At 51.6% G+C, this 57,671-nt stretch carries 51 protein-coding genes and 1 pseudogene (1 of these 52 running past the window's edge); 51 read left to right on the top strand and 1 reads right to left on the bottom strand.

From position 1 onward, the window contains the following. The 21 genes and pseudogenes from LKD37_RS06020 to LKD37_RS05915 form a co-directional block, all read left to right on the top strand. Positions 1–756, top strand: the 3' portion of a protein-coding gene (locus tag LKD37_RS06020; protein WP_302928369.1) for a secretion protein F. It extends 117 nt beyond the left edge of the window; 756 of the gene's 873 nt are visible here — the last part of the coding sequence; its start codon lies off the left edge, out of view; its stop codon occupies positions 754–756. Between the two features lie 12 nt (positions 757–768). Then, the gene (locus LKD37_RS06015) at positions 769–1,164 is read left to right on the top strand and encodes a DUF4320 family protein (RefSeq protein WP_302928368.1); all 396 of its coding nucleotides are present in this window, start codon (positions 769–771) and stop codon (positions 1,162–1,164) included. Further along, positions 1,161–1,697, top strand: a complete 537-nt coding sequence (locus tag LKD37_RS06010; RefSeq protein WP_302928367.1) for a hypothetical protein — start codon at positions 1,161–1,163, stop codon at positions 1,695–1,697. The genes LKD37_RS06015 and LKD37_RS06010 overlap by 4 nt, the downstream gene beginning before the upstream one ends. Positions 1,698–1,782: 85 nt before the next feature. Then, entirely contained in the window at positions 1,783–2,361 is a 579-nt protein-coding gene (locus tag LKD37_RS06005; RefSeq protein ID WP_302928366.1) for a DUF6550 family protein, read from the top strand. Positions 2,362–2,438: 77 nt separating this feature from the next. Beyond that, positions 2,439–4,193 (top strand): DUF8193 domain-containing protein, encoded by a 1,755-nt coding sequence (locus LKD37_RS06000; RefSeq protein WP_302928365.1) that lies wholly within the window; start codon positions 2,439–2,441, stop codon positions 4,191–4,193. A gap of 30 nt (positions 4,194–4,223) precedes the next feature. Continuing rightward, a complete protein-coding gene (locus tag LKD37_RS05995; protein WP_302928382.1) occupies positions 4,224–4,562 on the top strand; it encodes a DUF3852 domain-containing protein in 339 nt (112 codons plus the stop codon). A gap of 10 nt (positions 4,563–4,572) precedes the next feature. Continuing rightward, on the top strand, positions 4,573–4,998 hold the full coding sequence (locus LKD37_RS05990) for a hypothetical protein (RefSeq protein ID WP_302928364.1): 426 nt from the start codon (positions 4,573–4,575) through the stop codon (positions 4,996–4,998). Between the two features lie 94 nt (positions 4,999–5,092). Next, complete coding sequence (locus tag LKD37_RS05985) at positions 5,093–5,992, top strand: conjugal transfer protein TrbL family protein (RefSeq protein ID WP_302928362.1); 900 nt, start codon at positions 5,093–5,095, stop codon at positions 5,990–5,992. After that, positions 5,989–7,807: pseudogene (locus LKD37_RS05975) on the top strand (DNA cytosine methyltransferase). The gene LKD37_RS05985 and the pseudogene LKD37_RS05975 overlap by 4 nt, the downstream one beginning before the upstream one ends. A 116-nt stretch (positions 7,808–7,923) precedes the next feature. Further along, complete coding sequence (locus tag LKD37_RS05970) at positions 7,924–8,211, top strand: 4-oxalocrotonate tautomerase (RefSeq protein ID WP_302928359.1); 288 nt, start codon at positions 7,924–7,926, stop codon at positions 8,209–8,211. 62 nt (positions 8,212–8,273) lie between these two features. Further along, positions 8,274–8,537 carry a hypothetical protein gene (locus LKD37_RS05965; protein WP_302928381.1) on the top strand — a complete coding sequence of 88 codons (264 nt, stop codon included), beginning with the start codon at positions 8,274–8,276 and terminating at the stop codon, positions 8,535–8,537. Next, a complete protein-coding gene (locus LKD37_RS05960) occupies positions 8,534–9,118 on the top strand; it encodes a hypothetical protein (RefSeq protein ID WP_302928358.1) in 585 nt (194 codons plus the stop codon). Before LKD37_RS05965 ends, LKD37_RS05960 begins: the two co-directional genes overlap by 4 nt. Before the next feature lie 82 nt (positions 9,119–9,200). Next, on the top strand, positions 9,201–10,964 hold the full coding sequence (locus tag LKD37_RS05955; RefSeq protein ID WP_302928380.1) for a VirB4 family type IV secretion system protein: 1,764 nt from the start codon (positions 9,201–9,203) through the stop codon (positions 10,962–10,964). Beyond that, on the top strand, positions 10,964–12,160 hold the full coding sequence (locus LKD37_RS05950; protein ID WP_302928357.1) for a hypothetical protein: 1,197 nt from the start codon (positions 10,964–10,966) through the stop codon (positions 12,158–12,160). The genes LKD37_RS05955 and LKD37_RS05950 overlap by 1 nt, the downstream gene beginning before the upstream one ends. A gap of 11 nt (positions 12,161–12,171) precedes the next feature. Next, a complete protein-coding gene (locus LKD37_RS05945; RefSeq protein ID WP_278905181.1) occupies positions 12,172–12,444 on the top strand; it encodes a DUF6103 family protein in 273 nt (90 codons plus the stop codon). 1 nt (position 12,445) lies between these two features. Next, positions 12,446–13,453, top strand: coding sequence for a hypothetical protein (locus LKD37_RS05940; protein ID WP_302928356.1), 1,008 nt, complete (start codon positions 12,446–12,448; stop codon positions 13,451–13,453). Positions 13,454–13,772: 319 nt separating this feature from the next. Continuing rightward, positions 13,773–14,180 carry a hypothetical protein gene (locus LKD37_RS05935; protein WP_302928355.1) on the top strand — a complete coding sequence of 136 codons (408 nt, stop codon included), beginning with the start codon at positions 13,773–13,775 and terminating at the stop codon, positions 14,178–14,180. Between the two features lie 3 nt (positions 14,181–14,183). Further along, entirely contained in the window at positions 14,184–16,142 is a 1,959-nt protein-coding gene (gene mobP3, locus LKD37_RS05930) for a MobP3 family relaxase (protein WP_302928354.1), read from the top strand. A 14-nt stretch (positions 16,143–16,156) separates the two neighbouring features. After that, positions 16,157–17,074: a DUF3991 and toprim domain-containing protein gene (locus LKD37_RS05925; protein ID WP_302928353.1), complete on the top strand. Its 918-nt coding sequence runs from the start codon at positions 16,157–16,159 to the stop codon at positions 17,072–17,074. 1 nt (position 17,075) lies between these two features. Continuing rightward, positions 17,076–18,896: a type IV secretory system conjugative DNA transfer family protein gene (locus tag LKD37_RS05920; protein ID WP_302928352.1), complete on the top strand. Its 1,821-nt coding sequence runs from the start codon at positions 17,076–17,078 to the stop codon at positions 18,894–18,896. Continuing rightward, on the top strand, positions 18,893–19,150 hold the full coding sequence (locus LKD37_RS05915; protein WP_302928351.1) for a helix-turn-helix domain-containing protein: 258 nt from the start codon (positions 18,893–18,895) through the stop codon (positions 19,148–19,150). The genes LKD37_RS05920 and LKD37_RS05915 overlap by 4 nt, the downstream gene beginning before the upstream one ends. Before the next feature lie 134 nt (positions 19,151–19,284). Here LKD37_RS05915 and LKD37_RS05910 read toward each other — a convergent pair whose 3' ends face one another. After that, positions 19,285–19,572, bottom strand: a complete 288-nt coding sequence (locus LKD37_RS05910) for a helix-turn-helix domain-containing protein (RefSeq protein WP_302928350.1) — start codon at positions 19,570–19,572, stop codon at positions 19,285–19,287. 488 nt (positions 19,573–20,060) lie between these two features. Between LKD37_RS05910 and LKD37_RS05905 the strand changes: the two genes are divergently transcribed. The 30 genes from LKD37_RS05905 to LKD37_RS05760 all read left to right on the top strand — a co-directional run. Next, entirely contained in the window at positions 20,061–21,176 is a 1,116-nt protein-coding gene (locus tag LKD37_RS05905) for a tyrosine-type recombinase/integrase (protein WP_302928349.1), read from the top strand. Between the two features lie 229 nt (positions 21,177–21,405). Further along, positions 21,406–22,020 carry a TetR/AcrR family transcriptional regulator gene (locus LKD37_RS05900; RefSeq protein ID WP_302928348.1) on the top strand — a complete coding sequence of 205 codons (615 nt, stop codon included), beginning with the start codon at positions 21,406–21,408 and terminating at the stop codon, positions 22,018–22,020. A gap of 68 nt (positions 22,021–22,088) precedes the next feature. Next, positions 22,089–22,730, top strand: a complete 642-nt coding sequence (locus LKD37_RS05895) for a sugar transferase (RefSeq protein ID WP_302928347.1) — start codon at positions 22,089–22,091, stop codon at positions 22,728–22,730. Between the two features lie 60 nt (positions 22,731–22,790). Next, the gene (locus LKD37_RS05890) at positions 22,791–24,008 is read left to right on the top strand and encodes a glycosyltransferase family 4 protein (RefSeq protein WP_302928346.1); all 1,218 of its coding nucleotides are present in this window, start codon (positions 22,791–22,793) and stop codon (positions 24,006–24,008) included. A 13-nt stretch (positions 24,009–24,021) separates the two neighbouring features. Further along, complete coding sequence (locus LKD37_RS05885; protein WP_302928345.1) at positions 24,022–25,143, top strand: glycosyltransferase; 1,122 nt, start codon at positions 24,022–24,024, stop codon at positions 25,141–25,143. Next, positions 25,140–26,327, top strand: coding sequence for a glycosyltransferase (locus tag LKD37_RS05880; protein WP_302928344.1), 1,188 nt, complete (start codon positions 25,140–25,142; stop codon positions 26,325–26,327). The genes LKD37_RS05885 and LKD37_RS05880 overlap by 4 nt, the downstream gene beginning before the upstream one ends. Then, positions 26,324–27,511, top strand: a complete 1,188-nt coding sequence (locus tag LKD37_RS05875) for a hypothetical protein (protein ID WP_302928343.1) — start codon at positions 26,324–26,326, stop codon at positions 27,509–27,511. The genes LKD37_RS05880 and LKD37_RS05875 overlap by 4 nt, the downstream gene beginning before the upstream one ends. Next, positions 27,453–28,259: a LicD family protein gene (locus tag LKD37_RS05870; RefSeq protein ID WP_302928342.1), complete on the top strand. Its 807-nt coding sequence runs from the start codon at positions 27,453–27,455 to the stop codon at positions 28,257–28,259. Before LKD37_RS05875 ends, LKD37_RS05870 begins: the two co-directional genes overlap by 59 nt. Before the next feature lie 58 nt (positions 28,260–28,317). Then, positions 28,318–28,785: a hypothetical protein gene (locus tag LKD37_RS05865; RefSeq protein ID WP_302928341.1), complete on the top strand. Its 468-nt coding sequence runs from the start codon at positions 28,318–28,320 to the stop codon at positions 28,783–28,785. A gap of 18 nt (positions 28,786–28,803) precedes the next feature. Further along, a complete protein-coding gene (locus tag LKD37_RS05860; protein ID WP_302928340.1) occupies positions 28,804–33,876 on the top strand; it encodes a phosphodiester glycosidase family protein in 5,073 nt (1,690 codons plus the stop codon). 73 nt (positions 33,877–33,949) lie between these two features. After that, positions 33,950–34,633, top strand: coding sequence for a prolipoprotein diacylglyceryl transferase family protein (locus LKD37_RS05855; RefSeq protein ID WP_302928339.1), 684 nt, complete (start codon positions 33,950–33,952; stop codon positions 34,631–34,633). Then, complete coding sequence (locus tag LKD37_RS05850; protein ID WP_302928338.1) at positions 34,630–39,897, top strand: InlB B-repeat-containing protein; 5,268 nt, start codon at positions 34,630–34,632, stop codon at positions 39,895–39,897. The genes LKD37_RS05855 and LKD37_RS05850 overlap by 4 nt, the downstream gene beginning before the upstream one ends. 76 nt (positions 39,898–39,973) lie before the next feature. Continuing rightward, entirely contained in the window at positions 39,974–41,182 is a 1,209-nt protein-coding gene (locus LKD37_RS05845) for a glycosyltransferase (protein WP_302928337.1), read from the top strand. Positions 41,183–41,189: 7 nt separating this feature from the next. Then, positions 41,190–42,338: a glycosyltransferase family 4 protein gene (locus LKD37_RS05840; protein ID WP_302928336.1), complete on the top strand. Its 1,149-nt coding sequence runs from the start codon at positions 41,190–41,192 to the stop codon at positions 42,336–42,338. Continuing rightward, entirely contained in the window at positions 42,335–42,859 is a 525-nt protein-coding gene (locus LKD37_RS05835) for an acyltransferase (RefSeq protein ID WP_302928335.1), read from the top strand. The genes LKD37_RS05840 and LKD37_RS05835 overlap by 4 nt, the downstream gene beginning before the upstream one ends. Continuing rightward, positions 42,825–44,144 (top strand): flippase, encoded by a 1,320-nt coding sequence (locus LKD37_RS05830; RefSeq protein WP_302928334.1) that lies wholly within the window; start codon positions 42,825–42,827, stop codon positions 44,142–44,144. The genes LKD37_RS05835 and LKD37_RS05830 overlap by 35 nt, the downstream gene beginning before the upstream one ends. Before the next feature lie 6 nt (positions 44,145–44,150). After that, positions 44,151–45,179, top strand: a complete 1,029-nt coding sequence (locus LKD37_RS05825) for a polysaccharide biosynthesis protein (RefSeq protein WP_302928333.1) — start codon at positions 44,151–44,153, stop codon at positions 45,177–45,179. After that, a complete protein-coding gene (locus tag LKD37_RS05820) occupies positions 45,179–46,345 on the top strand; it encodes a capsular polysaccharide biosynthesis protein CapF (protein ID WP_302928332.1) in 1,167 nt (388 codons plus the stop codon). The genes LKD37_RS05825 and LKD37_RS05820 overlap by 1 nt, the downstream gene beginning before the upstream one ends. Positions 46,346–46,347: 2 nt before the next feature. Further along, positions 46,348–47,493 (top strand): non-hydrolyzing UDP-N-acetylglucosamine 2-epimerase, encoded by a 1,146-nt coding sequence (gene wecB, locus LKD37_RS05815; RefSeq protein ID WP_302928331.1) that lies wholly within the window; start codon positions 46,348–46,350, stop codon positions 47,491–47,493. Then, a complete protein-coding gene (locus LKD37_RS05810) occupies positions 47,494–48,231 on the top strand; it encodes a CpsB/CapC family capsule biosynthesis tyrosine phosphatase (protein ID WP_302928330.1) in 738 nt (245 codons plus the stop codon). A gap of 2 nt (positions 48,232–48,233) precedes the next feature. Then, positions 48,234–49,004: a YveK family protein gene (locus tag LKD37_RS05805; RefSeq protein WP_302928329.1), complete on the top strand. Its 771-nt coding sequence runs from the start codon at positions 48,234–48,236 to the stop codon at positions 49,002–49,004. A gap of 1 nt (position 49,005) precedes the next feature. Then, a complete protein-coding gene (locus tag LKD37_RS05800) occupies positions 49,006–49,710 on the top strand; it encodes a CpsD/CapB family tyrosine-protein kinase (protein WP_302928328.1) in 705 nt (234 codons plus the stop codon). 67 nt (positions 49,711–49,777) lie between these two features. After that, positions 49,778–50,779, top strand: coding sequence for an LCP family protein (locus LKD37_RS05795; protein WP_302928327.1), 1,002 nt, complete (start codon positions 49,778–49,780; stop codon positions 50,777–50,779). After that, positions 50,776–51,789, top strand: coding sequence for a UDP-glucose 4-epimerase GalE (gene galE / locus LKD37_RS05790; RefSeq protein WP_302928326.1), 1,014 nt, complete (start codon positions 50,776–50,778; stop codon positions 51,787–51,789). Before LKD37_RS05795 ends, galE begins: the two co-directional genes overlap by 4 nt. A gap of 502 nt (positions 51,790–52,291) precedes the next feature. Continuing rightward, positions 52,292–52,597, top strand: coding sequence for a helix-turn-helix domain-containing protein (locus LKD37_RS05785; RefSeq protein ID WP_302928325.1), 306 nt, complete (start codon positions 52,292–52,294; stop codon positions 52,595–52,597). 100 nt (positions 52,598–52,697) lie between these two features. After that, the gene (locus LKD37_RS05780; RefSeq protein ID WP_302928324.1) at positions 52,698–54,002 is read left to right on the top strand and encodes an AfsR/SARP family transcriptional regulator; all 1,305 of its coding nucleotides are present in this window, start codon (positions 52,698–52,700) and stop codon (positions 54,000–54,002) included. A gap of 475 nt (positions 54,003–54,477) precedes the next feature. After that, positions 54,478–54,939, top strand: coding sequence for an RNA polymerase sigma factor (locus tag LKD37_RS05775; RefSeq protein ID WP_302928323.1), 462 nt, complete (start codon positions 54,478–54,480; stop codon positions 54,937–54,939). A gap of 640 nt (positions 54,940–55,579) precedes the next feature. Continuing rightward, a complete protein-coding gene (locus LKD37_RS05770; RefSeq protein ID WP_286147798.1) occupies positions 55,580–55,723 on the top strand; it encodes a hypothetical protein in 144 nt (47 codons plus the stop codon). 75 nt (positions 55,724–55,798) lie between these two features. Then, on the top strand, positions 55,799–57,373 hold the full coding sequence (locus LKD37_RS05765) for a recombinase family protein (RefSeq protein WP_302928322.1): 1,575 nt from the start codon (positions 55,799–55,801) through the stop codon (positions 57,371–57,373). After that, positions 57,373–57,671, top strand: a 299-nt coding sequence (locus LKD37_RS05760; protein ID WP_302928321.1) for a recombinase family protein, incomplete at its 3' end; no start/stop codon positions are given. The genes LKD37_RS05765 and LKD37_RS05760, both read left to right, overlap by 1 nt.

Below are 57,671 nucleotides of genomic sequence, written 5' to 3'. Positions count from 1 at the left end.
CGCAAGGAGCGCAGTCTTGTGAAATCTATGGAGACGCTCATTTTGGGATGGTCGCTGAAGCTGGCTCCGCTGATCCGCTTGGATGCCTACAAACGCAGACGGCTGGAAACGAAGCTGACTGCCGCAGGACTGGATATGACCCCCGAGGTCTTTACGGCTTACACCGTTCTGAAGCCCTGTCTCATCCTGCTGGGGATCATCCCGTGCCTCCTGATCTTGCCCATCCTGACACCATTGGTGGTAGTACTGGCGCTGCTCACTTACTTCAAGGAGAGCCGTCGGGCGGATGAACTGTGCAAGGCCAGAATGGAACTGGTGGAGGGTGAACTGCCTCGCTTCGTGGCGACCATCCATCAGGAACTGGCCGCCAGCCGGGATGTCCTGCGCATTCTGGAGAACTACAAGAAACATGCCGGTCCTGATTTTGCCCGTGAACTGGATGTGCTGACGGCGGATATGCGCTCCTCCTCTTATGAGGCGGCACTCATCCGCTTTGAAGCCCGTATGGGTTCGGCCATCATCTCGGATATCGTCCGTGGTTTTGTCGGCATCCTGCGGGGCGATGATGGGCGGATGTACTTCCAAATGCTCTCCCACGACTTGAAAGCGCTGGAGCTGCAGCGCCTGAAAGCCAAGGCGGCGAAGATCCCGCCAAAGATCCGGGTGTTCAGCTTCCTCATGCTCATGTGCTTCATGCTGACGTACATCGTCATTATCGTCTACCAGATCATCAACTCGCTGGGTGCACTGTTTTAAGGAGGAATGCCTATGAAGAAATTACGAAAACGGCACTCCGGCGAGGGCTATATCGATGTGTGCGTGTTGGTGGCCTGTGCCATGCTGGTGCTGGCACTGGCGGTGCGAATCCTGCCGGTATTCGTCGCCAAGCAGCAGCTTGACACCTATGCGGTGGAGCTGGTACGGGAAGCGGAGATCTCCGGCAGAGTCGGAACTGAAACCAACCGCCGTGCCGCAGCACTCACCGACAGCACCGGACTTGATCCCAACATCCGCTGGTCGAAAACGGGACGCATTCAGCTCAATGAGGAAGTCACCGTAACGCTGACATTGGACATGGACATCGGCCTGTTCGGCGGCTTCGGCTCATTTCCCATCACGCTGCGGTCGGAGGCCACCGGAAAGTCGGAGGTGTATTGGAAATGAGCAAGCACTGTTTCCTTCGCCGCCACCCCGGCGAGGGCACCCCAATGATCCTCGCCATCGTGCTGGTCCTGCTGATGCTTTTTTGCATGGTCGCGGAGTTCAGCCGGGTGTGGATCATCGCCCAAGGTGTCAAGGAGGCTGCCCAACAGGCGGTCATCTCCACCATCAACGACAACTATGATGATGTGTACCACGCTGTGCGGGAGGGCTATGCCGCAGGCTGGTATCCGGACGGCACAGGCCGATGGGATGAGAGCGTGGATACCGGCGATGTGTACGGTCAGCTGGCATCAACGCTTGGACTGGAGAACACCGGCAGCGGATATCAGAAAATCTCAAACGGAAACGTGGAATATACCATCTCTGGCCTGAGCGTGGAGCTGAGCAACAACGCCCTCAGTTCCGGCCAAAGCAAGGGCTATACCGCCGCAGTGGAGATCCGCTTGGAGGTACCGGTGCGATTCCTTGGGAACCTTTTGCCCGCATCTGAAATGATGCTGCACACGGAAGCCAAATATGTGCCGGTATTCTGAAAAAGTTTCGCTTTCCCAATGGACTTACGCCGAAAGGTGTGGTATTGTCCAATCAAGAGATAAATCAGAAAAAGGAGGAAAATCAATGAACGACAAGACGAAACGGATCATTCTCATCACCGCCTGCTGCCTGCTCTGCGGTGTGGCCGTCATCGGGATCGCCGGACGCTTCGGTGGAAATACGGTGACGCCCTCCGGAACGGTATCCGGCAGTCAGCCGGACAGCAACGATCCCAATGTGAACATCAACAATAGCCAGGGAGATGTGAATGTCCCCTCGCTGACGCCGGAGCAGAGTGACCCCGGCCAGGGTGCAAACTCCAGCGGCACGGAGCAGACCATCCAGGCGAACCCTGTTAAACCGGACGCTCCAGAAAAGCCGGAATCGCCCAGCGGCACGGCGACACTTCCGGATGATCACAAAGCGGAGGATGTACCGACCTCGGAACGCAAGACGGAGGATGAACCGCACCCCACATATCCGGAACAGCCCACCTCCAAGCCTGCGGAATCCCAGCCTGCCGCAGGAAGCACGAACTCCTCCGGTCAGGTATATGTGCCGGGCTTCGGCTATGTAGACAGCAGCGGCGATAACACGGTCATCGACGGACAGGACATCTACGAAAACGGAAATAAAATCGGTGAAATGGGCGGCGGGAACTAACAGTACTCCCAATCAGCATGGCGCAGTCAGAAATGGCTGCGCCTTTTCTTTTTCCGAAGCGTTGAAAGGAGGAATCCATGAAGAGACTTCTCGCACTTTTTCTTTCCCTTGTGCTCATGCTGTGTGCGGTTGTTCCGGCTTATGCCACCGGTGACGGCAACTTCGATGGCGGTGGCGGCGGCATGGGCAGTGGCACATCCACCAACTACTGGAATCCGGGTATGGACGGTGTCCGCATTTCCGTGGTGAATGTGGACAGCCACGCTGTCGTGGGGAACACCATTGACTGGAGCAATCAGAATCCGAGCACCAACATGATCCACTTCGGAAAGGTATCCAAGCTCTCTTATAACAGTGGGCGGGCGTTGTCACCTGTCGTAGGCGGCTATACCTGTATCCGTCCGGCGCAGAGTCTGCCTCGCATCATTTCGTCCGGCGACTATCCCGCCAGCATTGCGGCGATTCGAAGCTACTTTACAGACGAGCAAGTCATTCGGGCGATTGCCGGATATGTGGGAATAGACTTTGATACGCTTATTGCCGGCGATTACAAAATCGTTGTCGAGCCTATCGCCTACTTCGTCTACGGTGGAGCCTACTATGCCATGACGGCCACGGAAGCGGCGCTCTATGACCAAAAGGTAAACGGAGATCTTCAAAGCAAGATGGGATCGCTGACCCATAAGAATCTACCGCTGGCCATTTTCCTTGAAGAAGCAGATCTGGGCTATCCTGCATGGTCTGGCAGCACCAACAGCAAGGTCAGCAACGATCAGATCATCTCGTCCCTCGGCATCGGTGTCGTCCGCTTCAACGGTGAGCTGGAGCCTCCCGATGTAAACGACTTCGACTATGAATACCGAGTCGATACCGATGTGATCTCCTCGGTGGAGGTGAGCGGCGGGCAGTCCGACCCGGATAATCCTGTGACTGTTCGCTTTGTGATTCAAGGCAGAACTTACACTGTCAGCAATGTCTACTATCCGGACGGTGACAGTCAATTGGTATGGGTAAAGTGGCACACGCCGTCAGAGCCCTGCGTCATTACGATTGCCGTCAGCGTGTCTGGCGGCGGCACGGCGCAGAGCACGATCACCTGCAACGTTGTGGACTTGGACGGCAACGATCCGCCCAACCCGGTGGCGGATGACCGCAATGATGCTTTCCGTCAGTCCACCATTCCAGAGAAAGATCAAGTGACCTCGGCATCCTGGGGCATTTGGTCACCCTGGTGGCAGGAGAATTGGGAATGGGTAGAGAACTGGGAAAAGTGCTGGCACACGGATCGCTGGGTAGACGATAACAATGTGGTTCACCGTGACCGGTGGTATCACTGGGTGGATAACGGCTGGTGGGAAGATCATGGCTGGTGGGAGTTTGACTACAACGGCTACTCCGCAAGTCTGAGCGCATCCATGCGCATCACGCCGGATAGTCTTTCGCCCACAGCGACTGCAGCTACCATGAAAAGCGGGTACGGAATTCAGGAAAAAGTGACGGCCAGAGTAACGACCACGCAGAGCGTGGCTGTCACGGCGGCGCAGAATGCTGTGACCTATTTCCCCGAATTCGGGTACGAAGGCTTCTGGAGACTGCTGAACCGCAGCGTCAGCGGCAAGAGTACCACCTTCGCTTTCAAAAACAATCCCTACAGCACCTATGACCGCCCGACCCACTTCACACCTATCTGGTACCCGGACGGCAGCTACACGCCGTATACCTGGCTTTTGGACTGCTGGACACCCACGGGAATGCTAAGTATGAACCTGACGGATTCCGTGCGCATCGCCGGTGACCTGTGGGAAGAATGGCATATCGCACCCTCAAAATAACAACAAGAATTGGAGGTATCTATGAGCAAAATGAAATGCAAGCGCCTTTGTGTGATGCTGACCCTGTCCCTGCTGTTGGTCTACATGATGGGAACCACGGCCTTTGCTGCCGGCACCGGCGATGTGGCCGGAGCGGTGGAAAGCACATGGCAGACGGCATCCGGTCAGATCAAGACCGTGGTAAACAATGTAGTCTTTCCCGCCATCGACCTGATCCTGGCGGTATTCTTCTTCGCCAAACTTGGTACGGCTTATTTCGACTTCAGAAAAAGCGGCCAGTTCGAGTGGACGGCGCCCGCCATCCTGTTCGCGTGCCTGGTGTTCACGCTGACGGCGCCGCTGTACATCTGGCAGATCATCGGAATTTGAGGTATAGGCAATGACTTTTTACGAACAGGAGCTTCGGAAGATCGTCGGAGAACGGTACCCCGAAGCCACCTATGTGGGCAGAGCCTGCTATGTGCGTCTGAGCGATATGAACCGGGCAAAGATTCAATTTGTCACTGGAATCGTCTCCAATCAGTACAACGCCCTGCAGCTGACAATTCTGAACCGCAGTGAAGGACAGGTGGATACCCTGCGCCTTCGCTTTTCGGATCTGCTGGGGACGAAGGTAACTTCCAACCCCAACTTCCGCAATGGTGTTGACCCGCACATTTGGGATGACTATGGAAAAGTAGACTGGTATGTGTATCACCCCACCCGGCAGGACTACGAGAAGCTCTCCAACGCAGTATCGGACTATCTGGAAGTGTTCCAAGACATGAGCCAGTCTGCCGATCAGCAGTGGGCGCAGACAATGTAAACCGAGCATGATTTGAAGGCCGTGCCAACTGTACGGCCTTTGCCATATCCCAAGCAGTTGGTACGGCCTCACCCGGAGGAGGTGAAACCGATCAATGTTTATTTGGGATTTTGTTGCCGATAAGATCCTCGGCCAGATCGTGGATTGGTTCTACGGTCAGGTCGTGGGCTTTCTCGGCAACTTCTTCGCAGAGATGGGAAACATGGGTGTCGAACTCTTCGAAATGTCCTGGGTGCAGAGCATCGTACTGTTCTTCTCCTATCTCGCTTGGGCGTTGTACGGAACCGGGCTGGTCGTGGCCTGCTTTGAATGCGGCATCGAGTATTCCAGCGGGCGGGGCAACATCCGCGAAACCGCGCTCAATGCCATCAAGGGCTTTATGGCCGTGAGCCTGTTTACTGTCGTCCCGGTCCGGCTCTATGAGCTTTCGGTAACGCTGCAGGGGCAACTCACCGCAGGGATCACCGGCTACGGTGCATCCATCGGAGATGTGGCAAGTGATATCATGCAGGAGTTCAGCGCCGTGGAATCGCTGACCGATTTGGCATCCGGCCCGTTTCTCGGCTTTGGCAGTATCACCAGCGGGATCATGATCCTGTTCTGCATCATCCTTATGGCGTATGCGATCATCAAGGTCTTCTTCGCCAATCTCAAGCGCGGAGGTATTCTGCTAATCCAGATTGCCGTGGGAAGTCTATATATGTTCTCTGTGCCCCGTGGCTATACGGATGGCTTCATCCAGTGGTGCAAACAAATTATCGGTCTGTGCCTGACCGCATTTTTACAGGCGACTATCCTCATCGCCGGACTCATAGTGTTTAAGGATCACGCACTGCTGGGACTGGGGCTGATGCTCTCTGCCGGCGAGATTCCCCGCATTGCCGGAGCGTTTGGCCTGGATACGACAACAAGAGCCAACATTATGAGCGCGGTATATACGGCGCAGGCCGCTGTAAACACCACGCGCACGATCGTGCAGGCGGTGTCAAAATGAGCGGGCTCACTATGGGAAGCCTGTTTGACGGCATCGGTGGTTTTCCTCTGGCTGCCCTTCGCAGCGGCATTACGCCGGTGTGGGCTTCGGAGATTGAAGCCTTTCCCATTGAGGTCACGAAGCAGCGCTTCCCAAGCATGATCCATGTGGGTGACATCACAAAGCTCAACGGCGCAGAACTGCCGCCTGTAGATATCATCTGCGGCGGCAGCCCGTGCCAGGATTTATCCGTGGCTGGAGCGAGAGCCGGATTATCCGGCGCCCGCTCCGGTTTGTTTATGGAGCAGGTTCGACTGGTAAAGGAGATGAGAAATGCAGACGAACAAAGAGGCCGAGCAGGTCACGCTGTCCGACCTCGGTATATGCTGTGGGAAAATGTTCCAGGAGCCTTCTCCAGCGGGACTCCCAAAGGCGAGGACTTCCGTATCGTCCTCGAAGAGATCGTCCGAGTTAAGTGCGGTTCCGTTTATGTCCCTGGACCTTACCCCTGGCCATGGCAATCTGCTGGGCGAATTCTACTGGGAACTGATTTCTCCCTGGCTTGGCGGTGCCTGGATGCTCAATACTGGGGTGTCGCCCAACGACGCAAGAGGATCTTCCTTGTCGCAGATTTTGCAGGACGCACCGCCGATAAAATACTATTTATCCCCGAAGGCATGTTTGGGGATCCTACGCCGAGCTTCTGAACGTGGGAAAGCACTGCCGCCGAAGCTGGAACGGGCTTTGAATATCCAAGCTGGGTTGATGTGCCCGGACGGGCAACCTACGGATTTGAATGCCTTCCATATCAATCAGCGGGACGAGGGTATCGACCTGCACGGTGTGTCCGGTGCCTTGATGGCAACCACCAATATGCAGATGCAGACCTTCGTGACGCAGCCAGATGATACCGTCGAGGGGTTTGACGGCTATAATGGTGACCTGACCGGTGATGTCGCTGCCACGCTCAGAGTCAACTGCGGAATGTCTACCGGCAGAAACGGTGTCATGGCCTTTGCTGCCAACCAAAGGGACGAGGTTCGTGATTTACATGATGTTGCGGGCGCTCTGAATGCGCAGCCGGGAATGAAACAGCAGACCTTCGTGGCGGCCGCATTCTCGGCAGGAGCCGGTGCCTCTGCTGGAAGTATTGGGTACGGCGAGGAACTGGCTCCTACGCTGAAGGGCTCTGCCAGCGGAAACTGTATGCCGTCCGTCCTGTGCCTGAATGACCAGGGTGGAAGCGTGATGGAGTGCTCTGAGAATGTGTCCGGTACGCTCCGGGCGCAGGAGCATGGACACCAGCCGCTCGTCTACGAAAACCACGGTATTGATGCCCGCTACACTGGCCCTCATCAGGTGGCGCCTACCATGTCCGCAAGATACGGAACAGGCGGCAACAACGTGCCGCTCGTAGAACAGGAAGAAACCTTCTGCATCACGGGAAACGCCATCGACCGGCAGCCGCAGAACGGCGGCAACGGGATCGGGTATCAGCGGGACATCGCATATACACTGACGGCCACCGATCATCATGCGGTCTACAGCCGCCAGCGTGTAGATGATTTTCGTGAGAACGGCGTAGTCAGCACGCAGAGCGCCCGCCAGCATAAGGACGCCACCGATCTCGTTTGCCAAAAGGCAGAAGCCTATGCCTATCTCATTCGCCGCCTGACTCCGTTGGAGTGTGAACGTCTGCAGGGCTTTCCGGACGGATGGACAGATATCCCCGGTGCATCGGACTCTGCCCGATATAAAGCGCTGGGCAACAGTGTGGCGATACCCTGTGTGGAGTTCATTATGGGGCGGATCGCCGCAGCCCTTTGGGAAGTATAGCTGCCTTGGTGGTTTTGCTTCCGTTTCGCATAGCTTCTTCGTTGAGTTTGGTGAATAGCTTTCCATGACTTCTTCCGGTATGCTTTGCTTGCAAAATCAAGGAAAGGAGCAGAACGATGGAGGGCAAAAAGAACCTCTGCGCCATGATTCCGGCAGAGCTTCACGCAAGGATCATGGCAGAGAAAGAGGAAATGAAGCTGGGTACACTGGCGGAATATGTGGAGCGCATCTTCGCAGAACACTTTGAAGGAGGAAACGATATGCAGACAGAACGCACCCTTGCGGTGAAAATCTCCGCAGAACTCTTCGACCGACTGAAAGAGTATCTGGAAAAGAATCACCTGAAGCAGAAGGACTTCATCACACAGCTGATCCAGCAGGCGCTGGACAACGCAGAAGAATAATCAAATCACTGGATGGTCGCAGGGAAACCTGCGGCCATCTCTATTCTCCGGAGGTGAGAGCAATTTATATTTACCCTGATAATTTGACCGCAAAGGCCATGCTGTGGCTGTGGGAGCTGCGGGACATCAGCATCATCGGCGTGGGGCTTCTTATCTCTGTTCTGGCGCTGACCCAGACAGGCATCGCCCTGCCACTGGTGCTGACGGCTGTTTACGCTTTCCTCAGCATTCGATTCGACGGAACCAGCATATTGGATTTCCTCAAATATGCCGCCGCGTTCCTGATTACAAAGCAGCAATTCTATGATTGGAGGTTGGAGTCGTGAGTAAAAAGCAGAAAAAGGACAAAGCCGCCCGCTCCACACGGCAGCTCATGGGCATTGAGGAGATCAAGGACTACTGCATTGCCACCCGTATGGGCAATCTCGTGTTCTTCATCATCAAGCCCACTAACATCTCCGTCCTGCCGGATTCCAGCATCAGTGCCCGCATCTATGCGCTGCTGAATGTCGTAAAAGGACAGGCGGAAATCGAGATGCTGGCGCTCAATTCCAAAGAATCCTTCGAGCGCAATAAGGACTTTTACCGGGAGCGGCTGAGCCAGGAGGAACTGCCCGCAGTCCGCAGGTTGCTGGAGCAAGACAGCAAGCACCTGGACCGTATTCAGGTGCTCATGGCGTCCAGCCGTGAGTTTTATATTATCATCCGGCTGCGTGGTGAACAGGAGTCCGATGTGTTCTCCTACCTTTCCCGCATCGAGCAGAATATCAACGATAACGGCTTCACGACCCGCCGAGCCACCGAGCAGGATCTCAAAAAGATGCTGGGTGTTTACTTTGAGCAGAACGTGACGACGGAAAAGTTTGAGGACTTCGACGGTGACCGCTGGGTCATTGTCGGTGAGTAAAGGAGGGACTCATTTGGCAAAGAAAACGAAAAAAGCAGCGCCGCAGAGCCGGGAGACTGCAAGCATCAAATCCTTCCTGGATATGATCGCACCTTCCGTGGTCAAGTTCGAACCCGATCACTTCATCTGCGGCAACACCTTCCGCTGCGTGTGGGCGCTGCGGGAATATCCCACGCAGACCGATGAGCAGGCTATTCTCCGACATCTGGGCGAAAAGGATGGGATCACGCTGCGTATCTACACCCGACAGGTAACACCTGCCGAGGAAAAGCGCATCATCCAGAATGCTGCCAACAAAAACCGCATGGGCAGCTCCAACACCAACGACCTGCAGCAGACGATTACGGCGGAAAGCAATCTGCAGGACGTGGCATCATTGGTAGCTTCCATGCACCGCAACCGAGAGCCGCTGCTCCACTGCGCTGTCTATATCGAGCTGACCGCTTCGGACTATAACACACTCAAGCTGCTCCAGACCGATGTGCTGACGGAACTGGTGCGGAGCAAACTCAATGTGGACAGGCTTCTGCTCCGTCAGCAGCAGGGCTTCTGCTGCGCAAGCCCTGTGGGATACAACGCCTTCGGTCAGCAGTTCGAGCGTGTCCTCCCGGCATCCAGTGTGGCGAATTTGTATCCCTTCAACTATTCCGGCAAAACGGACGCAAAGGGCTTCTATGTCGGGCGGGACAAGTACGGCAGCAACATCCTCGTGGACTTCGACCAGCGCGATGAGGACAAGACCTCCGCCAACATCCTCATTCTCGGCAACTCCGGCCAGGGCAAATCTTATCTGATGAAGCTCCTAATCCTCAATCTGCTGGAGTCCGGAAAGTCCGTTATCACGCTGGATGCCGAGCATGAGCAGCAGGAAATGTGCGAGGCCGTGGGCGGCTGCTTTGCCGACCTCATGGCGGGAAAGTACATCATCAATGTACTGGAGCCGAAATGCTGGGATGATGGCGGTGACCCGGACGATACGGCAGCGCCGGAAGCCTTCCGCAAAAGCACTTTGCTGGCACAGCATGTTTCCTTTCTCAAGGACTTCTTCCGAGCCTATAAGGATTTCAGCGATGCCCACATCGACACCATTGAGATTATGGTGTCCAAGCTCTATGCGAAATGGGGAATCACGGAGCGAAGCAACTTCCGCCGCATGCGACCGGAAGACTATCCGATCCTCTCTGACCTCTATGACCTGATTGAAGAAGAATTCAAGCGCTACGATCCTAACGCTCATCTACTCTATACGGAAAAGCTCCTGCAGGAAGTCCTGCTGGGGCTGCACTCCATGTGTAAGGGTGCGGACGCACAGTTCTTCAATGGGCACACCAACATCACCTCCAGCCGCTTCCTCGTTTTCGGCGTCAAGGGAATGCTGAGTGCCGCTAAAAATGTCCGCAACGCGATGTTGTTCAATGTGCTGTCCTTCATGTCGGATAAGCTTTTGACGGTCGGCAATACCGTAGCAGCACTGGACGAGCTGTATATCTGGCTGTCCAATCCCACGGCCATTGAGTACATCCGCAACTGTCTCAAGCGCGTGCGTAAAAAGGAATCCGCCATGCTGCTGGCCTCGCAGAATCTGGAGGACTTTGATCAGGAAGGCATCCGCGAGATGACAAAACCGCTGTTTTCCATCCCGCCCCACCAGTTCCTGTTCAACGCGGGCTCCATTGATAAACGCAGCTACATGGAAATGCTCCAGTTGGATGAGGCGGAGTATAACCTCATCAAGTTTCCCCAGCGCGGTGCCTGTCTGTACAAGTGCGGCAACGAGCGCTACCTGTTGGAGGTACACGCTCCGGCATATAAGGAAAAGCTGTTTGGAACGGCGGGTGGTCGCTGATGGCAGTATCTGCAGGCATGATCGCAAAAGCCGCGGCGACGGTGCTCTCTAACGAAAAGCTGCGCAAAGGCGTGGGATGGACGCTGGTCGCAATTCTCTCGCCAGTCATTGTACTCATCGCACTTCTGTGTTCTATTGGCTCCGGAGGTGCGGATCACAACAACCAGGCGGTAGCTGCAGCCTTCTATGGCGTGAGTTACTCAACAGAAGTACCCGCAGAATTCCGGTATCATATTGAGGAGATGCGTACCGCTTTTTCTCTTCTGGATTCGGCAATGGCTTCCGTCAATGGGCAAACGGAAAGCGGAAACGGCCTTGACCCGATTCGGATCAAGGCCGTTTTTTATGCCCTCTGCTTTGGCGAGGATGCGCCGTCCGCACGGGCGGCAAGCCGCTTCGTAGAATGCTTCTACACTTGGGAAACCCGTACCCGCACGGTCGATGTCGAGAACGGCGATGGCACGGTTACCAGCACGGTAGAAGAATACACCGTCGCTGTTCCGGTCTCACTGTATCAAGCGTATGCCAATCTGGAAGCAGAGCTTGGCAGGACGATCACAGAGGACGACAAGAGCAATATCAACCACATCTATTCCATGATCGCCGGCGCTGCGGGCGGCGGGAATTACAACGGTGAGTTCCTTCGCGGAGATGGAAGCAGTATCGACTTGGACGTCTCAGCTTTTACCGATCCCAACAGTAAAAACGCCGCTGACCTTGTGACCTACGCTATCCACGCATGGGAATCCGGCTGGGGCTATGTCTGGGGAACCTACGGCGATGTGCTGACCGAATCGCTCTTTGCCTACAAGCTGGAACAGTACCCTGACGGTGTCGGCAGCTACGAAGATTTTATCCGTGCCAACTGGCTGGGCGGCAGGACCACCGACTGCGTGGGACTCATCAAGGGGTACGGTTGGCTGTCCCCGGAAACGATGACCATTGACTATGGCAGCCATGGAATGCCGGATATTGGTGCCAATCAGATGTACTACAGCGCCACAGAGTCCGGCACCATCGATACCATGCCGGATATTCCCGGCCTTGCCGTTTGGCATGACGGGCACATCGGCGTTTACATTGGCGGCGGTCAGGTCATCGAGGCTATGGGTACCAAGTACGGTGTGGTGAAAACGGAACTGGCGAACCGTGGTTGGACGCACTGGCTGAAAATTCCGTATATCAATTATGACTGAGGAGGTACAACATGAAAAAAGTAAATATCACTCTCACCTTTGACGATGACAAGCTGGACGCGCTGGAGTTCTCGCTCCGCAAGGAACACTCCTCCGTGCAGGCCCGCATGGACGATGCGCTCAAGCAGCTCTATGAGCAGACGGTGCCGGAAGCTGTGCGGGAGTATCTGGACAGCAAGGCTGTCCCTGCTCCCAAGCCCAAGCGCACTGCCAAATCTGCCGCACCCAAAACGCCGAATAGTGAGCCGAAGGCCATGGCAGCCGTGGTGAAGGAGGGCAACTGATATGTCACAGCAAGAAGAAATCGTTCTGTGGATCGACCAGCGATGGAAAAGGGCCATTGAGAAACATCTCAATGATGAAACTTTGCAGGAGCATCTGGAGAATGTGCTGGATGAGCTTTGCAATCAGCTTCCGGAACGGGAGTATGAGCGCATCAGCCGTGCAATCCAATCGGAAGCTGCCGCACAGCGCGCAGAGGAGGAAGCAGCCCGCACTTATGCGGCCTACCATGTGACGGAGCGTGGTCAAGAATGGTACTTCAAAACCTCGCCCGGTGAGGAGCTGTTGACGGTCGGGAAAAAGCTGCGCAGTTACATCACCAGCGAGAAAGCTGCTGTGCCGGATTTGTTTATCAAAATGTTTGCAGGCGGTCGTCCCATCGCCGCGGAGGAATACAATGCGCTGACCGCTGTACGCATGGAGAACACCGGAAAGGTACGCGGTGTGTTCGATGTGAACTTCGACAAGCGTGAGTTCTCCGCTGTTCACATTATGGATGGCTGGCAGACTTGGGCGATGCGGGATGTGTCCGTGGCGGCATACCATGCAACGAGGTCGTACTTTGCTTCGGCAGATGAGCAGTGGCGCAAACTGCTGAATCATCTGAATGGCAAAGAGATCACCTCGGCAGGGCATCTCTCTGCGCAGAATTTTTCTTTCGGTGAGGAGATTATCGAATCGGACGGAAAGCTCAACTTTTATCTGCAGGCGGACTTCGATGTGGATGCTGCCTTCGGTACATTTGTCTGCACCGATCAGAACGATGACTGGCTCAACATCTACGCTAACTATGACGTGGAGCAGGATCGTCTGTGCAACACACTGGATCTGAACCTCTGCAAGGGAGACGGTTCGGAAGAAGACTGGAGTTACCCTCTCAACGCAGCCGAACAGGAAGTCCTGCTCTGCAAGATGGAGGCGTTCTGCCAGCAGCAGACCGGCATGAGCCTGCACGAGTACGCCCGACAGCTTCGGGACAGTGAAACGCAGGCTCCTGAGATGCAGATGTAACCGCCGTGTCCGCCCCTGTGGGCCGCTGTGTGCGCTTTTTACAGGTAGCCCGAGCGAGTATCCCACCGTGGGGATTTGGGTGGGCTTTGAACCGCTTTGTGGGGATATCGGCATCTGACGAAAGAAAAGCAGGAGAAAGAGCCGGGGACAAAGCACCCCGGCTCGAACCACTTCTGCCCGCAGTGCGGGCAGTTTTCGGCTTTTTAGGCTGGGGACAAAATAGTGCCTTGCGGGGCGGCTTGGACCCTATAAACCGGAAAATCCCCGTGTGACAAGGGGTTCCAGCGGGGACAACACAGAAATAAGGAGGAATTTATCAATGGAACACAACGACAAGATCAAAAAGGCTTTCTGGATCACTGAGGATATGGACAGAGAGATCGATGCACACCTGAAGCAGGATAACTGCAGCAGCCGAAGCGAGTTTGTGATGAACGCGCTCAAGTTCTATGTCGGCTACTTGAACACGAAGAACGCCAGTGCATTTCTGCCTGAAGTACTCTCCGCAACGCTGACCGGAACGCTGGACGGTTTCGCAGGCCGCATCAGTTCTCTGCTTTTCAAGCAGGGCGTGGACATCAACCTGATGGCGCAGATCATCGCCTATGATACCGACATTGATGAAGGAGCATATGAGCGACTGCGCGGCAAGGCCATCCGTGATATGAAGCGGACCAATGGCCGTATATCCTTCAAGGATGCAATGGACTTTCAGAAATCGGTGTAAGCGATGGCGAAGCTCGTACAGAAGAGCGGCTATATCAAATCTGGGAAAGCGGGCGGGTACATGCGCTACATTGCTACCCGTGAAGGAGTGGAGAGGTTGGCCGGAAACGGTGCGGTCACAAAAGGTCAGCGTGAGCTTATTCAGAAACTGCTCACGGACTTTCCGGATGCGGTGGATCTGTTTGAGTACGAGGACTACTGCAAAACGCCGACGCTTGGTACGGCTTCCGCATTTATCAGTATGGCACTGGATGCTAACCTTCACGAAATAGACTCGGAGAGCGGATACATGCAGTACATTGCTACCCGTCCCCGTGTGCAGAAGCGAGGTACTCATGGCCTGTTCAGTTCTGCCACTGCCGTAGATCTCGCCTCGGCAATATCAGAGCTGGAAGCGCATGAGGGAAATGTGTGGACCATCATCTACTCTCTGCGTCGTGAGGATGCTGATCGTTTGGAATACGACAACGCCGATGCGTGGCGCGCGCTCCTCATGGAGAACGCACCGACGCTGGCAAAGTCAATGAAAATATCGCTCGATAACTTCCACTGGTATGCCGCCTTCCATGACGAAGGGCATCACCCTCACATTCACATGATGGTCTGGTCGGATGATCCGAAGGAAGGCTTCCTGACTAAGGATGGAATCGCGGCCATGCGATCCAAGCTGACCGATGCCATCTTCCGGGATGAGATGCAGCAAATCTATGAGCGCAAGGATGTGGCCTACTCAGACTTGGTGGAGGCAGCGCAGAATGCCATGCGGGAAATGATCAGCCGGATGCAGCACCAGATCTGCGACAGCCCGATCATCGCGGACAACATGCGTCAGCTTGTGCAGGCACTGGAAACGACTACCGGAAAGAAACAGTACGGCTATCTCAAGAAGCCGCTGAAGCAGCTCGTCGATACCATCGTGGATGCACTGGCGGAGTTGCCGGAAGTTTCTGAGTGCTATAAGGTATGGAATCAGATCCACGAGGAACTGAACGAGTGCTACGGTCACAGTACCCCGTGGGAACGACTCCCGTTATCCCAACGCAAGGAGTTTCGCAAAATCAAGAACGACATCATCCGGGAGGCCGAGAACATTCGTCTCGGCCTCCCAACCTTTGAGGATGAAAGGATGCAGGATGAGCCGGAGCCGGAAAGTCAGAAGGAGGAGCATCAGTCCTACAGTGTGTACGAGCAGGCGCAGCGCTATCGCGCCGCAAAGGCTGTTCTGCAGGACATCTATGCGCTGGATGCGGAACACACAGAAGCGGTCAAAGCGCTGGAGCAGCTCTGGGAGGAGGGATATACCGTTGCAGCACATCAGCTTGGTAAGTTCTATCGGGATGATCTCTCTACCTTGCGTGACTACGAAAAAGCAGAGCAATGGTTTCGGTGCTCGGCAGAAGCCGGTAATGATTTCTCGGAATACGCCCTCGGGAAGTTGCTCCTCACGCAGAAGCGTACAGTAGAAGCGCTGGGATGGCTGGGAAAGGCCGCAGAACAGGGCAATCAGTTTGCACGGTATCGGCTCGGAAAGTTTTATCTCACCGGTGAGGCCGTGCCGAAGGATGTGGAAAAGGCTCTTGCGTACCTGACAGCCTCCGCTGATCAGGGAAATCAATTTGCGCAGTACACCTTGGGCAAGCTGTATCTCTTGGGGCGGGATGTCCCTCCAGATCATAAGCAGGCCAGAGAATGGCTGATCCGAGCTGCGGCACAGGGTAATGAGTATGCATGTTTTTTCCTCGACCGCTTTGACCAGTTCCGGGATCCGTCTGTTATGCTGGCAGCAACCAAGCTGCTCCACCATATGAGCAGGATATTTCAAAGCAATTCCGTTCCGCCAGGCAACCCGGCGGGGATTCGCATCGACTCCAAACGCCGCAGACGGCTTATGGAGAAACGTATGGCTATGGGTCACAAGGCGGACGACCATGAGGAGCAGACGCAGTATCAGCAGAGTATGTAAAAAAGGAGGACTCCATGTCAAGCTATATTCATTTCACCGAAGAACAGAAACAGCGCGCCGCCGCAGTGGATCTGGAGGAGTTCCTGCGCTGCCGTGGTGAAAAGCTGCTTTCCTCCGGCAGAGAAAAACGTCTTGCCAGTGACCACAGCGTGACCGTCCGAGGCAACGAATGGTATGACCATGCGGAGGAGCGAGGCGGACATGCCGTCAGCTTTGTGCAGCGGTTCTACGGCCTTAGCTACCCGGACGCAGTGACAATGCTGCTGGGCGGTGAACTGGGAACAGCGTATCCCTCTGCCGGGGAACGCACAGAGGAACCTGTGAAACCATTTGCACTGCCGCCCGCCAACAAAGATATGCGCAGAGTGTTTGCGTATCTCATCAAACATCGCAGCATCGCAAGAGATGTGGTGGCGCACTTTGCCAAGGCTGGGCTTCTGTATGAGGATGCCGAATATCACAACGTCGTGTTTGTTGGCACAGATGTGGAAGGTGTCCCTCGCCATGCCCACAAGCGCAGCGCCAACAGCTACGGAAAAGCCTTCCGCTTGAACGTCGAGGGCAGTGATCCACGATACAGCTTCCATTATGTCGGCACAGACAGAAGTCTGTATGTGTTTGAAGCACCCATCGATATGCTGTCCTTCATCACCCTTTATCCGGAGAACTGGCAGCGGCACAGCTATGTAGCCTGCTGTGGAACATCTATTCAGCCGGTATTGCAGATGTTGGAGCAAACGCCGCAGCTCGACACCGTTCTACTTTGTCTCGATAATGATGAAGCTGGCCATCAGGCCAGCCGCCGGATGCGAGAGCAGTTGGAAGTGCGCTATTCCGTGGAGCGCCTGATCCCAGAAAACAAAGACTGGAATGACGATCTGACCCTGAGCGACGAAAACGCTCAGGGCTTTGCTATGAATGAATTGAGGTGAAATGTTGAACGCAAGTATCTGGATACTGATCGCAGCGGGAGCCGCAATGTTCCTTGTCATCGGTGGGCTGTCCATGATGTCTCATCACTATACCCTTGGCAATATCAAATCCCGCACTGTGGGCGATGGGCAGCACGGCACAGCCCGATGGGCCAACGACAAGGAAATCAGGCAGACCTATGCTCATGTGCCCTTCAAGGTCAGAGAGTGGCGCAAAGGACAGAATCTCCCCACGGAGCAGGGATTGATCCTCGGTTGCAAGGGGCAACCGCAGGAGCTCACCGCACTGGTAGACAGTGATGATATTCACTGCCTTATGATCGGCGCCAGCGGTATTGGCAAGACCGCATTTTTCCTGTACCCCAATCTGGAATATGCCTGCGCCTCCGGCATGAGTTGGCTGGCGCTGGACAGCAAGGGTGACCTGGCCCGAAATTACGGTACGATTGCAAAAAACTGCTATGGCTACAATGTATCTGTTATTGACCTGCGAAATCCCACTCGCTCAGATGGCAACAATCTGCTGACATTGGTCAACCGCTACATGGATATCGCAAGAAAAGATCCCAAGAACCTGGCGGCTCGAGCCAAGGCGGAGAAGTACGCCAAGATTCTTGCCAAAACCATTGTTAACCCCGATGGTGATGACAGCAATCGCGGACAGAACGCCTTTTTCTATGATGCGGCGGAGGGATTGCTCACTTCGGTCATTCTGATGTTGGCGGAGTTTCTGCCGCCGGATCAGGAGCATCCACAGGAACGCCGGCACATCGTCTCTGTCTTCAAGCTGGTGCAGGATCTGCTGGAACCCAGCAAGGTAAAAGGCAAGAGTCACTTCCAGCTCCTGATGAGTAAGCTACCGCCTGACCACAAGGCCAGATGGTTTGCAGGTGCTGCACTCAACAGTGCGGAGCAGGCCATGGCCTCTGTCATGTCCACGGTGCTTTCTCGCCTCAATGCGTTTCTGGACTCGGAGCTGGAGCAGGTGCTCTGCTTCGACAGCGCCATTGATGCAGAGAAATTTGCCTCTGAAAAGTCTGCCATCTTTCTCATTCTTCCGGAGGAGGACACCACCAAAAACTTCATGGCGGGCTTGATGATTCAAAATCTGAGCCGTGAACTGTTTGCTGTGGCGGATGAAAACGGTGGAAAGCTGCAAAGCCGCGTGGTACTGTTTTGCGATGAGTTCGGCACCATGCCGCCCTTTGATGTCCTTCCGCTGTTCTCCGCGGGCCGTTCCCGCCACCTGACGTTGGTGCCGATCATTCAGTCTTTGGCACAGCTTGAAAAGAACTACGGAAAAGAAGGGAGTGAAATTATTCAGGACAACTGCCAGGATACCATCTTCGGTGGCTTCGCACCAAACAGTCAGACAGCGGAAGTGCTATCCAAGGCGCTCGGAAACCGCACTGTCCTATCCGGATCGGTGAGCCGTGGAAAAAACGATCCCAGCCAAAGTCTGCAGATGATGGAACGTCCGCTGCTGACGCCAGATGAGCTGAAGTCTATTCCCAAGGGAAATTTTATTGTCCAAAAGACAGGACAGCATCCCATGCGTACCCGCCTGCGGCTTTTTCTGGAATGGGGCATCACCTTCGAGGAGCCCTATATTGTTCCGGAGCGGGCAGATCGCGCGGTAGCCTATGCAAACCGTGAGGATCTGGAGCGAAATCTTCCACAATCAAGCAAGGCGGAGAATGCAGATATGCGTGGAGCCTATGCCGTTTCCGGACGCGGCGGCATTGCCCATGAGCCTGCCGTAGAGAAGCCCCGGCGCAGGGGCGGCAAGCAGATGAAAACTTACGGTGAGGAGGATCTATGAGTTACTTTGGAACAATTTACGCCGACACCGAACTGCCCTCCAGAGCGAGGGCAGTTTATATGTATCTGCGTGACCGCGCAGACAGCGAGGGCAAATGCTGGCCAGGAATCAAGACGATTGCGTCCGACATGAGCTTGTCCCGTTCCACGGTCAAGCGGGCATTGACGGATCTGGAGCAGCACGGATATTTGCAAAAGATCCCGCGCTATCGTGATAACGGCAGCAGTACATCCAATCTGTATTCCGTGCAGTAGGGCCGCAGAAAGGCGCAGCCCTCCGCCAAGGGAGGACTGCGCCTATTTGCTGGACCCAGGGGAGGTTCATGATGGACCTCCCAGAAGGACTCAATCTATCGGAGATTTAACACAGAGAAAGAACAGTAGTAGAGTTACTTCTCAGAATCCGTAAGATCGTTGATTTGCTCAGAAAAAAGTGATGTGTTGAGAAGATCGGATGGTGCGATCATTAATGCGTCTGCAAGGTTGAATAGTGTCTCCAAGGAAAAGCTTCTGATCATGTTAGGCGCTTCAATGGCGCTTAGATGAGAGCGGCTCATATTAGCCTTCTCTGCCAGTTGATCCTGAGACATACCACGTAATTTGCGCAGAGTTGAAATTGCAATACCAAGCTGGATAAAACGGTCTCTGTTCTTAAAGCTAACGCCTTCCTTGCTCATAAAAATGCCGCCCCTTTCTGGATAAAATTATATCTTGCCCGGCATTTTTTATCCGCTCTATAAAAAGAGCTATTGACTTATTTATAGAGCATTATATAATTAAAAAGAGCAGAACGACGATTTATAAAGCGAGATGAGATAGCGGCGGAAGACGTTATTGAATCAGCAGGCTGGAAAAACAAAAGGAGATTTCCGCAATGCGAAAATCTCCTGAGCTACAACAGATTACCAAGTCATTTTCATGGAGTTTGCCACTCCACGGGAAAGCTAAACCCTATTTTTCTTCTGTATTATAGCATATTGCACATTGAAATGCAATTGCCTCAGCGGCGAAATGGAAGGAAAAAGTGTGATTTTATCAGCGCACGGCAATATTTGTCGAAGAAATACCTTGATTTGAAAGTTTAGCGCAGTCAAACCGGCAGTCTGGATGGATTTAAAATAAGATCCACACCCAATATGATCACTGCACAAGGAGGAATTACGAAATGGCAAAGGGTGAGAATATCTTCAGACGGCGGGATGGTCGCTGGGAAGCTCGCTATAGCAAAGGGCGCGAGCTATCTGGAAAAATCAAGTATGGATACTGCTATGGAAAAACATACCGTGAGGCCAAAGAGAAAGCAGAAAAGTGCAAAGCGGCGTTAGCAAGCGGAAATCCCTTGCCAACATCCAGGACTCCAAATCTGTTTTCCGCCTATTGTATGGGGTGGCTTCACGCAAAGAAAAGCAAGGTGAAAGAATCAACATATATCAAGTATAGCATAGTAGTTGAAAAGCACATCATTCCCAAGCTTGGTGATTGCTGCCCTTTGGGATTTACTACGGAACTGATGGACGATTTCATCAGAGAATTGCAGTTTGAAGATGAGCTGGCACCAAAGACCGTACATGATATTCTGGTCGTGCTGCACGGGATATTAAAGTTCACTGCTTCAAAGTGCAAGGGAGTCTTTCCTACCGTGGAGATCAACTATCCGAAGATAGGAAAAAAGGAAATGCGCGTTTTGTCCAGAGAGGAACAGGCGCGCTTCATTTCCTACCTGCAAAAGGATTTGGATCCATGCAGATTTGGTATCTTGCTGGCGTTGTGTACAGGCATCCGAATCGGTGAACTCTGTGCGTTGCGTTGGGAATACGTTTCTACAAGAGATAAAGCAATCAAAATTGTAGAGACGCTGCAACGGCTGCGTGACACCAGCGCATCACAGAATGCTCGAACGAGAATCGTAATCGGTCCACCCAAAAGCGATACCTCCGTGCGAACGATCCCTATGACGGAATACGCGGCTGGGCTTTGCAGGCACATGAAGCCGCAAAGTTCAGCCGCATATGTTTTGACCGGAACGGACGCATTCATGGAGCCACGGGTATTGCAGTATCGATTGGAAAAGTACACGCAGGCATGTGGCCTGGAGGGGGTGCATTTTCATACACTTCGCCACACATTTGCGACACGTGCCGTTGAGGTCGGCTTTGAGATCAAATCGCTGTCCGAAATCCTGGGCCATGCCTCTGTCACAATCACGCTGGACCGATACGTGCATTCTTCGCTGGAATTGAAAAGGGACAATATGCAAAAGCTGAATGCTGCAGGGATGTAATCTCTGCGCAGTCAAGAATCAGTGTTATCAGATGATATCAAATCAGAAAAAGCCTTGCTGTGCGGGGCTTTTTCTTTGCTTTTGTAGCAGAGTGGCAAACTCCATGAAAATTCCGATTGTGGATCAGCAAATCATTCGCAGTAATAAAAATGATTTGCTTTTTTCTTGGACACAACATAGTGGGCACTCACTCAGTAATAACATCATGTACCATAAATGAGGTAATCGAATGAAGAGGGAACGGAATGCAAAGCAAGCTTTTATTGAGGGGACAGTTCGTGTTGTGGCCAGGGATGGATTAGACAAAACGACAACGAAAGCAATCGCAACAGAAGCTGGCCTGAGCGAGGCATATATCTATCGCTGCTTTGAGAGCAAAGAGGCGCTGCTGTGTGCTGCCTTCCACATGGAAGATGTCGCTTTCGCATATTTTCTCAAGCAAAACCTCGTGGGCATGCATATACAGAATGCTCCATGGAAGGACAGAGCGTTTCAACTGTGGTCAGCAAGCTGGAGGTTCATTCTTGGAAGGAAGGATGACTGCCTCTTTTACCTTCGATACTACTATTCTGCGAATTGCCGCACTTATGCATACGAGGAGCATCTCCAATGTTTTCAGGAGCTATTTGCAGCGGTGGAACAGACTTTCAAACCGGAAGCCAATGTCAACATGCTACTTCATCAGGTTTTTGACACGATGCTGTCTTTTGCCGCAAGAGTGCTTGGCGGCGAAATGCCGGATGATGATGCGACCACGCAGTGGGCATTTGAACAGATATACAGCTTTGTTGTACCTAACGTTCGTGAAGAGCTTTTGATCCCACCTGGCTCAACACCGGCCTGACGGTGCAGCTACTTAGAGATTAAGAGTGTAGGGATGTGGGATATATGGCGTCAACAGCGACCGGCTGTTTGGCAGAGAAAAGCTCTGCCGATGTGATCATTCAGATAGCAAAGCCTGTACTGCGGCAGAAGAAGCTGTTCCTGCTAACGAAGCGTGTTTTTGACATAGTATGCTCCTTTTTGGGCCTGCTGATTTTAGCAATCCCGATGATGATCATTGCACTGATTGTCACCATAGACTCACCAGGCGCTCCGATTTTTAAGCAGGAGCGGCTCGGCATCAATGGGAAGCCGTTTATGATCTATAAATTCAGATCCATGTGCCTTGATGCGGAGGAAAACGGCCCACAGTGGGCGGATGAACAGGATCCAAGATGCACGCACTTTGGCCAAATCCTTCGGCGCACTCGGCTGGACGAGCTTCCCCAGCTTTATAACATCCTGCGAGGCGACATGAGCTTCGTTGGCCCACGGCCGGAGCGTGCCTATTTCTACAGAGAATTTGAGAAATATATTCCAGGCTTCTCCAACCGCCTGCTGGTCACGCCGGGGCTGACCGGGTATGCACAGGTAAACGGCGGATACTCACTAAAACCGGAAGAAAAAATCATCTACGATATGGAATACATTGAACGCCAATCCATCATCCTTGATATCAGGTGCCTCTTAAAGACTGTACATATCGTTTTTTCTCATGAGGGTGCCAGGTGATATTTGTGCGTTAGGGTTCTTAAACCGGAATAAGAAAAAAGTAAGAGAGATCGTGAAAAAATGAAACGTGACATCCTTTTCCTCTGCCAATTTTTCTATCCAGAATATAACTCCTCCGCAACACTCCCTTTTGATACTGCCAGTTATTTGGCGCAAAACGGATACTCTGTCGGTGCCTTGTGCGGCTACCCAAGGGAATATAACACCAGCGGTGAGGTTCCAGTTAGAGAGACGAAGGATGGCGTTTCCATTCACCGGCTTCACTATATGCAGCTCAGCCGACACAGTAGGCTTGGAAGACTGATCAACTATTTTTCTCTTACACTCTCGGTCTTGCTCCATATTTTCGAAATTAAGGACTACCAAGCGGTCATTGTCTATTCGAATCCACCGGTACTTCCTATTGCTGCAATTTTGGCCAATAGACTCTTTAAAACGAAAATCATCTTTGTGTCCTACGATGTTTATCCGGAAGTCGCTTATGCCTCGGGTAGTCTGAGAGAAGGCAGCACCGTTTCAAGCGTGATGCAGCGAATAAACAGAAGCCTCTTCCAACGCGCTGAATCTGTCGTGGCATTGACCGATGAGATGCGGGAATACCTTCTTGACCATCGACCTGAGCTTTCTGCGAATCGCGTTGTCACCATTTCCAATTGGGCGCATGAAGCAGCAGATGGCAGCAAGTCCGCAGCACGGGCTGAACTGGGATATACAGATGAGGACTTTATCGTTGCCTACTTTGGCAATATCGGTATTTGTCAGGACGAAACAGCCTTGATTCAGGCAATGAATCAATTGGCGGATCACAAGAATATCAAATTTTTAATTGCTGGGCACGGAAACAAGATGCCATCAGTCCGACAGGCGGCAGAACGGCTTCCCAATGTCCGGATCTGCGATTTCCTCACAGGAACTGCTTTTGAGCATGCAGTCGCTGCCAGTTCCTGCGGCATTGTCAGTCTCGAACAGGGGCTGACCGGTATGTGTGCCCCCAGTAAATATTATAGCTATCTGCAGGGCGGTTTGCCAATTCTGGCTATCGCGGAACAGAGCTCCTACTTATCAAAGGAAGCTTTACATTCTGAAATCGGGCTATGTTCAGATGTGGGAAATGGTGTGCAGCTCACCCAGAATATCTTGAAACTGTATCGGAACCCGGAACTGTGCAAAAAAATGTTAGACAATGCAGTGAGACTCTACACAGAAAAGTATGCCAGGGGCATCGGTCTAAGCAAGTATGCCGCCTTGGTTAAGAACGTATTACGCACGGCCAACTAAGGAATTGCTTTTCATGAAATATCTATTCATTAACTCTGTCTATGGATTTGGAAGTACAGGCAGAATTATCGCAGATAAATGTGAACAGCTCAAAAATGAGGGACATGAATGTGCTGCCGCATATGGAAGAACATGTGCAGATAACGGTGCGGCACAATTGATTCGAATCGGTACAAAGCCGGATTATCTGTTTCACGCAGGAATTACGCGCTTATTCGATTTGAATGGGTACGGCTCCAGAGCAGCAACACAGCGATTACTTTCACAAATCGAGCATTTTCAGCCGGATGTGATTTGGCTGCACAATCTGCATGGCTACTATTTAAATATTGAACTGCTCTTCAAATGGTTGAAAAAGCATTCTCAGATCAAAATCCTTTGGACGCTTCACGATTGCTGGGCATTTACCGGACACTGTGCTCATTTCAGCGCCGCAAAATGTGACCGCTGGAAATCCGGCTGCGGAGATTGTCCACAGTTGAAGGCATATCCCAAAACATATGGGGCGGATCACACGCAGAGGAACTACCGGCAGAAACAGGTGTGTTTTACTGGCTTGGCAAACTTAACGATCATTGTTCCATCAGAGTGGTTAGCCCGGACAGTGAAGCAAAGCTTCTTAAAAGAATACCCTGTTGAGGTATTACATAATCAGATTGATAAAAGCCTGTTCAAGCCAACGCCAAGTGGTTTCCGAAAGCAATACGGATTGGATGGGAAAACAGTTGTTCTGGGTGCAGCCAGCGTTTGGGATAAGGAGAAAGGACTGCTCGATTTTTGCCGACTGCGGGAAAAGCTGGACAGCCAATTTGCAATCGTCTTGGTAGGCGTGACGGAAAAGCAGAAAAGTAGGCTCTTGCCAGGAATCCTGGCCCTACCCCGTACAGCCAATCCCGGAGAGTTGGCCGAAATATACAGTGCAGCAGACGTGTTCGTCAATCCTACGCACCAGGATACATACCCGACGGTGAACTTGGAAGCCAGAGCCTGCGGGACGCCAGTTATCACCTATGATGTCGGTGGCAGCCCTGAGAGTGCGGGTGGAAAGTACATTGTAAAAGAAAATGATATTGACGGGCTGGCAGAGCAAATTTATAAACTGACGGAACGAGAAGCGGTGGAGCTATCTGTATGATTATTTTGGGACCATTGTTCCCAGAGAAACGGGAACAGGAAATTATATCCGCATCAAAACGAGGCGTCTCCAATGCGGCGAATAACTTTCAATGGAATCTGATTAAGGGAATCCATACGAATACAGATGAACCGCTGATTGTTATCAATGCCTTACCGGTTGGAACATGGCCTAAAAACTTCAAAATCTTTCACCTGAAAGATAAAGACTGGTCCTGTGGGAGCATAGTCGGCCATGAGGTCGGCTGTTGGAATATCCCGCTCGTAAAACAATTCATACGAATGAGGAAGGTACGAGCGTGGCTGAAGAAGTATCCACGTGAATCAGAACTCCTGATTTTCACAGCATATCTTCCGTTTTTGTGGGCTGTCAACAAACTGAAGCCCGAATACAAAGTAACGGCAGTGATTACGGATATTCCCGAGTTTTATGATATGCACCAGGTTTCTGTATTCAGGAAACTTTTGCGGAGAATCCACTGCAAAATTGTTTATCACTTTATGGCAAGGGTAGATCGTTTCATCCTCCTGACGGAACAAATGGCTGTGCCTTTGCATGTAGGCAATCGCCCATACCTCGTGATGGAGGGAATGTGCGGGGATGTTGCAGATGAACCGCCGGTTTCAAAGCCTCAACCATTTTCCATGCTATATACAGGACGGTTGAACCGGCGCTATGGCCTTGAATTACTCCTTCAAGCGATGAAGGAATTGCAGGATCCTAATATTGAATTGTGGCTGTGCGGCTCCGGGGAAATGGAGGAAGAAATTCGCACGTATGCAGCACAGGATTCCCGTATTCGCTTTTTCGGCTTTTTACCACATGAGGAAGCGGTGCAGCTGCAGAAGCAAGCAACCGTGCTTGTCAACCCCAGAACCAATCAGGGTGAATACACGAAATACAGCTTTCCCTCCAAGACCATGGAGTATATGGCATCCGGCCATCCGGTCATGATGTTTCGTCTGGATGGGATACCCGGAGAGTATGATCCATTCTTAACTTATATTCCAGAGGAGAGCGCTGCTTCCATTCGGGATACGGTGGAATCTCTCAGGAAATTAAGCCCGTCAGAGCTGAATGCGATGGGCGCGAGAGGGAGAGAGTTTGTGCTGAAGAATAAAAATCGAAATGTGCAAATGCGCCGGGTCCTGGACTTCATTCATAAGGAGCAACGCGACGCATGACAATTGTACCTCTGTTCCTGCTGACGCTCGGTGCGATCAATTGGGGATATGCATATCCGCTGGTGTTCCTGTTTGTAGCTCTGCTGCGGCAGCGAATGCTTGGCAGAGAAATCTATTTTAACTTCTTGTATGCGCCAGGCTTTTGGCTGCTGCTGTCTGCAGGCATGACATATGCCTTGATTGGAATGCGGACGATCTCGGGTGTGTACCACCATGGAATTCTGCCAGTCGTCGCATTCGCAATCGGTTGGCTCATCGCTGAGGGAAGTTCTGATAAACAAATCCGAGATGGCATTTTGGCGCTGGCAGCCGGATTTGGAACTTACGCAACCTTGAATATGCTGGTCAACATCGGAAATAACCGATACCGTTTGATTGATTTCTGGACAGGTACATATCGAGCTGCAACGGGATCCGGCGCACTAAATACGCTGCCGATCTCAGTTACCCCCTATGCGGTGAAGTTCGAGAAAAGGCTCCCGGTAAAGATCCTGTTCCTTGCGTTGTTTCTTGCCACAATTCAGTACATGTTCATGCTGGGAACACGAACACAATTCGCAATTTTTCTGCTGATCGTGATTCTTGCCGCACTGCAATTCGCATACAGCGAGCAAGGCATTGCCGGAGTTTTGAAATGTATTGGAATCATGGCCGCTATCAGCCTGATTGCGTTTCTGCTCTACCATTTCAATGTCTTGTCCATAAGGGATTATATCCTGAGTACAAATCTGGCGGCACGCTATGAGCGGCGGGCATCCTTAGAAAATTCGGATTCTTTCCGCTTTCAAAGCTTTTGGATCGGACTGCGTGAATTAATTCAGTACCCGATGGGCGGCCGAGCCAGTCAGATATATCGCCATAACATGTGGTTGGATGTTGGCAGAGTTTCAGGAATCATTCCATTTTGCTTGCTGTTGATTTATTCCATTAAAAACTTTGCCAATGTGACGGTGATATGGAAGAGCAAACAAATTCTTCCGTCACTGCGATACCTTCTTCTGTTCCTGTATATCGGCGCATACGTCAATTGCTCTGTTGAACCAATTTGGGAAGGTGCATTGAACTTCTTCCTTGCTCTGTGCGTAGTGGATGGAATGGTCAGTGCAATGATGAGGAGATTAGAGAATGACCCCAATCCAGAAGAAAGTGCTCCAGATACTTCAAAGCTTCATGCAGATCTGTGATCAGCTGCAGTTGAAATACTTTTTAGTATGCGGCAGTGCGCTGGGGGCGGTTAAGTATGGCGGCTTTGTCCCTTGGGATGATGATGTCGATGTCGCGTTATTTCGCAATGATTATGAACGCTTCTGCAAGGAAGCTCCGGCTTTGCTTCCGGAACAGCTCTTCCTTCAAAACTTTCAATCAGACCCTGCATTTCCCGCAATCTACAGCAAGCTGAGGAATTCAGAAACGACCTGCATTGAGGAAAGTATCGCGGCACTTCCAATCAACCATGGAATCAGCATTGACATTTTCCCTCTGGATGGGTACCCGAAAGATAAAAAAGAGCAGGAACGACTGGAGCGCAAGAAAGCCTGGTTTGCCAGAAAGCTATCCATTCCCTGTGTTCGTCCTGAGCGATGGAAAGAAGCGGTTGTGAATCCGCTGCGAGCTTTGGGCTTTGGTAAAAACACCGCACAAACTGCTGCGGCCTATACAGCATTGATCTCTGCATGGCCGGTAGAATCCTCGAATGTCATCGCAAATCACGGAAACTGGCAAGGCCGTTTGGAATACCACAGAAAAGAAATATATGGCGATGGCAGCTACGGCATATTCGAGGGGCTTCCTGTCCGGCTTCCGGAAGACTGTGATGCGTATCTGAAGCAGAAGTATGGTGACTATTGGCAAGATCCACCGCCAGATAAGCAAAGAAGCCATCACAGATACTTGAAATTAGATACCGAGCGTCCATACACGGAATACTTGTGATTTTAGGGCACACGCCCTGAAGAATATAGCAAAATCAAAAATAAAGGAAGGTTATGGAATGAAAAGAAAGACACCAGTCAAACTGATAGGCTATTTGTTATGCGTTGCACTTTTGTGTGGCCTATTGGCCGGATGCGGCAATGACAAAGTGCAGAAAGAGCAGAATGATAATGTTTCTGCAGATACGATTCCAGAAGATGTAGTCGTTCATACAGACTACGGTGATCTGCATTATCCGGATCGTTGGCAGGAGTATGTTACCATTCGCCAGGAGCAGAACGGAAACACGATTGCGGTTACCTTTGAAACCAAGAGCGGAGAAGAAACCTATGAATTGTTCAAGGTTTTAATTGGTGATGACAGCAGCGAGGTTGTCGGCAGCCTGACGGATGACACAGGAGCCCAGCGAAATGTTTATCTGCATGTAGATGAACTGCCTGCCGACTCTGGCTTGGACGAGACAGAGCAGACCCGCTTCTACGCAATGCAGGAGGACTTAAATTATCTGATCGATAATTTAAAATAAATGTAAGGAGAAACTGTCATGGCGAGAGGAACAATGAAAAGGTATCTGTCAATGTGCCTTGTCGTCGTCATGCTGCTGACAACGCTGCTGCCTGTTGGCGCGTATGCGGCAGATGACTCGGCAATTGAGGATACCACCACAAACTATGAAGAACCTGTTGCTTCTGAACTCGAGGATATCTCCATTGAACTGGAAGACCAGGAATCGGAGCAGGCGGATGACACAGCTGCTGTCACTGAGATTTCAGACTATGCGACATTCCTTTCCTGCTTCAAGGTTCTGGAGGGCTATGCCCAGACCTATGCGGAAGAAAATGCTGGTGAGAATGCCAATGCGCTGATCATCAACTATATCCGTACAGGCGTGGAGCGGTACACCTCCGGCACTTGGGAAATGGTCTGCGGCAAAGAGAATACTGCCTTTACCGCCTATGTTTCCGAGCAGGATACCGCGAACAACACCTCGGCTTCTGCACTGAAGAACTTGGGCAATTTCACATTGCCCAATGGCAATAAAGTTGACCTTGGCCATGTGTTTGGCGCAATGGATGTGGCTAATTACGCCAAGGTGCAGGGCATGACGGATGCTGTTGTTCAGGCTCGTGCCGACATGGGCAGTTGGGCCGGTGACATTACGGATCTGATGTACTGCGCCGAAAACGTGGATATCGCTGACAAGGTAGATACCACGGAGACTGATGTCGATACACTTGCTGCCAACATTCGCGCAAGATACCTCGGCGTGGATTACGGCACGCTCAACAGTGTGGATCACTCCTTCACCGACACGGACCTCTATGGCGACATGGATGCGTTCTATCTCACAACGGAGATGAATCGCGGCGGTGTGGCTCTGAGTACGATCATCGAGAACTACTTCACCGCAGGGCTTACAGATGCAAGCCGTGCTTCCTACTTCCTGACTAACCGTCTGGGCGGCATGGTCACCAAGGACGGTATCCGGAGCAAAGTCCTGAGCACCTATACCGGCAATACTCTGATTGGTGCGCTGGAGAGCTCCTATTCTCTGACTGACCTTTCCAATTATGAGACGCTGCGTAAAGCGTGCTGCTACGCTTTTGCGGATTACCTCTTTGACCTTGCAGGTGACCCCAACGGCACCGACCCGGTTGACCCTGATCCCGAACCCGACCCGGAGCCGGATGATGCATACTACTCTGTGTTCTCTTCGGATACGACAACAGTCGCTCCCGGCGTGACGCAGACGATCAACTATGCGCTGACCAAGGACGACAAGCAGATCGTTTACTACATTGCCACGGCGGATATCGCCCGAGAGGATGTGAGCATCCACGCCAATTATCACGCCAACGATCCGAGCCAGGGCTGGGCCATGTCCCGTGTATCTGACCAGATGGCGGCGGCCCAGAAGCGGCATTCCGATCCGTCCGATGCGGCGAATTATGTGGAGCATTACAATGCCGTGGTCGGCGTGAATGCGGACTTCTACAACATGACGACCGGCGCTCCCAGCGGCGCGCTGGTCATGGAGGGTGTCGAATACCACAGCGGCGCATCGGCGAACTTCTTTGCAATCCTGAAGGATGGAACCGCCATGATCGGCAGCTCCAGCGATTACGCAGCCTATAAAGGCCAAATCCAAGAGGCTGTCGGCGGCAGCGTTTATCTGGTCAAGGATGGAAAGTCCGTCGTGACCAGCGCAGCAGACTATTATAACAGCCGTCATTCCCGCACCTGTGTGGGTATCACCGCTGAGGGCAATGTTGTCTTGATGGTGCTGGACGGCCGTCAGGAACCCTTCTCCGCCGGCGGCAGTGCTGAAGAACTGGCACAGATCATGCTGGACGCAGGCTGTGTGACCGCAATCAATCTGGACGGTGGCGGTTCCACTACCTTCGTAGCGAAGCAGGAAGGCAGCGATACGCTCACGGTCGTGAATCGGCCTTCTGATGGCTATGAGCGTTCCGTCAGCTCCTCTCTGATGGTGGTCTCCACGGCCCCTGCCTCCACGGAGTTCGATCATGCCCTGATCACCTCCGCTTATGATTACTTGACGAGCGGCGCCGCAGTCCGCTTGATCGCTTCCGGTGTCAGTGTGTCCGGCAGCGCGGCGGAACTCCCTGCCGATATCACATGGAAGTCCGCGGATGAAACCATCGGTACCGTCTCTGAAGATGGTGTTTTCACCGCCGTCAAGAAAGGCAGCGTGGAAATTCAGCTCCTGTCCGGTGACACGGTGATCGGCAGCAAGACGCTTACCGTGGTCGAGCCGAATGGCCTGAAATTCTCCAAAACGAGCATCAACGCCATTTACGGAGATTCGGTACGCCTTCCTCTGGTTGCAACCTATAACGAGAATCCCGTCGCTGTGTGCGCAGGCGATATCACATTTGAACTGAGCAACAGCGCAGCAGGTACTGTGGAAGCTGCGAACAATGGCTTTGCCTTTACCGGCAGCGAGGAGTCCGGTCTGCGCAATGTGACCATCACGGCCATGATCACGCGGGACTACTCCATCAGTGCCACGATCAAGGTCGCTATGTACAGTGCCAATCAGGCGATTTTCGACTTTGACAACGCCACAAGCGGCGACAGAACCTTCGCATGGACAAGAGATGTCTCCAATGCGGAATATCTCCCCGGCGGCGACGGCGAGACAGACCGCTATCATGTGATCGATCCCAGCCAGCCCATGAATGTCACCTATGTCTTTGGACTGGATATGATGACGATCAAGGTGCCTGAAAAGCTGGAGCCGCTTCTGTCCATGGTTGCTGGCGGCGATATTTCCGGCATTACAGCTTGGGATATGCTGCTCCAGCTGGCAGAGCGTGTCAGCTCGAAGACTGAGGTGACGGTGAAGTTCCAGTTTGACCAGAATGTCGCTGTGGACATCTCCAACCTGACGGTGTCGAATGATTACTTCCGTCTTACATCCGCATCCTTGGACGAGAATAATCTGCTCACTGTGAAGTGCAACTTCATCAAGCAGAGCCAGGCCATCGATCCTGACACGGCCAACCCCATCTGCATCCTCAGCGGCGTGAAGCTGTCTGCCAAGGACGGCGCACAGTGGGATGCGGATCAGTGCCTGAGTATCGAGAACTCCGGTTCGGTCGGCTACGATATCTATCTGGGCGCAAATGCACTCTACAGCATGGCCAAGCAGACCTCCTTCCAGGAGCAGTATGGGATCTATCCCTATGAGGAGCCGGAGAATACCACGCACCCCTGCGGCGGTCATTTCTACTGCGAATCGTATCAGGAATTCACGGATCGTTTCATCCTGGACAACGGCTCTTGGTCCGGCTGGAAAACGGTCAACGGTACATCCTACTACTTCGTCGAGAACAACGCCTTGAAGGGAATCCACAAGGTTCCTGGCCTCAACGATGAGAGCAACGAGTATTTCTACCAGTTCAATGAGACGACCGGTGCTTGCGAGGGCAAGGTCACTGGACTGATTGAAGTCGACGGCGCATGGTACTACGCCATCAACGGTGTGGCCAAGTCCGGTTGGTGGAACCTGACGGATGCAGATGGCAACAACAGCTACTACTACTTTGACCCCGAGACTTTCCATGGGCTGAATGGTGAAAACAGCAGCTTCTTCCCCAATGTGACCTATCAATTTGAAAACGGCAAACTGGTGAAGGGTGCATGGCTGGCCACGGACCATGGTAAGCGCTACTATTATGGCCCCGGCTTTGTTCAGGGCAAGTGGTACACCATCGAAGGAAATCTGTATTTCTTCAATCAGGACGGTTATCGCTATGAGGGCCTCCGGTATGTAAAACTGCGCGACAACCATGATGACCCGATTTATTGGTACGACTTTGGAGAAGATGGTATCTGCCATGGCGTATATCAGCACACGGGGCTCTTCTACCTCAATGGAAATACGTATTATACCATCAACGGTATGGTCTGCAATGGCCTGTATCTGGCGGAAGACGGATACTACTATTATTTCGGAAGCGTAGACTACACGGCAGTGAAGAACACCCGTCATTGGGTTTCCTATCCCAATGATACTGGCTTTGCACCGGCATTTTATAGCTTTGATGAAGATGGCCGCATGATCATTGATACGCCCGATCCCTCGAAGGATGGCATTGTGAATGAAGACGGCGAACTGTATTACTATGTCAACGGCGTTCGCTTCTACGCTGGCCTGATTCAGATTGACGGCGATTACTACTATGTAAACAGCTCCTGCAAGGTGGTCACAAACCAGCGCTACTGGGTGTCCAAAACCAATGACCTGCTGCCTGCTGGTTTCTACAACTTCGATGTAGACGGCAAAATGACCGATGCGCCCATTCCGACACCTGACCCCGATCCGGATCCCAATCCTGATCCCGAGGTGAAGAACGGCATCGTCAACGAGAATGGCGAACTGTATTACTATGTCAATGGTGTCAAGACCTACGCTGGCCTGATCCAGGTCGATGGTAACTACTACTATGTGAACAGCTACTGCAAGGTCATCACCAATCAGCGTTACTGGGTGTCTAAGACCAATGATCTGCTGACCGCTGGGTTCTACAACTTTGGTGCAGACGGCAAGATGACCGATGCACCCATTCCGACACCTGACCCCGATCCGGATCCCAATCCTGATCCCGAAGTGAAGAACGGCATCGTCAGCGAGGACGGCGAGCTGTATTACTATGTCAATGGTGTCAAGACCTACGCTGGCCTGATTCAGATCGACGGCGCTTACTACTATGTGAACAGCTACTGCAAGGTCATCACCAGTCAGCGTTACTGGGTGTCCAAGACCAACGATCTGCTCCCCGCTGCATTCTACAACTTTGATGCGGAAGGTAAAATGACCGATGCGCCTATTCCGACACCCGACCCCGATCCGGATCCCAATCCTGATCCCGAGGTGAAGAACGGCATCGTCAGCGAGGATGGCGAATTGTATTACTATGTGGACGGCGTCAAGACCTATGCTGGCTTGATTCAGATTGACGGTGATTACTACTATGTGAACAGCTACTGCAAGGTCATCACCAGTCAGCGTTACTGGGTATCTAAGACCAACAACCTGCTGCCTGCCACATTCTACACCTTTGGTGCAGACGGCAAGATGGTGAGATGACCAAATAAGCCATGGGGTATGGCGTATGTGCGTCATACCCCATGGAGGATACGATTATGAAAAGGAGTACGCTTTGCTTGATCTTGTATTTATCTGGCTGAAAGAGCATTCCCTGATCGTACTCTTACTGCTGGGAACTATTTTCAATGTATTCTGGCTGTACAGGATGCGGCGGCAACTCCAAATGAAATGGTATGCCGTACTGATCCTTTCGGTATTGCATACTGCTATCGGCGTATGCAGTGTGAAAGTCTTTGCTTTTCTGGAAAGCGGCGACATAGGAAACATGAGTCTGTTTGGCGGTGTGTTTTTTATGCCGGCAGCCTACTGGCTGGGAGCCAAGCTTACCAAGCGACCTTACTGCAAAGTGTGCGATGTGTTTACTCCGTGCATGCTTTTTACACTGATGTGTGCTCGGGTCAACTGCATCGTCTCTGGATGCTGCTCCGGCTTAGTTATACCGGGAACGCATTTTCACTTTCCCACAAGGGAAATCGAGATTTTCTATTACATTGTGATGCTGATTCTGCTCGTTCCCAGAGTGAAAAAGAGCAAGAACCCCGGCAGCACTTATCCGCTTTATATGGCATCCTACGGAGCGTTCCGCTTTCTTGATGAATTCTTCCGGACGTCCTCTACGGGGATGCTGTTCCACCTCTCTCATGTCTGGGCAGCCATCGCATTTGCGGCGGGACTCAGCATTTACATAGAAATAAACGCCAGAAATCATCAAAGAAAGAAGGTAATAAAGAAATGAAAAGCACATTGAAGCGATTTCTTTCGCTTGTGCTCTGCATGTGCATGGTCTTAACGCTGTTGCCCAATGTGACCATTACAGCATTCGCAGCCGAAAGTGGCGAAGTAACAGGCTTGAGCAATGAAAACATCGGCTTGAGCTACAGCGGAGACAAGACGGATACTTGGTCTGCCAACGGCACGACAGTCACGGGCTCAATCCAGAGTTCAAGTGGTTGCGGTACAACGCATTACAGTTCGACCCTCACAATTACCAACAAGCGCAGTATTGCTGCGACGTTGAGCTTTGATTATGCAATCGATCCGCAGGGTGGAACGATTCAAGTAGACGGAACCGCCATTACTGCGGGCGGTACATTCTCCAAAGAGCTCGCTGCTGGCGAAAAGGTAAATATATATATCAAGTCCAACAGCACCAGCGCTGCCACCAAGATCACCATGACCAACCTTGCGCTGTCTGCCAACATTGAAGCGACGGCCACTTTCCTACCCGCAGAAAACGGCTCCTATACTGTGGATGGAAAAGCTGTTACCGAGGAGTTCAGCAACACCCAAAATGCGATGAACGCCTATAAACTGGTTGCGACGCCAGATGCTGGCTATCAGTTCCGCGGTTGGTACAACGTGACGACAAATCAATATGTGGGCACGGACACGACCATCTTGCTGAATGTAGAGGCTGACTGCACCCTCACGGCTTTGTTTGCGCCTGAGACCGCTGGCCTTTTTGAAACTGGAGGCCAGGTTTTTGACGAGCTAAATGATGCAATCACATATGCACAGGCAAACAGCATTGAAAAAATCACTCTCCAGAGCAAGACAGCTACGCTCAATCAGAATTATACGATTCCCAGCGGAATCACACTCCTGGTTCCGTTTGATGCGGGCAAAACGCTGTTCACGACAACTCCCACTGCATTGACTCCAGGCCATCAGGCAGCTACGAAAAAGAATGAATTTAGATCGTTGACACTTGCTGAGGGCGTTACTCTCACGGTGGAGGGTGGCCTCAGCGTTGGCGGTCAATATCAATCTGCTTCCGGCGGCTCCAATAGCTATATGTCCGGGGATTACGGTCAGGTTTGGCTGAATGCTGGCAGCAATATCACCGTAAAGAGCGGCGGCAATCTGTACGCTTGGGGCTTTGTCTCCGGTGCGGGCACAGTCACGGTAAAATCCGGTGGTACAGTCTATGAGTGGTATCAGATTCTGGACTTCCGCGGCGGTAGTGCAACAATGGGTATCGGCAATAAGGTCTTTCCCTTCAATCAGTACGATATTCAAAACGTGGAATCAGCAATGACTTTGGAGCAGGGAGCGACAGAAACTGCGTTTGCGGCGGTTTATGCCAGCAGCCGGATCAATACCTCCGCCATTCCCTTTATCGGGGATACCGGCATGTTCAAAATTGTCTCCGGCAGCATGACCAAAATGTATGACGGCACAACGGATCGTATCATTTATACAGTCAATGGTGAAGCTGAAGTCAATAATCTGAACCTGAAGTTGGCCGGTTCTTCTGTCAACTCTAAAAAATATGTTCTGCCTATTACAAATAACATGACGATCAACTTGGCGGAAGACAGTAAATTGACAGTAAACCAGATTGCAGCACTTCTGCCCGGCGTTCAGGCCAACATCGCAAGCGGCGCAGAACTGGTGGTTTCCAACAGTGTTGCCATCTATGTCTATGACCAGGATGAGTGGGGCGGCTATTGTGACACCTATAGCCTGAAATTCAAAGCTGTTGGTTACGCGCCCAGCAAGACCTATAACCGCACTGAAAAAGATCTTGTAGATGCAAAGGTGGATGTCAATGGTACACTGACCGTCAATGGAACCATGTATACCACAGAAAGCGGTGCGGACATCTGCTCCAGCGCCGGTACCGGTGTCTATAACCAGCGGGGTAAACCCGGCACGGAGACCACGACGTATCAGTACACGCAGAGCGGTTCCAGCGTGACGGCACATGACATCCCCATCACCGCCGCTAAGCTGCACAATGCTGACGGCTCTTACGCGGAAACTGCGACCGCAAGCGCTGGCGATATCATTAACTATGTCAATGGCGTTTGGGGCGGCGAAGAGTCCACAGAGCTGACGGTTACCTTTGAAGCCAACGGAAGTGCGGAATATCCGGTCGAAGGCACGATGGCCCCGCAGAGCGTAACCGCAAAGAAGGATACGGCGCTGAATGCAAACACCTTCACTCGTGAAGGCTACAACTTCCTGAACTGGAATACGGTGGCAGATGGTACTGGTGACTCCTATGCGGATGGTGCGACCGTTAATCTGACGGCAGATACCACGCTCTACGCCCAGTGGGAGGACAACCATTCTCTCACCAAGGTGATCAACAAAAAGGATGCCACCTGCACCGAGGATGGCTACACCGGTGATACGGTCTGCGCCATCTGCGGCAAGGAAATCACCAAGGGCGAAACTATTCAGGCTAAGGGCCATACCGAGGTCATTGACGCAAGGGTCGAGCCGACCTGCACCAAATCCGGCAAGACCGAGGGCAAGCACTGCTCCGTCTGCAACGCAATCATCGTTGCGCAGACTGAGATCCCTGCGACCGGCCACACTGAGAAGACCGTTGTGGGCAAGCCCGCAACCTGTACCGAAACGGGTCTGACGGATGGCATCAGCTGCTCTGTCTGCGGAACGGTTATCAAAGCGCAGGAAGAGATCCCCGCCAAGGGCCACAGCTGGGATGAGGGCGAGATCACGACCTCTCCTACCTGTGAGAATGCCGGCGTCAAGACCTACACCTGCACAGTTTGCAGTGCAACCAAGACCGAAGCAATCGATGCAACCGGGCATACCCCTGTTGAAGTTGCGGAACAGCCCGCTACCTGCACCGAGGCTGGTCATACAGCCGGTACGAAGTGCTCCGTTTGTGATGCGATTCTCTCCGGTATGGAAGAGATCCCCGCGACCGGCCACACAGAAGTAATCGATGCAGCAAAGGCTCCAACCTGCACTGAGACTGGTCTGACCGAAGGCAAGCACTGCTCCGTCTGCAATACTGTACTCGTTGCCCAGGAAGAAATCCCCGCCAAGGGACATACCGAGGTCATTGATCCGGCAGTTGAGCCGACTTGCACCGAACCTGGCAAAACTGAGGGCAAGCACTGCTCCGTCTGCAATGAGATCATCATTGCACAGACAGAGATTCCCGCCAAGGGGCACACCGAAGTCATTGACGCAGCAAAGGCTCCGACCTGCACCGAGCCTGGCCTGACGGAAGGCAAGCATTGCTCTGTTTGCAACGAAGTCATTGTTAAACAGGAAGTGATCCCGGCTACCGGTCACAAGCCGGAGATTCGCAATGCGGTCGAAGCGACGCTTACGACACCCGGTTACACCGGCGACACTTACTGCTCTGTCTGCAATGAACTGCTGAAACAAGGCAAGGAAATTCCTAAGACCGGCGCACACATCACCTGGGTGATCGATGGCGAGGTCGTTGCAGAAGAAGATTATCTAAAGGGTACCATGCCTTCCTTCAAGGGCAGCACAGATAAGGCTCCTGACGAGAACTACCGCTACACCTTCACCAGCTGGGACCCGGAGGTTGTGGTTGCTGAAGAGGATGCCACTTATACGGCACAGTACTCTGCAACTGCCCGTGTGTTCTACACCATCACCTTCAATGCCAACGGCGGCGAAGGCAGTATGGAGCCTCAGCGCTTTGAAGTCGGTGTGGACACTGCCTTGAATACCAACGCCTTTACCCGTGAGAGCTACAATTTCATCGGCTGGAACACTGCCGCAGATGGCAGCGGAGCCACCTATGCCGATGAGGGCGCAATTCTTGAACTGACCGGAGATATAACGCTGTATGCACAGTGGCAGTTCTGGAACGGCTGGTTTACGGATGTGAACGGCAAGCAGTACTACAAGGACGGCGAACTGCAGAAGACTGGTTGGACAGTCATTGACGGCAATACCTACTATCTGGACACCGAAAACGGATACGCGGCTACCGGAATCACGACGCTGGTCCCCGATGGAGCAACGGAAGAAGCCCGCTGCGTCTTTGATGCGGAAGGCGTATTCCAGAGCGACGTTACCGGTGTTTACAGCGTCGGAGCGGACACCTATTGGCTCAACAGCGGCATCATCGAAGAAGAAGCCGGTTTGAAGCGCGTTGTCAAGGAGAACGGCGAGGTCAACTATTATTACTTCGCGGTTCAGAAGAATCTGGAGGAGCGTGACGGACTTACCCTCTCGGCTGCAGTAAAGAGCACAGTGCTGAATGGCAAGGATTGCTGGCTCCATAAGACCAATGGCCTTGCGCTTCCGGAGTGGGGCTACTACTTCGATGAAAACGGCGTCATTCTGCACGACGAGGACACCAGCAAAAACGGGATCCTGAAGGATGGCGAAGACCTCTTCTACTATGTCGACGGCATCAAGGCTCCTGCAGGCATGATCAAGATCGGTGATGATTACTACTATGCCAACAGCAAGGGTCAGCTGATCGTGAACCAGACATACTACTGCTCCAGAATGAACGGCCTGATGGAGGAAGGAACCTATGCCTTTGACGCAGAGGGCAAGCTCATTCAGGGCGCAACGGACAAGAATGGCATCGTAAAGGACGATGACGGCGTGCTTCGTTACTATGTCAACGGAAAGGTAACCTATGTTGGCCTGATTGAAATTGACGGTGATTTCTACTATGTCCGCAGCAACGGTGAGGTCGTGACCGATTGTGTGTACTGGATCACCTGGACGCATGGCCTGAAGGAAGCCGGTTACTACACGTTCGATGAAAACGGAAAGCTGACCGGCACTCCGAAGAATGGCATTGTCGAGGAAGATGGCGTTTTGCATTACTATGTCAACGGAACACTGACCTATGCGGGCCTCATCAAAATTGGCGATGATTATTACTATGTGAATTCCAAGTGCGAAGTGGTACGCGATTGCGATTACTACATTTCCTGGACACATGATCTGCTGCCGCAGGGCAGATATCACTTCGACACAGATGGCAAGCTGACAGGCAGCGTCGCACCTCTGAAAAACGGGATCTACGAGGAAGATGGAAGCCTGTACTTCTACAGGAACGGTGAACGTGCTTATGCCGGTCTGATCCAGATTGATGGCGACTACTACTATGTGCGTTCCACTTGTGAGGTCGTCCATGACCGCAGCTACTATGTGTACTGGACGCACGGCCTGATGCCGGAGGGATATTACAACTTTGACAGTGCTGGACGGATGATTCTGGACAGCGAAACCGAGTAAATACACCGGAACTGCCGGGGCGTACCTTGGCGCCTCGGCGGTTCTCTTTTATCACACAACATCGGAGATGAGAAGGATGAAAGTGCTGTTTGTCAATTTGGTATATGGAACCGGAAGCACTGGGAAAATCATCGCTGATATCATGAATCTGCTGAAAAAGTATGACAATGATGTAAAGGCTTTATATGGAACGGGAGCATGCTCCGACAATGCGGATGCAGTAAAAGTGTCCGGAGATTTCGGCTTTTACTTTCACAACGCAGTATCACGATTCACAGACCATGCGGGGTTATACTCCTGGGCGGCGACCAGAAAGATGATCCGGGAGATCAGAGCCTTTCATCCTGATCTTATCCATCTGCACACGCTGCACGGCTTCTATGTGAATTATGAGATGCTGTTCCGCTTCTTGAAGGAAGCGAATATCCCCGTCGTTTGGACCTTGCATGATTGCTGGACTTTTACCGGACATTGCACACATTTCTCGCAAGTCAAGTGTATGCAATGGCAGACCGAGTGCCGGGACTGCAAATTGCTGTACCGGTATCCGCAATGCTATTGGAAGGGAGATGTAAGGCGTAACTTCCTTCGCAAAAAGAATGCCTTTACCGGTGTAAAAAATCTGACCATCACAACACCCTCGCAATGGCTTGTGGATCAGGTTTCCAAGTCGTTTCTACAGAACTATCCGCGAACCGTTATCCCCAACGGAATCGACCGCACGATCTTCCGCCCACAGTCCAGCAGCTTGCGTGAAAAGTATCATCTGGAAGATAAGAAGATCGTCCTCGGAGTAGCCAATGCATGGAATGCACGCAAGGGTCTGCCGGATTTGCTGACGCTTGCTGGCCGCCTCGACTCTGACTATCAGGTGGTTTTGATTGGCCTAATCGAAAAGCAACTGCCAGATATCCCCTCCGATGTGCTTGGGCTTTTACGCACGGCAAACCAAACAGAACTGGCGCAGTGGTACTCCGCTGCAGATGTGTTTGTGAACCCTACCTATGAGGAAACCTTTGGCCTGACTACGGTAGAGGCCCAGGCGTGCGGAACGCCAGTGGTGGTATATGAGACGGACGGTTGTCCTGAAACGGTAGCACCGGGAAATGGACGCTTGGTTCCGCAGGGCGATATACAGGCATTGGAAAATGCCGTGAGAGACGTGGCAGACAGCAACTGGCGTGCGGATCCTAAAAAAATGGCGCGTTTTGACAAGGACACGGTGTATCAGGGCTATGTCGAACTCTATGAAAATGTTTTGTCTACTTTGAAAAAGGGCGTGTGATGGCTACATGAGAATTCTTTTTTGCAGTAACTACTTTACGCATCATCAGATCCCCCTATCCGATGCCCTCTATGAATTGACAAATCACAACTATTGCTTCGTGGCGCATAAAGAGATGGATGCGGAGAGAAAGAACCTCGGCTGGGAAAATGATTTGGTGCGTCCGTATACCTGTTCGATGGCAGACCAAGAAGTTCAGAAGCAATTAAATAATCTGGATGTTTTGATAGCCGGTTCCTTTCCAGAGCGTCAGACAAAGGAATACGGCAAAAAGGCCAAATTGTTTTTTCGATATTCCGAGCGAATCTTAAAAACAGGAAATTCACTTCTCAAATATCCAAAACGATTTTTCCACTGGCACGCTTGCAATCCACCGTGGCGAAAGGCATATATGCTCTGTGCCAGTGCCTATACTGCGGGGGATTATGCAAAATTCGGCCTTTTCCGCGGTCGGTGCTATAAATGGGGCTATTTCCCAGAGACGATACGGTATCCCAGCATTGATGACTTGATTGACCGCAAAGCAAAAGCAACCATTTTGTGGTGTGGACGCTTCTTGGACTGGAAGCATCCGGACGATGTGATTGAGGTTGCAAAGAGACTCCGTGATGCAGGATGCTGCTTCAAAATTGAGATGATCGGTACCGGTGAGATGGAGCAGCAGCTCAAGCGGCAGGCTTCAGAAGCTGGGCTGCTGGAGACCAATATACGATTCCTTGGAGCCATGTCTCCGGAAGCCGTGCGCCGTCATATGGGAAGCGCAGGCATCTGCTTATTCACGAGTGACCGCCAAGAGGGCTGGGGCGCTGTGTTAAACGAGGCCATGAACAGCGGCTGTGCGGTGGTTGCCAGCGATGCAGCTGGGGCAACCCCTTACCTCGTAAATGACGGCGTGAATGGAAGCGTTTATCACTCCGGCAATATTCAGGAGCTTTATGAAAAGGTACGACGGCTTCTTGAAAATACGACGATGCAGTATAGCTTTGGAAAAGCGGCGTACCAGACGATCACAGAATTGTGGAATGCGGAGGTTGCAGCAAAGCGATTTTTGCAGCTATCGAACGCCCTTTTGAACGGTAAAGACGCTTCTGGGTTGTTTGCGAACGGTCCATGCAGCCCCGCAAAGCCGCTGCGGGAGGACTGGTATCAAAGATGAAGTTGAAGACTATCAAAAAAAGAATTGTGATATACCTTGTCAATCATACTCTGGCGGGAACCCGGTTCTTCTCTGAAAAGAGGAATCTTCTCCGTTCCATCGGCTATGAAATCGGAGAAAATACCAAAATTGTCGGGCCAATTTATAATACAGGAACGCTTCGCATTGGCGCAAATTGTTGGATCGGATGCAATCTCACTGTTCATGGAAATGGGATAGTAACGATTGGAGATAACTGCGATATCGCTCCGGGTGTTACCTTCCTGACGGGAGGACACCATATGGGCAACCACAAAAGGCGGGCTGGAAAAGGCGAATCCTATCATATTACAGTGGGCCGCGGCGTCTGGATCGGTGGTCGATCTACCCTCCTATTGAATACGAGCATTGGAGATGGAAGCATGATCGCAGCCTGTGCCTGTGTTTCCACGGATGTGCCGGCGGATACACTGGTGGCCGGTGTCCCAGCTAAAGTGGTGAAGGAGTTTGAAGATTTTGCTGCAGTCGCTCAGAAAGAATAAAGTTGTTAAAAATGCCGGATGGATCATCGGCGGCAAAGTGGCGAACAAGCTGCTGGCCTTTGTCGTTGGTATTTTTGCGGCGCGCTATCTTGGCCCAAGCAATTACGGCCTGATCAATTACGCAGCGGCATATGCGACATTCTTTGCCTCGCTATGTACGCTTGGCATCAACAGTGTGATCGTCAAGAACTTTGTGGATCATCCGGAGCAGCAGGGCGAAACAATTGGAACGACCCTGTTGCTGCGGGCGATTTCAAGTCTGCTGTCTGCATTGGCAATCATCGGTATTGTCAGTGTCGTGGACAGAGGAGAACGTCTCACCGTTGTGGTTGTAGCGCTGTACAGCATTGGCCTCATTTTTCAGGTGTTTGATACCCTCAACTACTGGTTTCAGGCCAGGCTCCAGTCCAAGTATTCCGCCATTGCCGAACTTGTCTCGTATGCGGCAATGTCTGTGTACAAAATTATTTTGCTTGCGCTTGGGAAAAGTGTGGAATGGTTCGCCGTTGCAAGCGCATTGGATTACATCGTACTTGCGGTGTTTTTGCTGATCGCTTATTTCAAAAATGGCGGAACAAGATTCCGTTACTCTCTGAAAAAAGCAAAGGAGCTTCTGCAAAGCAGCGGCAGCTTTATCATAGCCGGACTGATGGTCTCCATCTATGCCTGTACAGACAAGCTGATGCTCAAGCAGATGCTTGGCGCAGATGCCGTTGGACATTATTCCCTTGCTTCGACGGTCAGTGTTTCATGGGCCTTTATTCTCTCGGCAATCATTGATTCCCTTTATCCGGAGATTGTGCAGAGTTTTCAGAAGGACCGCCTGCGCTATGAGCGGAAGAACCGGCAACTCTACGCAATTGTTTTTTATGTGTCCCTGTTCGTATCCGCAATGATCTGCCTTGTCGCCAAGCCTTTTATTTTGATTCTCTATGGAGAAACCTATTTGCCGGCAGTTGGACCTCTGCGCATCGTGGTTTGGTACACGGCGTTTTCCTATCTCGGTGTTGCCAGAAACGCATGGATGGTATGCGAAAACAGACAGAAATATCTGAAATACCTGTATGTCAGTGCGGCTGTGCTGAATGTTGTGCTGAATCTTGCGCTGATCCCGTCGTGGGGAGCATCTGGAGCCGCTGCGGCCTCGCTGATCACCCAGGCTTCGACAACGATCCTGCTTCCTGCGCTGATTCGTCCGCTACGTCCAAATACAAAACTAATGCTGGATGCCGTACTTTTGCGCGGCGTGCTGCCTGAAAAACAAAGAAATCATACAAAGGAGTAAGACCAGATGATATCGTTCAAAGATAAAATACTGCTCATTACCGGTGGGACAGGCTCCTTTGGCAACGCTGTGCTGCGCCGCTTCCTGACCACCGACATTGCAGAGATCCGCATTCTCTCACGGGATGAGAAGAAGCAGGATGATATGCGGCACACCTATCAGGAGCTGTATCCGCAGCACGCGGAGAAAATCAAGTTTTACATAGGAGATGTGCGGGATTACAATTCCATTCTGAATGTGTTCCGCGGTGTGGACTATGTATTTCATGCCGCAGCTTTGAAGCAGGTGCCCTCATGCGAGTTTTATCCCATGGAGGCGGTCAAAACCAATGTGGCCGGTTCCGACAATGTGATCTCCGCCTGTGTGGCCAACCATGTGAAGAAGGCCATCTTCCTGTCCACGGACAAGGCGGCTTATCCCATCAACGCTATGGGCATGACGAAGGCTGTCATGGAGAAGAATGTGATTGCCCGTTCCAGACAGATGCTGCCTGGGGATCCGGTTCTGTGTTTGACGCGGTACGGCAACGTCATGGCTTCCCGCGGCTCGGTCATTCCGCTGTTCTGCGACCGGATCGACGAGGGAAAACCTCTGACGATCACGAATCCCAATATGACCCGTTTCATGATGACGCTCAGCGATGCCGTAGATCTTGTGCTTTATGCCTTTGAGCATGGCGAACAGGGTGACCTGTTCGTGCAGAAGGCCCCTGCTGCGACCATCGAGACGCTGGCACAGGCTGTGCTGGAGCTGAAGCACTCCGACCTTGGCTCGACGATTATCGGAACGCGCCATGGTGAAAAGCTCTTTGAGGTGCTGGTCACTGCAGAGGAAATGATGCGGGCGGAAGATCTGCCCGGCTTCTTCCGCATTCCGGCAGATAATCGAGATCTGAACTATGACAACTATTTCAGCAAGGGAAATCCAGAGTTCGGCAAAATCGAGCAGTATACTTCGCACAATACGCACCGGCTGAATGTGGAGGAAATGAAACAGCTTCTTCTAAAGCTGAAGCTGTTCGGAGGAACTTGCTGATGAATGTACTGATCACCGGCGCAAACGGATTTGTCGGGAAGAATCTGACGCAGCGCCTTTCCACCATCAAGGATCGCAGAGACAGGACCCGGCCCGTACTGCAAATCGAGGAGATCCTTTTATGTACGCGGGATACTTCGGCAGAGACCTTGGCGGACTACTGCAAAAAGGCAAATTTCGTGGTCCATCTGGCTGGCGTGAACCGGCCCCAGGATCCAGGAGAATTTGCAGCCGGAAACACGGACTTCACCCGTACCCTGTTGGAGATACTTCGGAAAAGCGGTAACCGGTGCCCGGTATTGCTCTCCTCCTCCATTCAGGCCAGTCTGGCCGGACGGTATGCCGGGAGTCCCTATGGGCAGTCCAAGAAGGCGGCGGAGGAGCTGCTTCTTGCCTATGGCAGAGAAACTGGCGCAGCCGGGATGATCTACCGCCTGCCCAATCTGTTCGGAAAATGGTGCCGCCCCAACTACAATTCCGTGGTGGCGACATTCTGCCATCATATCGCACGGGATCTACCTATCACCGTTTCGGATCCGGCAGTCGAACTGGAACTGGTCTACATTGACGACCTGATCGACGAGATCCTAAATGCCATGGAGGTCCAGCCCCACCGGACGGATGGAGCATATTGCAGCGTTCCGGTCAGTTACCGCGTGACGCTGGGCGAGATCGTTCGACTACTCCAGACCTTTCACGACCAGCCGCAGACACTGCTGCTCCCGGAGATTCCGGAAGGCAGCTTTGAGAAGAAGCTCTACAGCACCTATCTTTCCTACCTGCCGCCGGAAAAAATCGCATTCCCGATGAAGATGAATGTAGACGAGCGAGGCAGCTTCACAGAACTGCTGAAAATGAAGAACTGCGGTCAGATCTCCGTGAACATCACAAAGCCCGGCATCACCAAAGGGCAGCACTGGCACAACAGCAAGTGGGAATTCTTCATGGTCGTGGCCGGACACGGGCTGATCCAGGAACGCCAAATCGGCTCCGATGAAAAAATCAAATTCGAGGTTAGCGGTGACCGGATCCAAGCCGTCCATATGCTGCCGGGCTATACCCACAACATTATCAATCTGAGTGAGACGGAAAATCTGGTGACAGTCATGTGGGCCAACGAGCAGTTTGACCCCAACCATCCGGATACCTACTTTGAGGAGGTGTAGCAATGGGAAAGCTGAAGCTGATGACAATCATCGGTACGCGACCGGAGATCATACGTCTGTCCGCTACGATAAAGTGCTGCGACCGGTACTTTGAACAGATTCTGGTTCACACAGGTCAGAACTACGACTACACCCTCAATCAGGTGTTTTTTGACGACCTCGGCCTCCGTGCGCCGGACTATTATTTGAATGCCGTAGGCGATGACCTTGGGGCTACGATTGGGAATATCATTGAGAAATCCTACAAGCTGATGGTGCAGGTCAAACCGGACGCAGTGCTGGTCCTGGGCGATACGAATTCCTGCCTTTCCGTTATCGGCGCAAAGCGGCTGCATATCCCAATTTTCCATATGGAGGCGGGAAACCGTTGCAAGGACGAATGCCTGCCCGAGGAGACGAACCGCCGCATCGTGGACATCATCAGCGACGTCAATCTCTGCTATTCGGAGCATGCACGCCGGTATCTGATGGAGTGTGGACTGCCAAAGGAGCGCACCTTCGTGACCGGCAGTCCCATGGCAGAGGTGCTGCACGCCAATCTGGACAAGATCGAAGGCAGTGATATCCACCGGCGTCTGGGTCTGACCAAGGGACAGTACATTCTGCTCTCGGCGCATCGGGAGGAAAACATCGATACAGACCGCAATTTTGTCCAACTGTTCACAGCGGTCAATGCCATGGCGGAAAAGTACGACATGCCAATCCTTTACTCCTGCCACCCGAGAAGCAGAAAGCGGCTGGAGGCGACGGGCTTCCATCTGGACAGCCGCGTGATCGCCCACGAACCGCTGGGCTTCCACGATTACAACTGCCTGCAGATGAACGCCTTTGCGGTGGTCTCCGACAGCGGAACGCTGCCGGAGGAGAGCAGTTTCTTCCTGTCTGTCGGTAAGCCATTCCCGGCAGTCAGCATCCGCACCTCCACTGAGCGCCCCGAGGCACTGGACGCGGGCTGCTTTGTACTCGCCGGAATCGACGCAGAGCCCCTCCTTCAGGCGGTGGAGATGGCTGTCGGGATGCAGCGGGAGGAATGCTTCGGTACGCCGGTGGCGGATTATACCGCTGAAAATGTGTCCATGAAGGTCGCCAGAATCATTCAGAACTACACGGGCATCGTGAATAAAATGGTTTGGAGGAAGGACGGATAAATGGGGCTTGCAGATATTCACATACATCTTTTGTTCGGAGTGGATGACGGTGCAAAAGACGAAGATGAGATGCATGCCATGTTAGATGCGGCTTATCAAGCTGGCACACGGGTGCTTTGCTGTACACCTCATTTCCACCCAGGCTACTTTGGAGACAATTATGACAAGGTAAATGCGGCATTTAAGCGCTTGTCGAGCTATGTGCAGAAAACATATCCAGACATGGCGCTGTATTTGGGAAATGAACTTCGGTATGAACCGGAATGTGTGAATTGGCTGAGGCAAGGCGTTTGCAGAACGGTCAATGGTACCAGATATGTGCTGGTGGACTTTTCGGAAACAGCACCTGAAAAAGTAATTGGAAATGGCCTTCATGCGTTGCTCAACGCAGGCTATATCCCCATTCTTGCCCATGTCGAGCGCTATCGATCCCTGCATGGAAGAATTCCTGCGATTCAAGCGTTCTGGCACGATGGCGTGGTGCTCCAAGCAGATACACAGTCCCTGCTCCGCGGGTTTGGCTTACTTGTTCAGCGTCAATGCCGGAAGCTGTTGTCCCTTGGCCTAATCGATCTTTTTTCCTCAGATGCACACAACTGTTCGTCTCGCCCACCTGAAATGTTGACGTGCTTCAACTACATCAACAAGAAATACGGCGCAGACTATGCTGCGGCTCTATGCTGCGATAACGCAATCCGTTTATTGCGTGGTGAGGCCGTAAGAAAGGACTTTTCTTAAGCATGAATCAGAAAGCAAATTTTAAAACAGTTACGCTGAAAGACCTATGGGGCATATTCGTCCAACGGTTATGGGCCATCATACTCGCAGCCTGCATTTGCTGTGGCGGCTTTTTGGTGTTCAACCGTATGACATTTATCCCGCAATACGCCTCTACCGCGACCCTCTACATTCTGCGTCAGGCGGATGGTGCAACTGCCAGTGACGCAAGTTCCGATTTCTCCTTGGCCTTAAAGGTTGTCAATGACTGCACCTACCTCTTAAAAAGCCATACCGTTTTGGATGAAGTTATCAGCAGCTTGAATCTGGACATGGAGTACGAGGATCTATATGACTGCGTATCTACTTCTAACCCAGAGGACACCCGTATTCTCGAGGTGACTGTGAAAGCGGATTCCCCCGAACTGGCAAAGCGTATCGTGGATCGAATCTGCACCATCGGTTCAAAGCGCATTGAAGATGCCATGGGGTTTCAGCAGGTGAACCTCTATGAGCTGGGAACGACGGATCCTGATCCTTGCAACAGCACGAGGATGCTCACATTCGCTTTTGCTGGCGTTGTTGCTGCCGTTGTAACCTATGTGATCTTCCTGATTATCTTCCTCCTCGATGACCGCATTAAGACCGATGACGAAAATCTGGAGCGATACCTTGGCCTCAGTGTTCTGGGCAACATTCCGAATGCGGATGGCAAAAAGTCGGGAAAATACGGATATTACAAGACATATGCGGCGTATAAGACCTCGGCCAAGCAGGAGGTAGAAGATAAATAAAATGGAGAAAACAATTTTGGGAAACGGATCGTCTGTGAAAACAACCTTAAAACTTCCAGGAAAGAAAGACTTCTTCACGCAGGAAGCATTTAAGACATTGCGAACTAATTTGCAGTTCTGCGGTCAAGATATTTGCACTGTCGTGATCACAAGCTGCAATGAGAATGAAGGCAAGACAACTATTACCCTGCAGCTTGCAAAGAGCCTTGCAGAATTGGACAAGCGTGTGCTGGTCATTGATGCGGATATGCGAAAATCGGTTATGGCAGGGCGTAACACCACAGCGGAAAACCCTGCGGGACTGAGCGAGGTGCTGACAGGGCTGACTTCTGTCAAAGAATGTCTTTATCAGACGCAGTACGATAATTTGTCGATCATGTTTGCAGGCAAGTATCCCCCCAACCCAGTAGAACTGCTGAGCGGGCAATACTTTGAAGAGCTTTTGAAGGCGGCGAAAGAGTCTTACGACTATGTGCTGATCGATGTCCCCCCGCTTGGCAGCGTCATTGACGCTGCCGTCGTAGCAGCCAAATGCGATGGAACAATCCTTGTCATTTCGGACAATCAAGTCCGCTACCGGCAGGCCATCGAGGTCATAGAACAACTGAGGAAAAGTGGAAGCAAGATTCTCGGAGTAGTCCGCAACAACATCAAGAAAAAGGATGGCGGCTATTATAAGAAGTATTACAAGAACCGCTATCAATAATCGCAAGAGAACATTGGATTCGAGCGATACTTGTTTGAAAAGTTTCTGACTAAGGTGGTAGAAGCTTATGAAAAAGAGAAAAATCGTAGCACTGGTATGTGTAGCAACAGTTCTGCTTCTGGCCGTTTCGGCTTTTTGGTATATCCAAACAAAGCTGGATAAGATCAACAAGGTACCAGACACAGTAGATGTTATCCCTCCCGACCAGGAAGACTTCGAGACCGATACAAGCAAGGAGTCGAAAGATATCATCGAACTCAAACCGGAAGAGGTCGATTGGAGTGAGATTGAACCATTTTTGGATGATGACCTGCTCAATATCCTTTTGGTCGGTCAGGATCGACGTGAGGGAGAGGGGCGGCAGCGCTCTGACTCTATGATCCTGTGCAGTATCAACCCAGATACAAAGCAGATATCGATGATCTCATTTTTGAGAGATCTGTATGTTCAGATCCCAGGCGGCTATTCTGATAATAGATTGAATGCTGCTTATGTTTTCGGCGGTTTCCCTCTGCTGATGGATACATTACATACTAATTTCGGAGTTTCGATTGACGGGTGCTTTGAGGTTGACTTCTCCGGTTTCCAGAGCGTGATTGATATACTTGGCGGCGTAGACATTGAGATGACGAGCAAGGAAGCCAAGACAATAAATATCGGCACAGAGGCTGGTGTTTACCACCTGGATGGGACAAAGGCTCTTGCTTATTCGCGCATCAGAAAGATCGACAACGACTTTTACAGAACACAGCGTCAGCGCAATGTTCTGCAGGCAATCTATACCAAGTTCCGCCAGAGTAATGCGGCAGACCTGATGAAGCTGTTGGATGAAGTGCTGCCGTATCTGTCGACTGACATGACGAACTCGCAAATCATGCTGCTGGTAGCGAAGTGCATCCCAATCATGGGAAGTGCGGAACTCTCCAGTTATCGTGTCCCGGCAGATGATGCATACCATTATGCTTCTATCCGAGGCATGTCAGTGGTCGTCCCAGATCTGGACAAAATCCACGAGGATCTATTGAACGAGTATCTTCCACTCAATGCGGAGAAAGAGAGCAGTGAATGACCGTTTTACTTACCGGCGGAGCGGGATATATCGGCAGCCATGTGGCAGTTGAATTACTTCAGTCGGGATATGATGTAATCATCGCAGATAACTTCTATAACAGTTCTCAGGAAGTTCCGGAAAGGATAAGGAAAATCACCGGAAAGAGTGTCAGAACCTATAATGTGGACATTCAGAATTCTGCGGATTTGGAACAGATTTTCAAACGGCATGAGATCAATGCAGTCATGCACTTTGCAGGATATAAGGCTGTGGGGGAATCTGTTCAGCAGCCGCTCAAGTATTATAGAGGAAACCTTGATAGTACCCTCACACTTTTGGAAACCATGGGCAAAAATCAGGTCAAAAACCTGATTTTCAGCTCGTCTGCAACGGTTTATGGCAATCCATCCACGCTGCCGATTACAGAAGCGTGTCCCACTGGTAACATCGCAAGCCCGTATGGATGGACGAAGTATATGATCGAGCAGATCATTACAGACTATGCTGCGGCGACTCTGGATTTTTCGGCGGTCATCTTTCGCTATTTCAATCCGGTGGGCGCACATCCCAGCGGCCTTATCGGAGAGGCTCCCAATGGCGCACCAAACAATTTGATGCCATATATCACTCAGGTGGCTACAGGAAAGCGAAAGCAACTATCCGTTTTTGGCGCTGATTATGATACGCCAGATGGTACATGTATCCGAGATTACATCCACATCATGGACATTGCCGCTGGCCACACAGCAGCACTTCCGTTTTGCACTTCGCACAAGGGCGTGGAGGTAATCAATCTGGGAACAGGTATGGGACATAGCGTTCTTGAGTTGATTTCCGCATTTGAAAACGCTACTGGGATTCATATCCCTTTTCAAATCGTTGGTCGCCGGGCGGGAGATATCCCGGTCTGCTTCGCTTCGGCAGAAAAGGCAAAAGTATTGCTTGGCTGGCAAGCTACAAGATCTTTGCAGGACATGTGCCGTGACGCATGGAACTGGCAACAGAAAAATCCCGATGGGTTTATATAAGTAAAAAGGATTATGCATTAGCGCAGGAAATATCGAAAACAGGAGATGATGCATTACGAAAACCGAAGTACGCTATATACGGCAAGCAGACACCTGCGTATGATGCGGTTGCCCGGTTCCAGAAGGCCGTATGATCTGCTATAATTGCGAGAAAGATACAGAGTCATCATTGTTGGAGAAGAACCACAAGAAGGCCAAATTCAGAAATCGTGTACGAGGGATTTTCTGGCCCCTACGCAACAATTGATTTGCTATCTCATAGCCGTTTTTCCTGCTCTATATTATCTTCACAAGCAAGGAAGTCCTGATTATTTGGATTCCTTGCTTGTTTTTTTGATAAACATCAATGGGATTCCATCCATAAAATCTCAATAACTTTCTCCGTGCCCCTATCTATGGCACCATAACGGGTACATATCATTTGATTACCATATACCATACCGATGATTTCTATGAAGGCAATCAAATGAGGTGTATACTAATAGCATAGTAGGTGGTACCAATGTTCAATGCACAACAGCGAATTCGACAGTTAATGGACGAACGCGGATGGACTATTTATCGATTAGCGCAGGAATCCAAGCTGTCGCAGACAACGATCAGTAATATCTTCAAGCGGAACAACCAACCGTCCATTCCGACGGTAAATGCGATTTGTGACGCTTGTGGAATCACGCTGGCTCAGTTCTTTGCGGAGGACGATCCGGCAAACACTCTGAATGCCCGGAGTGAGTTTGACAACAGTGTTGCGGCGCTCAAGGAGGATCAACGCGAAGCGCTTGCTGCATTCATCAAGACAATGGTATAGTACATAACCGCTCAGCCCTGCTGTGCGGTTCACAGCAGAGGCTGTCCAAGTTACATTGGACAGTCTCTGCGCTTTTTTACAAATCAAAGGAGGCGTATTCATGAGCAACGAAGTCATTCAGGAAACCACCCCGCTTGTTGAATGCAGCGCGTTTCATCGTGGGATGAGCGTGTTGGAGGCCAGCCTGCGGAACACCGAGGATTCGGAAGCCATCATCAATGGCCTTCTGAAAGGTGCGGCTGAGTTTTATGGCGCATCGAGGGCCTCTGTGGTGGAGGCTGACTGGGAGCTTGGGATCGGCGTCATTACCTATGAGTGGTGCAAAGATGGTGTCCCAGCACAGAGAGATATGCTCCAGTGCCTGCCTATGGAGAAGTTTCCGAGATGGAGGAAATCACTTCGAGCCAATAAACCAGTCGTGATTTCTGATTTGCAGAGATTGGAGAAAATCTATCCGGATGAAGCAGCCTTCTTTCAGGCGTATGGGGTGACTACATTATTGGCGGCACCATTCTCCAAGCGAATCAATCAGGGATTTATTGCTGTGGATGATCCGACCCGCTACACGGATGACCCGGTTTTCCTGTTCATCGCTTCCTACGCGGTAGTACTGGAGCTCAACGAGATCAAACAACAGCAGTCCATTTTGGCCGCCACAAAAGCATCCAAATACAATCCGGAGGACATCCATATCAATTTCTTTGGCGGTATGGAGATCATCGGCCCAAAGGGAACGCTGACCGGAGAAGATATCAAGGCGGATCAGTGCTACCTGCTCCTGGCATATCTCATTCTGAATCACAAAAAGAATTTCTCCATTGACACGCTGGCAGAGATCATCTGCCCATACGATGAACTCGATTCGCCGTATAAGGTCGTCAATAATATCGTTTACCGCCTGCGGCGTACCCTTTCTGTTATCGGCCTTGACAAGCTGGTCGTCGGTAAGAACGGTACATTCCAGATCAATCCCGACTATAATATCCATACAGACTTTGACCGCTTTGAGGATGCCTGCATTCAGTTGAAAACAGAAGAAAAACCTGATATGCGCCATTCTCTCTACCACACTGCAATCAATCTGTACAAGGGACAACTGCTTCCGAGGTGTGAACACGAACTGTGGTTGATGCAGTTGTCCATGTACTATCAGTCGCTGTATCTGCAGATTACCAAGGGATACGTCCGCCTTAAGATGGAGTGCAAGGATTATATCCTGGCGCAAAAGACGGCCATTGACGCTCTGCGCTTCGACCCGAAGGACAGCGAACTGAACATGTATGCGATCCTGACCATGGGATTTCAGGGGAATCTCTCTATGGCGCAGACATACTACACGGCAGCAAAGCCCTATCTGGCGTTGGAGCATGCCGAGGTTATTAAGAAGTATTTGAATGTAAAATGAGAGTAACTTGAGGTTGCTCCCGAGGTTGTAGCGGAGGTTGCTGCTGAGGTTGCACAGTAGGTTGCTCCAGAGGTTGCGGAGGAGGTCATATAGGAGGCTGCACAGTAGGTTGCAGCGGAGGTCACAGAAAAGTCATACAGGAGGTTGTCCAGCAGGTCACGGCTGAGGTTACCCGCCCGTTATCATTGGTTATCGGATGCGTCCGATAGATGATGCGGGCGGGTGATTTTTTTGCTGTGCAGGAGACTATATTACGCCGTTGGTCACCACAAGGCCGGTTTGCGACCCTTGTGTACGGATCTGTATGGCCCTCCTGCGCCGCAGACAGCCTATCATTCTAATATTGCGTCCTGCTCCCGGAGCCATTGCGCTCCGGGAGCTTTTTTGCATTTTGGGGCGCTTTTGCCACGCTGCCGTGGCCCTCCATTTTCGAGATTTGCTTCACCACCAAATCTTGAAAAACGGAGGACAGAAAATGTCGTATCACAATGACCCATATCGGGTCGATTATTTGAAGATATATCCCTGCTTAAAAGAGCGCCCGGATGTGTTGGAAGTCTTGAAGAAAAGCGACCGCAAGATGAAATACATGGAGGTGGATCTGAAAAGCGAACAGCGCAGGAAAAATGCCGAGAATGGGGCAGAGAGTTATGTCCCCAGCAAAGAGGATTCGCTGGAGCGGCTCGTATATTCTGCGAAGTGCCAGTTTGCGGACGATGCTGAAGGCGTCGAGGATACTGTAATCAGGAAAGATGATTTATGCCGTTTACGGGCCGCTCTGGATCAGTTGAGCGAAGAAGAAAGATTCCTGATTCATGCGCTGTTTTTCGACGAGCGCTCAGAGCGTGAGCTGGAAGAAATGATGGGTGTCCATCGAATGACGATCCATAATCGGAAGATCCGTATCTTGCAGAAATTGAAAAAGATGCTGAGATGACAAAAAAGTTTGGTGCAAACGGTGTTTTCAACGGCTAATAGAGTGAGAGGACTTTGAACCTCACCCCGCTGCTGATAAATCAGCGGCTTTGTTCCTTGAAAAATACCGCCAGGTCATATCCAGCAACTTGAATACATTAGCCGACGGAGCCAGCGTCAGGCCGAGTGCGCGAAGACCACCTGTGCGGAGAAACTCCGCATCAAAGGACGGCCAAGTAAGGTGCAGAGCGATACCCACTCAGGCCAAGACAGCTTTGGCAAGCTGTTCCCGCCATGATCCCGTCAGCCCATAATGATACTCCTGTACGCAGCTTCGAGAGATCCTCGGAGGGGTGAGAGTCCCGTGATGTGTGCCAGCACAGTTCAAGTTGCCGCCCTGCCTGGGGAAGTAGTGTCGAATACAGGCAAATAAAACCGTAAAGTTCTGGCCGCTCCGGCGATGGGAGCATCTGCTTCTGTTGCCGGAGCGACCACACTCTTGCGGCAGAAGCATGGGAATTGTCCAACCCTTCCTATATTTTTGCATTCGATTCCTCTCTCCTTTATTCACAGGTTCAACTATTGCCTACTTTTGATTCCTTCCTCGGACGGTTCCCATGCTTGTGCCGCAGAGATGGTCAGATACAGGGAGGAGCGCAATTATGAACCCTAATATCAATTTCTATGGAATCGTGATCCTGCTCAGAAAACTCCGGGAATGCGGCATTTTCACTGAAAAAGAACTGAGAAAAATCGCCGCACGGATCGCTGCGGATAACGGTGTTGAAGTCATGTTTTTTCTCTGATTTTCTTCATCTTTCAGTAGCTATTCGGACGCTGTTGTGGTAGTGTTTGTGTTGCAAAAAAGGAGGTGAGCGAACATGGATGAAAAGCGGCTGGTAGATGGAACAACAGCACTGGCAGAAAAGCAGCCCCGCGTTATAAAAATCGAGCCTGCGGAGCGGCCTCAAAATGTGCGGCTGCGGGTTGCTGCCTACACTCGTGTCAGCTCAGACTCCGAGGATCAGCTCAATTCCTTCGCCGCTCAGAACCACTACTACGCGGAGCTGATCTCAAGCAAGGCCGAGTGGCGCATGGTCGACATCTATGCGGATGAGGGAATCACGGGAACTTCGGCGGCTAAGCGGGATGACTTCCAGCGGATGATGGCGGACTGTCGTCGGGGCCTGATCGACCAGATCCTTGTCAAGTCCATCTCACGCTTTGCCCGCAATACCAAAGACTGCCTCCAGAATATCCGTGAGCTAAAGGAACTGGGTGTCAATGTCCACTTCGAGCGTGAAGGTATCGATACTGTCAATGTGAGCAGCGAACTCATCACTGCCATCTACGCTGCCTTCGCCCAAAAAGAGAGCGAGTCCATAGCCGGCAATCGGCAATGGGGTTATCAGCGTAGTATGGAGCAGGGAACTTTTAACACATACTATGCACCTGTGGGATTCACACTTATAGACGGCAATCTACAAATCAATCAGGCTGAAGCACCAACGATCCAGCGGATTTTTACAGAGTATTTAAGTGGCAATAATTCGAGAGAAATTGCTGCCGCTCTTAACAAAGATAAGGCGCTCGGAAGGTATTGGCGGAGAGAAGCTATTGACTATATCCTGCAAAATGAGCGCTACGCAGGAAACGCACTTCTCCAGAAAAGGTATACAACAGACTCGTTCCCACGGAAAAAGAAACGCAACCGGGGAGAACGAGAGATGTACTTCGTCTCCGGTAGCAATGAGGCCATTATCTCGCAGGAGATGTTTGATCAAGCTCAGCAACTGCGGAAAACACGAAAGAGAGAGCCAACGCCGCTTCACGATACTATTTCAAGGCAGATACGCTGTTCTTGCGGAGCGCGTGTTCGAGCGAAGAAAATCAATCAAAAATGGTATTGGTGCTGCTGCAATCATGAAGAGAGACACGAATGTCAGATTACTCCTATACCAGAAATCCAAGTTCAGGAAGCCTTCTGCCGCCTATACTATAAGCTAAAACATCAGAGCATCCCCATTCTGGAACAGATACTCACAAACCTCCAGATGATCCGCAATCGCAGGATGCTCTGGAGTCCTGACATCGTTGCCCTGAATAAAAGAATATCAGATCTATCCAGTCAGAATCAGACATTGGTCTTCCTCAAGCAGCAGGGCCTTGTTGATCCTGACATTTTTATAGCCAAAACCAATGAGCTGACCAAGCAGCTCCGGCAGGCCAAGCTGGAAAAAGAAAAGCTGATGGATGCCAAGAGCGACATGACCGCCCTGCAAACACGAGACTTGATAGACCTCCTGGATGGTGGGCCGGAATTCCTCGACAGCTTTGACGCGGAACTGTTTGGTGAACTCGTTGAGAAAATTATCATAGAGAGCAACGACTCCGTCCGCTTCTGCCTGAAAAATGGGCTGGAGCTGCGGGAGTCTATAGAGAGGACGGTGCGGTGATGGGAAACCGGAAGCAGCCCTTTGGCTACAAGATGGCTCTGGGTGAGATCGTCATACAGGAAGCAGAGGCGAAACTTGTACAGGAGATCTTCCGCCGATATATCGCAGGAGAATCCTTGAATGAGTTGACCGAGGCACTTCGCCAGCAAGATATCCCATACGACGAGGGGCGGCTCTGGAACAAAAATATGATCGCCCGTATTCTGGCGGACACACGCTATACCGGGGAGAAAGGATATCCCAAGCTCATAGATGAGGAGCAGCTCATCGCAGCAAACGAAAAACGCTCAAACAAGCC

It is taken from the genome of Brotocaccenecus cirricatena (genome assembly GCF_020687045.1).
GTDB lineage: Bacteria > Bacillota > Clostridia > Oscillospirales > Oscillospiraceae > Vescimonas > Vescimonas cirricatena.
The sequence above is the reverse complement of the archived record's forward strand: the minus strand, read 5'-3'. Positions and strand labels throughout refer to the sequence as shown.

What these genes read in the sequence shown, in the direction of transcription:
- LKD37_RS05950 (WP_302928357.1), top strand. Translation starts at nt 10,964, where the DNA reads ATGGCAGTATCTGCAGGCATGATCGCAAAAGCCGCGGCGACGGTGCTC.
- LKD37_RS05800 (WP_302928328.1), top strand. Translation starts at nt 49,006, where the DNA reads ATGGAGAAAACAATTTTGGGAAACGGATCGTCTGTGAAAACAACCTTA.
- LKD37_RS05920 (WP_302928352.1), top strand. Translation starts at nt 17,076, where the DNA reads ATGTTGAACGCAAGTATCTGGATACTGATCGCAGCGGGAGCCGCAATG.
- wecB (WP_302928331.1), top strand. Translation starts at nt 46,348, where the DNA reads ATGGGAAAGCTGAAGCTGATGACAATCATCGGTACGCGACCGGAGATC.
- LKD37_RS05915 (WP_302928351.1), top strand. Translation starts at nt 18,893, where the DNA reads ATGAGTTACTTTGGAACAATTTACGCCGACACCGAACTGCCCTCCAGA.
- LKD37_RS06000 (WP_302928365.1), top strand. Translation starts at nt 2,439, where the DNA reads ATGAAGAGACTTCTCGCACTTTTTCTTTCCCTTGTGCTCATGCTGTGT.
- LKD37_RS05775 (WP_302928323.1), top strand. Translation starts at nt 54,478, where the DNA reads ATGTCGTATCACAATGACCCATATCGGGTCGATTATTTGAAGATATAT.
- LKD37_RS05945 (WP_278905181.1), top strand. Translation starts at nt 12,172, where the DNA reads ATGAAAAAAGTAAATATCACTCTCACCTTTGACGATGACAAGCTGGAC.
- LKD37_RS05990 (WP_302928364.1), top strand. Translation starts at nt 4,573, where the DNA reads ATGACTTTTTACGAACAGGAGCTTCGGAAGATCGTCGGAGAACGGTAC.
- LKD37_RS05875 (WP_302928343.1), top strand. Translation starts at nt 26,324, where the DNA reads ATGACAATTGTACCTCTGTTCCTGCTGACGCTCGGTGCGATCAATTGG.
- LKD37_RS05890 (WP_302928346.1), top strand. Translation starts at nt 22,791, where the DNA reads ATGAAACGTGACATCCTTTTCCTCTGCCAATTTTTCTATCCAGAATAT.
- LKD37_RS05925 (WP_302928353.1), top strand. Translation starts at nt 16,157, where the DNA reads ATGTCAAGCTATATTCATTTCACCGAAGAACAGAAACAGCGCGCCGCC.
- mobP3 (WP_302928354.1), top strand. Translation starts at nt 14,184, where the DNA reads ATGGCGAAGCTCGTACAGAAGAGCGGCTATATCAAATCTGGGAAAGCG.
- LKD37_RS05825 (WP_302928333.1), top strand. Translation starts at nt 44,151, where the DNA reads ATGATATCGTTCAAAGATAAAATACTGCTCATTACCGGTGGGACAGGC.
- LKD37_RS05765 (WP_302928322.1), top strand. Translation starts at nt 55,799, where the DNA reads ATGGATGAAAAGCGGCTGGTAGATGGAACAACAGCACTGGCAGAAAAG.
- LKD37_RS05820 (WP_302928332.1), top strand. Translation starts at nt 45,179, where the DNA reads ATGAATGTACTGATCACCGGCGCAAACGGATTTGTCGGGAAGAATCTG.
- LKD37_RS05810 (WP_302928330.1), top strand. Translation starts at nt 47,494, where the DNA reads ATGGGGCTTGCAGATATTCACATACATCTTTTGTTCGGAGTGGATGAC.
- LKD37_RS05845 (WP_302928337.1), top strand. Translation starts at nt 39,974, where the DNA reads ATGAAAGTGCTGTTTGTCAATTTGGTATATGGAACCGGAAGCACTGGG.
- LKD37_RS05865 (WP_302928341.1), top strand. Translation starts at nt 28,318, where the DNA reads ATGAAAAGAAAGACACCAGTCAAACTGATAGGCTATTTGTTATGCGTT.
- LKD37_RS05900 (WP_302928348.1), top strand. Translation starts at nt 21,406, where the DNA reads ATGAAGAGGGAACGGAATGCAAAGCAAGCTTTTATTGAGGGGACAGTT.
- LKD37_RS05850 (WP_302928338.1), top strand. Translation starts at nt 34,630, where the DNA reads ATGAAAAGCACATTGAAGCGATTTCTTTCGCTTGTGCTCTGCATGTGC.
- LKD37_RS05905 (WP_302928349.1), top strand. Translation starts at nt 20,061, where the DNA reads ATGGCAAAGGGTGAGAATATCTTCAGACGGCGGGATGGTCGCTGGGAA.
- galE (WP_302928326.1), top strand. Translation starts at nt 50,776, where the DNA reads ATGACCGTTTTACTTACCGGCGGAGCGGGATATATCGGCAGCCATGTG.
- LKD37_RS05885 (WP_302928345.1), top strand. Translation starts at nt 24,022, where the DNA reads ATGAAATATCTATTCATTAACTCTGTCTATGGATTTGGAAGTACAGGC.
- LKD37_RS06010 (WP_302928367.1), top strand. Translation starts at nt 1,161, where the DNA reads ATGAGCAAGCACTGTTTCCTTCGCCGCCACCCCGGCGAGGGCACCCCA.
- LKD37_RS06005 (WP_302928366.1), top strand. Translation starts at nt 1,783, where the DNA reads ATGAACGACAAGACGAAACGGATCATTCTCATCACCGCCTGCTGCCTG.
- LKD37_RS05795 (WP_302928327.1), top strand. Translation starts at nt 49,778, where the DNA reads ATGAAAAAGAGAAAAATCGTAGCACTGGTATGTGTAGCAACAGTTCTG.
- LKD37_RS05985 (WP_302928362.1), top strand. Translation starts at nt 5,093, where the DNA reads ATGTTTATTTGGGATTTTGTTGCCGATAAGATCCTCGGCCAGATCGTG.
- LKD37_RS05805 (WP_302928329.1), top strand. Translation starts at nt 48,234, where the DNA reads ATGAATCAGAAAGCAAATTTTAAAACAGTTACGCTGAAAGACCTATGG.
- LKD37_RS05940 (WP_302928356.1), top strand. Translation starts at nt 12,446, where the DNA reads ATGTCACAGCAAGAAGAAATCGTTCTGTGGATCGACCAGCGATGGAAA.
- LKD37_RS05880 (WP_302928344.1), top strand. Translation starts at nt 25,140, where the DNA reads ATGATTATTTTGGGACCATTGTTCCCAGAGAAACGGGAACAGGAAATT.
- LKD37_RS05780 (WP_302928324.1), top strand. Translation starts at nt 52,698, where the DNA reads ATGAGCAACGAAGTCATTCAGGAAACCACCCCGCTTGTTGAATGCAGC.
- LKD37_RS05995 (WP_302928382.1), top strand. Translation starts at nt 4,224, where the DNA reads ATGAAATGCAAGCGCCTTTGTGTGATGCTGACCCTGTCCCTGCTGTTG.
- LKD37_RS05910 (WP_302928350.1), bottom strand. Translation starts at nt 19,572, where the DNA reads ATGAGCAAGGAAGGCGTTAGCTTTAAGAACAGAGACCGTTTTATCCAG.
- LKD37_RS05935 (WP_302928355.1), top strand. Translation starts at nt 13,773, where the DNA reads ATGGAACACAACGACAAGATCAAAAAGGCTTTCTGGATCACTGAGGAT.
- LKD37_RS05870 (WP_302928342.1), top strand. Translation starts at nt 27,453, where the DNA reads ATGACCCCAATCCAGAAGAAAGTGCTCCAGATACTTCAAAGCTTCATG.
- LKD37_RS05955 (WP_302928380.1), top strand. Translation starts at nt 9,201, where the DNA reads ATGATCGCACCTTCCGTGGTCAAGTTCGAACCCGATCACTTCATCTGC.
- LKD37_RS05835 (WP_302928335.1), top strand. Translation starts at nt 42,335, where the DNA reads ATGAAGTTGAAGACTATCAAAAAAAGAATTGTGATATACCTTGTCAAT.
- LKD37_RS05785 (WP_302928325.1), top strand. Translation starts at nt 52,292, where the DNA reads ATGTTCAATGCACAACAGCGAATTCGACAGTTAATGGACGAACGCGGA.
- LKD37_RS05840 (WP_302928336.1), top strand. Translation starts at nt 41,190, where the DNA reads ATGAGAATTCTTTTTTGCAGTAACTACTTTACGCATCATCAGATCCCC.
- LKD37_RS06015 (WP_302928368.1), top strand. Translation starts at nt 769, where the DNA reads ATGAAGAAATTACGAAAACGGCACTCCGGCGAGGGCTATATCGATGTG.
- LKD37_RS05770 (WP_286147798.1), top strand. Translation starts at nt 55,580, where the DNA reads ATGAACCCTAATATCAATTTCTATGGAATCGTGATCCTGCTCAGAAAA.
- LKD37_RS05860 (WP_302928340.1), top strand. Translation starts at nt 28,804, where the DNA reads ATGGCGAGAGGAACAATGAAAAGGTATCTGTCAATGTGCCTTGTCGTC.
- LKD37_RS05970 (WP_302928359.1), top strand. Translation starts at nt 7,924, where the DNA reads ATGGAGGGCAAAAAGAACCTCTGCGCCATGATTCCGGCAGAGCTTCAC.